The organism is Flavobacterium sp., from assembly GCF_044373165.1.
Taxonomy (GTDB): Bacteria; Bacteroidota; Bacteroidia; order Flavobacteriales; family Flavobacteriaceae; genus Flavobacterium.
The window spans coordinates 1-53859 of sequence record NZ_JBILQL010000007.1; the positions used below are offsets into that span (position 1 = coordinate 1).

Annotated in this window: 44 protein-coding genes and 1 tRNA gene; 20 read left to right on the forward strand and 25 right to left on the reverse strand. The window is 39.1% G+C overall.

Annotated features, from left to right (window positions below):
- A partial coding sequence (locus ACIQ32_RS02085; RefSeq protein ID WP_396194001.1) for an alpha-2-macroglobulin family protein occupies positions 1-3223 on the reverse strand: 3223 nt, incomplete at its 3' end.
- Between the two features lie 129 nt (positions 3224-3352).
- Positions 3353-3796, reverse strand: a complete 444-nt coding sequence (locus tag ACIQ32_RS02090) for a nucleoside deaminase (protein WP_396194002.1) — start codon at positions 3794-3796, stop codon at positions 3353-3355.
- A gap of 37 nt (positions 3797-3833) precedes the next feature.
- Between ACIQ32_RS02090 and ACIQ32_RS02095 the strand changes: the two genes are divergently transcribed.
- Positions 3834-5627, forward strand: a complete 1794-nt coding sequence (locus ACIQ32_RS02095; RefSeq protein WP_396194003.1) for a 1-deoxy-D-xylulose-5-phosphate synthase — start codon at positions 3834-3836, stop codon at positions 5625-5627.
- A 236-nt stretch (positions 5628-5863) separates the two neighbouring features.
- Here ACIQ32_RS02095 and ACIQ32_RS02100 read toward each other — a convergent pair whose 3' ends face one another.
- The 10 genes from ACIQ32_RS02100 to ACIQ32_RS02145 all read right to left on the reverse strand — a co-directional run bounded on the left by ACIQ32_RS02100 (position 5864) and on the right by ACIQ32_RS02145 (position 18426).
- A complete protein-coding gene (locus ACIQ32_RS02100) occupies positions 5864-7198 on the reverse strand; it encodes a deoxyguanosinetriphosphate triphosphohydrolase (protein ID WP_396194004.1) in 1335 nt (444 codons plus the stop codon).
- Between the two features lie 46 nt (positions 7199-7244).
- The gene (locus ACIQ32_RS02105; protein WP_396194005.1) at positions 7245-7697 is read right to left on the reverse strand and encodes a GNAT family N-acetyltransferase; all 453 of its coding nucleotides are present in this window, start codon (positions 7695-7697) and stop codon (positions 7245-7247) included.
- A complete protein-coding gene (locus ACIQ32_RS02110; protein ID WP_396194006.1) occupies positions 7697-8203 on the reverse strand; it encodes an RDD family protein in 507 nt (168 codons plus the stop codon). The genes ACIQ32_RS02105 and ACIQ32_RS02110 overlap by 1 nt, the downstream gene beginning before the upstream one ends.
- A 2-nt stretch (positions 8204-8205) precedes the next feature.
- Positions 8206-8430, reverse strand: coding sequence for a hypothetical protein (locus tag ACIQ32_RS02115; RefSeq protein ID WP_396194007.1), 225 nt, complete (start codon positions 8428-8430; stop codon positions 8206-8208).
- Between the two features lie 202 nt (positions 8431-8632).
- The gene (locus ACIQ32_RS02120; protein WP_396194009.1) at positions 8633-11065 is read right to left on the reverse strand and encodes a ribonucleoside-diphosphate reductase subunit alpha; all 2433 of its coding nucleotides are present in this window, start codon (positions 11063-11065) and stop codon (positions 8633-8635) included.
- Between the two features lie 204 nt (positions 11066-11269).
- Positions 11270-12247 (reverse strand): ribonucleotide-diphosphate reductase subunit beta, encoded by a 978-nt coding sequence (locus ACIQ32_RS02125; protein WP_396194010.1) that lies wholly within the window; start codon positions 12245-12247, stop codon positions 11270-11272.
- 347 nt (positions 12248-12594) lie between these two features.
- Positions 12595-13077, reverse strand: a complete 483-nt coding sequence (locus tag ACIQ32_RS02130) for a hypothetical protein (RefSeq protein WP_396194011.1) — start codon at positions 13075-13077, stop codon at positions 12595-12597.
- 59 nt (positions 13078-13136) lie between these two features.
- Positions 13137-16535 (reverse strand): hypothetical protein, encoded by a 3399-nt coding sequence (locus ACIQ32_RS02135; RefSeq protein WP_396194012.1) that lies wholly within the window; start codon positions 16533-16535, stop codon positions 13137-13139.
- A 79-nt stretch (positions 16536-16614) separates the two neighbouring features.
- Positions 16615-17868, reverse strand: coding sequence for an aspartate kinase (locus ACIQ32_RS02140; RefSeq protein WP_396194013.1), 1254 nt, complete (start codon positions 17866-17868; stop codon positions 16615-16617).
- A 69-nt stretch (positions 17869-17937) separates the two neighbouring features.
- Positions 17938-18426, reverse strand: coding sequence for a GNAT family N-acetyltransferase (locus ACIQ32_RS02145; RefSeq protein WP_396194014.1), 489 nt, complete (start codon positions 18424-18426; stop codon positions 17938-17940).
- A 107-nt stretch (positions 18427-18533) separates the two neighbouring features.
- On the opposite strand from ACIQ32_RS02145, the gene fbp reads away from it, so the two are divergent.
- Positions 18534-19541 (forward strand): class 1 fructose-bisphosphatase, encoded by a 1008-nt coding sequence (gene fbp, locus ACIQ32_RS02150; protein WP_396194015.1) that lies wholly within the window; start codon positions 18534-18536, stop codon positions 19539-19541.
- A gap of 107 nt (positions 19542-19648) precedes the next feature.
- On the opposite strand, the gene ACIQ32_RS02155 is transcribed toward fbp, so the two are convergent.
- A complete protein-coding gene (locus ACIQ32_RS02155) occupies positions 19649-20080 on the reverse strand; it encodes a TerB family tellurite resistance protein (RefSeq protein ID WP_396194016.1) in 432 nt (143 codons plus the stop codon).
- 149 nt (positions 20081-20229) lie between these two features.
- Here ACIQ32_RS02155 and ACIQ32_RS02160 point away from each other — a divergent pair, with 149 nt between their 5' ends.
- The 3 genes from ACIQ32_RS02160 (at position 20230) to ACIQ32_RS02170 (ending at position 23002) form a co-directional block, all read left to right on the forward strand.
- A complete protein-coding gene (locus ACIQ32_RS02160; RefSeq protein WP_396194017.1) occupies positions 20230-20823 on the forward strand; it encodes a HupE/UreJ family protein in 594 nt (197 codons plus the stop codon).
- A 138-nt stretch (positions 20824-20961) separates the two neighbouring features.
- Entirely contained in the window at positions 20962-21390 is a 429-nt protein-coding gene (locus ACIQ32_RS02165; RefSeq protein ID WP_396194018.1) for a deoxycytidylate deaminase, read from the forward strand.
- 43 nt (positions 21391-21433) lie between these two features.
- Entirely contained in the window at positions 21434-23002 is a 1569-nt protein-coding gene (locus ACIQ32_RS02170; protein WP_396194019.1) for a S41 family peptidase, read from the forward strand.
- Here ACIQ32_RS02170 and ACIQ32_RS02175 read toward each other — a convergent pair whose 3' ends face one another.
- From ACIQ32_RS02175 to ACIQ32_RS02185, 3 genes are all read right to left on the reverse strand, one after another.
- Positions 23003-23611, reverse strand: a complete 609-nt coding sequence (locus ACIQ32_RS02175) for an FAD-dependent oxidoreductase (protein WP_396194020.1) — start codon at positions 23609-23611, stop codon at positions 23003-23005.
- A gap of 144 nt (positions 23612-23755) precedes the next feature.
- On the reverse strand, positions 23756-23953 hold the full coding sequence (locus tag ACIQ32_RS02180; protein ID WP_396194021.1) for a hypothetical protein: 198 nt from the start codon (positions 23951-23953) through the stop codon (positions 23756-23758).
- 38 nt (positions 23954-23991) lie between these two features.
- Entirely contained in the window at positions 23992-24567 is a 576-nt protein-coding gene (locus tag ACIQ32_RS02185) for a MarC family protein (protein ID WP_396194022.1), read from the reverse strand.
- Positions 24568-24651: 84 nt separating this feature from the next.
- On the opposite strand from ACIQ32_RS02185, the gene ACIQ32_RS02190 reads away from it, so the two are divergent.
- Complete coding sequence (locus ACIQ32_RS02190; RefSeq protein ID WP_396194023.1) at positions 24652-25224, forward strand: DUF3109 family protein; 573 nt, start codon at positions 24652-24654, stop codon at positions 25222-25224.
- A gap of 102 nt (positions 25225-25326) precedes the next feature.
- Here the strand turns inward: ACIQ32_RS02190 and ACIQ32_RS02195 are convergent, their stop codons facing one another.
- Both ACIQ32_RS02195 and ACIQ32_RS02200 read right to left on the reverse strand, forming a co-directional pair.
- Positions 25327-29796 (reverse strand): LamG-like jellyroll fold domain-containing protein, encoded by a 4470-nt coding sequence (locus ACIQ32_RS02195; RefSeq protein ID WP_396194024.1) that lies wholly within the window; start codon positions 29794-29796, stop codon positions 25327-25329.
- 585 nt (positions 29797-30381) lie between these two features.
- Positions 30382-30455, reverse strand: a tRNA-Ala gene (locus ACIQ32_RS02200).
- A 101-nt stretch (positions 30456-30556) separates the two neighbouring features.
- On the opposite strand from ACIQ32_RS02200, the gene ACIQ32_RS02205 reads away from it, so the two are divergent.
- From ACIQ32_RS02205 to ACIQ32_RS02220, 4 genes are read left to right on the forward strand one after another with little or no spacing between them, the layout of a single operon-like run.
- A complete protein-coding gene (locus ACIQ32_RS02205; RefSeq protein WP_396194025.1) occupies positions 30557-31321 on the forward strand; it encodes an enoyl-CoA hydratase/isomerase family protein in 765 nt (254 codons plus the stop codon).
- A gap of 3 nt (positions 31322-31324) precedes the next feature.
- Complete coding sequence (locus tag ACIQ32_RS02210) at positions 31325-31498, forward strand: hypothetical protein (protein WP_396194026.1); 174 nt, start codon at positions 31325-31327, stop codon at positions 31496-31498.
- Between the two features lie 37 nt (positions 31499-31535).
- A complete protein-coding gene (locus ACIQ32_RS02215; RefSeq protein ID WP_396194027.1) occupies positions 31536-31988 on the forward strand; it encodes a 6-pyruvoyl trahydropterin synthase family protein in 453 nt (150 codons plus the stop codon).
- An 8-nt stretch (positions 31989-31996) separates the two neighbouring features.
- Positions 31997-32749 carry a UDP-2,3-diacylglucosamine diphosphatase gene (locus ACIQ32_RS02220; RefSeq protein WP_396194028.1) on the forward strand — a complete coding sequence of 251 codons (753 nt, stop codon included), beginning with the start codon at positions 31997-31999 and terminating at the stop codon, positions 32747-32749.
- Between the two features lies 1 nt (position 32750).
- On the opposite strand, the gene recJ is transcribed toward ACIQ32_RS02220, so the two are convergent.
- Positions 32751-34439 carry a single-stranded-DNA-specific exonuclease RecJ gene (recJ, locus tag ACIQ32_RS02225; RefSeq protein ID WP_396194029.1) on the reverse strand — a complete coding sequence of 563 codons (1689 nt, stop codon included), beginning with the start codon at positions 34437-34439 and terminating at the stop codon, positions 32751-32753.
- A gap of 126 nt (positions 34440-34565) precedes the next feature.
- Here recJ and ade point away from each other — a divergent pair, with 126 nt between their 5' ends.
- Entirely contained in the window at positions 34566-36188 is a 1623-nt protein-coding gene (ade, locus tag ACIQ32_RS02230; RefSeq protein WP_396194030.1) for an adenine deaminase, read from the forward strand.
- An 85-nt stretch (positions 36189-36273) separates the two neighbouring features.
- On the opposite strand, the gene rsmI is transcribed toward ade, so the two are convergent.
- Both rsmI and ACIQ32_RS02240 read right to left on the reverse strand, forming a co-directional pair.
- Positions 36274-36975, reverse strand: a complete 702-nt coding sequence (gene rsmI, locus ACIQ32_RS02235) for a 16S rRNA (cytidine(1402)-2'-O)-methyltransferase (RefSeq protein WP_396194031.1) — start codon at positions 36973-36975, stop codon at positions 36274-36276.
- A complete protein-coding gene (locus tag ACIQ32_RS02240; RefSeq protein ID WP_396194032.1) occupies positions 36976-37902 on the reverse strand; it encodes a hypothetical protein in 927 nt (308 codons plus the stop codon). It lies immediately after the preceding gene.
- A 198-nt stretch (positions 37903-38100) separates the two neighbouring features.
- On the opposite strand from ACIQ32_RS02240, the gene ACIQ32_RS02245 reads away from it, so the two are divergent.
- The 7 genes from ACIQ32_RS02245 to ACIQ32_RS02275 all read left to right on the forward strand — a co-directional run bounded on the left by ACIQ32_RS02245 (position 38101) and on the right by ACIQ32_RS02275 (position 46335).
- On the forward strand, positions 38101-38721 hold the full coding sequence (locus ACIQ32_RS02245; protein ID WP_396194033.1) for a thymidine kinase: 621 nt from the start codon (positions 38101-38103) through the stop codon (positions 38719-38721).
- A gap of 10 nt (positions 38722-38731) precedes the next feature.
- Positions 38732-41176: a bifunctional UDP-N-acetylmuramoyl-tripeptide:D-alanyl-D-alanine ligase/alanine racemase gene (locus ACIQ32_RS02250; RefSeq protein ID WP_396194034.1), complete on the forward strand. Its 2445-nt coding sequence runs from the start codon at positions 38732-38734 to the stop codon at positions 41174-41176.
- Positions 41177-41250: 74 nt separating this feature from the next.
- Positions 41251-41667 carry a large conductance mechanosensitive channel protein MscL gene (gene mscL / locus ACIQ32_RS02255; RefSeq protein ID WP_396194035.1) on the forward strand — a complete coding sequence of 139 codons (417 nt, stop codon included), beginning with the start codon at positions 41251-41253 and terminating at the stop codon, positions 41665-41667.
- Positions 41668-41834: 167 nt separating this feature from the next.
- On the forward strand, positions 41835-42824 hold the full coding sequence (locus ACIQ32_RS02260; protein ID WP_396194036.1) for an aspartate-semialdehyde dehydrogenase: 990 nt from the start codon (positions 41835-41837) through the stop codon (positions 42822-42824).
- A gap of 166 nt (positions 42825-42990) precedes the next feature.
- A complete protein-coding gene (locus ACIQ32_RS02265; RefSeq protein ID WP_396194037.1) occupies positions 42991-43338 on the forward strand; it encodes a hypothetical protein in 348 nt (115 codons plus the stop codon).
- A gap of 44 nt (positions 43339-43382) precedes the next feature.
- The gene (locus ACIQ32_RS02270; RefSeq protein ID WP_396194038.1) at positions 43383-45761 is read left to right on the forward strand and encodes a TonB-dependent receptor; all 2379 of its coding nucleotides are present in this window, start codon (positions 43383-43385) and stop codon (positions 45759-45761) included.
- A 13-nt stretch (positions 45762-45774) separates the two neighbouring features.
- Complete coding sequence (locus ACIQ32_RS02275; protein WP_396194039.1) at positions 45775-46335, forward strand: type 1 periplasmic binding fold superfamily protein; 561 nt, start codon at positions 45775-45777, stop codon at positions 46333-46335.
- Positions 46336-46385: 50 nt separating this feature from the next.
- Here the strand turns inward: ACIQ32_RS02275 and ACIQ32_RS02280 are convergent, their stop codons facing one another.
- Positions 46386-47186, reverse strand: a complete 801-nt coding sequence (locus ACIQ32_RS02280; RefSeq protein ID WP_396194040.1) for a TIGR00266 family protein — start codon at positions 47184-47186, stop codon at positions 46386-46388.
- Positions 47187-47364: 178 nt separating this feature from the next.
- Between ACIQ32_RS02280 and ACIQ32_RS02285 the strand changes: the two genes are divergently transcribed.
- Positions 47365-47739 (forward strand): DoxX protein, encoded by a 375-nt coding sequence (locus ACIQ32_RS02285; protein ID WP_396194041.1) that lies wholly within the window; start codon positions 47365-47367, stop codon positions 47737-47739.
- 48 nt (positions 47740-47787) lie between these two features.
- Here ACIQ32_RS02285 and mtgA read toward each other — a convergent pair whose 3' ends face one another.
- On the reverse strand, positions 47788-48468 hold the full coding sequence (gene mtgA, locus ACIQ32_RS02290) for a monofunctional biosynthetic peptidoglycan transglycosylase (RefSeq protein ID WP_396194042.1): 681 nt from the start codon (positions 48466-48468) through the stop codon (positions 47788-47790).
- A gap of 3 nt (positions 48469-48471) precedes the next feature.
- A complete protein-coding gene (locus ACIQ32_RS02295) occupies positions 48472-49587 on the reverse strand; it encodes an NAD(P)/FAD-dependent oxidoreductase (RefSeq protein WP_396194043.1) in 1116 nt (371 codons plus the stop codon).
- A 215-nt stretch (positions 49588-49802) separates the two neighbouring features.
- Between ACIQ32_RS02295 and ACIQ32_RS02300 the strand changes: the two genes are divergently transcribed.
- Complete coding sequence (locus ACIQ32_RS02300; RefSeq protein ID WP_396194044.1) at positions 49803-52985, forward strand: reprolysin-like metallopeptidase; 3183 nt, start codon at positions 49803-49805, stop codon at positions 52983-52985.
- Positions 52986-53710: 725 nt separating this feature from the next.
- Here the strand turns inward: ACIQ32_RS02300 and ACIQ32_RS02305 are convergent.
- Positions 53711-53859, reverse strand: a 149-nt coding sequence (locus tag ACIQ32_RS02305) for an OmpA family protein (protein ID WP_396194045.1), incomplete at its 5' end; no start/stop codon positions are given.

The following is a 53859-nucleotide window of genomic DNA, read 5'->3' on the forward strand; positions in this document are numbered from 1 at the left end:
TCGGCAACTCGACTGTGGTTTCGCCTTTTTTGGTTTTGGCCCAAATGGTTTTCAATACTTTGGTTCCGTTTTCAATGGAAATCATAGCCCTGCCGCCTTCGCTGGACGGGAAGAAAATTTTGGCTTTGTCTCCTACGGCATAATTGGTTTTATCAGTGGAAAAACGAAGCATCGTAGCCGATTCACCATCCGTATTTCTGGACTTGGCCGACCACCACGGCATATCGATATACACTTTTACACCTGTGGCATGACCGTCATTAGGATCGGTTACACGCACCAAATAATTGCCCCATTCGTCATCCGGCACTACAAAAGAAACTCTGCCTCTGCCGGACGCATCAGTATTGATAAAAAAGTTCTTGTAAGCGATAGTCGCATTGGAAGTATTGTAGCTCGATAAATCATCGTTGGAAGCATCCCACCACCAGCGCGATTCCATTTTGTAAACGCTCACCTGCAGATTTCTCACGGCACGCGGGCGACCGGTTTCGCTTAGCGTAACTATGTCAAATCGGTTCGCTCTTCCGGTTTCAATCATCCCGTATTTGTTGGGTTCAGGCGATTTGATACCTACATAAGTAGCGTAAGGCGAATAATTCGTGGAAGCCACATCGGTACTCACATCGCCGCCGTTTTCATATACTTTAGTGATGAAAGCCGCGCGCAACATTCCCGGCGCTTGGCCTTCGATATTCGGTTTAATCGGAATGGAAGCTCTACCATTGCCATCGACTTTGCCGGAGAAAATATTGATTTCTTCAGTGTAGAATCGACGGGTCGGATCGTCGAAAACATAATTAGCAAAGCCTTTGAAAGTGGTAACTTGTTGTGAAAACTTCGCTTGTACTTCGGTTTTTAAATCCTTAGCCACAGCGCCGTGCAACCACAAAACCTGCATGTTATTGATGTTCTCTTTATTGGCCGAAAGCACCGACTCGTTAAAACTGTTTTTAATTTTTAATCGATTCGGTTTGATGGTTTCGATTTTGATGCTTTTGTAAAATCGCGCGCCTCCAACACTTACCACGGCTTCCCAATTTCCGGTGATGTCGCTGGTTTCAGTTGGAATGACGAATTTGTAATGGTTTAAATCGTTCAGTTTTTGTACCGATTCGTAAACCGTCTTGCCTTTAGGGTCGTTCAGTTTTAATTTAATCGGATGCGAAGCCGGCAATTTGTTCGCGTTATCATTTAAGATAAAAGACAAATACACGGTATCGCCGGGACGCCAAACGCCTCTTTCTCCGTAGATGTAACCTTTGATGCCTTTTTGCAGGGTTTCGCCTGACACATCAAAATTACTCAACGACAAAGAAAACTCATCGTCTAACTTCACATAAGTGCTTTGGTCGCCTTTGCTTACAATAGCAAAGTAGGCGTATTTTTCCAATTGAAAAGAAGCCAAACCGTCGCCATCGGTTCTGGAGCTGGCAATCTTTTGTTGTTGGTAATTGTACAAATCCACCGTAGCTCCCGAAACACCTGCTGTGGTCACAATGTCACTTACAGCCACTACCACCGATTTGTCGGTGCCTCTTTTGGCAATCACACCCAAATCGGAGGCCAAAATATTCGTCCCGACTCTGGTGTTGTAGAAGTAATAGTTGGTACAAGGATCTTGTCGCTCGCGCCATTCGTAGTCTTGTTCGTAGTAGTAATCGTAACCGCTGTTGCTGTAATTGATGTCGTCTTCAGCCACCGGTTCTTCCTCTTCCTCGTTGTTGTAATCTTCGTCGTCCTCAGCGCTTACCGAAGTACATTTGTACATCGAGTACTCTTTTTTAAAGGAAAACTCAACGCGGTAAATGGCGCCCGGTTCGGGTTTGATAATCTTAGACAAATCCAAAGCGTAAGTATTCCACTTGGTGTAATCGATAAGGTTATTTTGCTTGAGTTCGATTTTAGTTTTGGCTACCGATTGCCCAACTCTACGCAAGTTTTCGGTGCCGTTGAGATTGTTGTCTTGCAAAAATTGTAAGATGTTATTTTTGTAAATTTTAAAGACTTTCACGTCAACAGCATTCAGATTCGCCGCTTCAAAATTGATTTTTAAATTGTTGGAACTCGGTAAAATAGTACCGCTTTTGAGCAATTTTACACCGGGTTTTACTTGTTCAAACAGCAACTTTTCGGAGTAGTTTTGCTTCATCTTGTAGCCATCGATGTTTTCAATGCCCTGAAACACTTCGACTAATTTGCTTCCGGAAAATCCGGTTTCGGCGGCAGCTACGGCTTCCACGATTTCGTCCACAGCAACAGCAGCAGTGTCTACAGCAGCCATTGCAGTATCGACGGTTGCAGTAGTAGTACCGCGGTCGACTTTAGAATCGGGTTCTTTGTTGTAAAACACTTTTAGAACATTCCCCATGGTGGCAAACTTGAGGTTGTTGGTGTTTTCAATAGCCACTAAGCCTTTGAAATCCTGGTCTTTTTTGAGCGGATCGGAAAAGTTGATTAAAACCGATTGGTTATTGGCATCACCTACTTCAATTTTTAAGACTTTAAACTGGTTTTTACCCGGAATCGGGAATTTGGCTACGCCTTTTTGGTCAATATCAACCGCATCACCATCCCAGTTGATAAAAATCTCACTGTCGTCATCAAAACGCTGAATACTATCGATCATAAACTTAAAATCGGTGCTCGTACTTAAAGCTTTGTCAAATTTAATTTTGAGCTTTTTATCGTTTTGAGTAGCCTCAATAATTTTTTGGGCTTCTTCTAACGTAAGGTTATCGGCGGTTTTTAAATTACCGTTCAAGTAGTACCAATCTTTGCTGTACGATTGCAAATCTTGGGTATTAACGATAAAATCTTGTTTGATGGTTTTGACGGAAAAGTTGAAATTCGCTAGTTCTTTAGGTACTTTATTGGTGATTTCCGAAAGCCGTAACGTAATTTGATAGAGCGTATTTTGCTCTAATTTTTCGTTGGGAATGAAAGCTATGGTGTTGGGCGACAAGGCTACCACTTTCCCACTCACACTTGGGGAAACGTCAAACAAATCGCTGTCTAATTCCTGATTGGGTTTCCAATCGCTTTTGTTGAATGCCAACTGTACCCTGAAGTCGGAGTTGACCGAGACAAAGCCCGATGAAAATCCTATAATGTAATCTTTGTAAAGAGAGGGATCTGAATCAAAATCGGAAGCCGATTTTTTAGAACAGGATTGCCACAGTAACATGGCAACAAGCAAACCTAGAATCTTGCTGGTTTTCATCGTTTTAAAAGGAATTATTTGTTAGAACTTTTGCCTTGGAATTTTGCTCCAATTAGCATCATAACGCTAAAATTATTAAAATATTATTTACGTTATGAATAATTTTTTAAGAATATTTTTCTGAATTTTTTACTGACGCTTGGACGCGAAAAATCTAACCATTAAATCAGCAGCTTGTTCAGCTAAAACACCTTTAACCACTTGGGTTTTAGGATGCAATTGGGTGCCTAATTTTTGGAAACCGCGTTGCTCATCGGAAGCGCCGAAAACCACTTTGGATATCTGACTCCAGTACAAAGCACCGGCACACATTTGGCAAGGTTCTAATGTAACGTACAAAGTGCAACCTTTGAGGTATTTGCCACCGATAAAATTGGCCGCCGAAGTAATCGCTTGCATTTCTGCATGAGCCGTCACATCGTGTAGCATTTCGGTGAGATTGTGACTACGGGCAATCACTTTGTTATCGATTACAATAACGGCACCCACAGGAATTTCACCTTTTTCAAAAGCCATTTCGGCTTCCTGCAAGGCTTTCTTCATAAAATACTCGTCGGTGAAAGGATTTTCCATAAAACAAAAATACAATTTCAATTCGTACATTTGTGGCATGTCAAAAAAATTGCTGCAACAAATCAATACGCCATCGGATTTAAGAAAACTCGACCCGTCTCAATTACTGGAGTTGGCCAGAGAGTTGCGTGAGTTTATCATTGATATCGTTGCCGTAAAAGAAGGTCATTTGGGCGCCAGTTTGGGTGTAGTTGAATTGACTATTGCTTTGCATTATGTGTTTAATACCCCAGAAGATTTACTGGTTTGGGATGTTGGGCATCAAGCCTACGGCCATAAAATTTTAACCGAAAGACGAACAAAATTTGACACCAACCGACAATTGGGCGGCCTTTCCGGATTTCCGAAACGCAGCGAAAGCGTTTATGATACTTTTGGGGTGGGCCATTCTTCTACTTCCATTTCTGCGGCTTTAGGTATGGCGATTGCGTCCCAGCTTAAAGGTGAAAACAAACACCATATCGCCGTGATTGGCGATGCCTCAATTGCCAGCGGAATGGCGTTTGAAGGTTTGAATCATGCCGGAGTAACCGATGCCGATTTGCTGGTGATTTTAAACGATAATGCCATCGGAATTGATCCGAGCGTTGGCGCTTTGAAAAACTATTTAACGGCGGTTAAAGAAGGGAAAAACCCGAAGCAGAATAACATGATTAAGTCGCTTAATTTTGATTATTCCGGACCCATTGACGGTCATGATTTGCCAACGTTAATCAAAGAGTTGGAACGACTCAAAAAAGTAAAAGGACCGAAGTTTTTACACATCATAACCACCAAAGGAAAAGGCTTACAACAAGCCGAAGAAGACCAAGTGAAATACCACGCACCAGGTAAATTTGATGCCACTACCGGAGAAATTATCAAAAAATCAGAGGAGCATTTACCGCCGAAATTCCAGGATGTTTTTGGATTGACTTTGGTTGAACTGGCTAAAAACAACCCTAAAATAATTGGGATTACTCCGGCTATGCCCAGCGGCAGTTCGATGAAATTTATGATGGAAGCATTCCCAAATCGCGCTTTTGACGTTGGGATTGCCGAGCAACACGCCGTAACCTTAGCAGCCGGAATGGCTACACAAGGCATGGTGGTTTTTTGCAATATTTATTCCACTTTTCTGCAACGTGCCTATGACCAAGTCATACATGACGTAGCTTTACAAAACCTACCCGTGATATTTTGTTTGGATCGCGCCGGTTTGGTGGGCGAAGATGGAGCGACGCATCACGGGGTTTTTGACATCGCCTATTTGCGTTGTATTCCGAACATGATGATTTATGCGCCTAAAGACGAAATCGATTTGCAAAACATGCTTTATACCGCATCATTAGGATTAAAACATCCGATTGCTATTCGTTATCCTCGTGGTCGCGGTAAAAATGCGGATTGGAAATTCCCCAGCGATTTTCAAAAAATAGAACTTCGGAAAGCGCAGAAATTGAAAAAAGGAAAAAAAGTAGCGATTCTTTCTACAGGAACCATTGCGGATAATGTTACTGCAGCTTTGGCTGAAATTGAAGACGACGGTCATTTTGCCCATTATCATTTTGGGTTTGTGAAACCTTTAGACGAAAAGAAACTGCACAAAATTTGCGATAAATTCTCCACGATTATTACGGTCGAAGATGGCGTAACCACCGGCGGATTTGGTAGTTCAATCTTAGAATATGCGGCCAAAAATGATTATGTCAACGAAATCTTCCTTTGTGGTGTGCCCGATTATTTTATTGAACACGGTACGGTGGATGAACTCCAACAGTTCTGCAATATTGATGTGGATGGTTTGAAATCGCTGTTTTCGACTTTGTTGGAAGAAGAGGAAGAAGATTAAACTATATTGATTTTGATTAGCTTCGCTCCGTTCGGATTTACCACGGGTCTTTGTGTAAAAAATTGAAGCACAAAAGTCGCAATCTCTTAGCGTTATACGGATAAACTTTTTTGGCCACAGATTATACTGATTAAACGGATTTTTATCTGTGTTCATCTGTAGTATCCGTTTCATCCGTGGTCCAATAAACAAACAGATAACCGGTTTAGTTTTTAACGCCAAAAGGCAAAAGATTATTAAGCCGTCACAATCTTGTTCAACTCCACCGCTTTTCCGTCGGTTAGCATCGAGATGTAATGGCAAATGTGGAGCAATCTATCGTAGAGACTTTCTTTTTCCAAATGGTGTTTCTCGGGTAGAATTTTCATTAATAACTTGTCGTAATTAGTGGCTTTACCATTATAAGTATTGTTATAAGCGGTTATGAATTTATCCAACAAATTATTGATGATTTGGTAACCCGATAATTCTTTTTCAATTACTTCCCTACTTTGGTAAATATTCTTTACACTTAGCTTGATGATGTCGTCCATTTGGGCTTTGTACTTACTTTTGTCGGTTAAAGCAAAATGGAATTTTCCTTGCAAAATGGCTTCTTCATTTTCGATAAACACGCGAACGGCATCGTTAATTAAGTTGCCAATGGCTAACGCACGCAAATAACTGATTCGGTCTTCTTTGGTGGTTAAGGTTTGGTATTTAGCCGCGTCAATAGTGTCTTTGACTAACTTGATTAAGTATTCCAACGCATAATCTTCGGAAACTAAGCCGAGATTAATTCCGTCTTCAAAATCGATAATCGTGTAGCAAATATCATCGGCGGCTTCGACTAAAAAGGCTAACGGATGTCTTTCGTAACCGATATCTTCGCCGGTTTTATTGGAAATCATGCCCAACTCTTCAGCCACTTCTTTGAAAAAAGCAACATCGGATTGGAAGAAACCGTATTTTTTATCGGCTATATTTTTGGTGGGTTTTTTAGGTAAACTTTCCTTCGGGTATTTGGTAAAAGCACCGAGCGTAGCATAAGACAAACGCAAACTGCCTTCGATACCCGGTCGCGAACTCGTTAAGACCGAAAACCCGTTAGCATTGCCTTCAAAATCGACTAAATCCTGCCATTGTTTGGACGTGAGTTGGTCTTTGTATTGTTGGCCTTTCCCGATAGCAAAATATTCGCCAATCGCTTTTTCGCCTGAATGACCAAATGGCGGATTACCAATATCATGTGCCAAGGCTGCGGCGGCCACAATCGCTCCGAAATCATTCATGTGATAGCCGTGAACTTCTTTGAGATGCGGATACTTTTCTATAATTTTTTTACCGACCAACCTTCCGATGGAACGACCAACCACGGAAACTTCCAAACTGTGTGTTAATCGCGTGTGAACGAAATCGGTTTTCGACAAAGGAATCACTTGGGTTTTATCTTGTAAACTTCTAAAGGCAGACGAAAAAATAATACGATCGTAATCAACCTCAAAGCCGAGACGCGTGTCGTCTTGTTCGATGCGCAATCTTTTGCCGGTGTCGCCTTGGCGTTTTAGAGATAAAAGTTGTTCCCAGGTCATGGTGTTGGTGGTTTGTAGTTTATAGTTTCAGAAGTTAAAGATAGTTTTATTTTATGATTTTCTTCATGCAGACGCTGTTTTCCACGCCTATGTATTGCCCAAAGTTTTCGGTGATTTCGTAGCCTAGTTTTTGGTATAAGCCAATGGCGTCTTTTTGCATGTATCCTGTTTCGAGTAGGGCAGTTTTATAGCCTTCTTCTTTGGCCCAAAGTTCCAGTTCGGTTAAAATGGCTTTGGCGATGCCTTTGCCGCGGTATTCGGGTAAAGTGTACATGCGTTTGATTTCGGCGGTTTCGGTATCGAATTCTTTGTAGGCACCGATGCCAACCGCTACCTCATTTTCATAACAAATCAAGGCGTTCTTGAGCAAATTGCTTTTGTTGAATTGGGCGTAAAATTCGTGGTCATCGCCGTCAAGAATTCGCAAATAAGCATCTAATTCGGCTACTAACTGTCCGAAATCGGGATGGTCTGAAGTGGTTCGAATGAGTTGTATCATCAGGCTTCGGGATTTTCGCCAATTTCTTCAAACGAATAAAACAACTCTTTGCTGATGCGCAAGTCTTCTTTGTTAACCACATAGGTTTTCGACAAACTGTCGTGCCAACCTACGCAAGGAGTTCCTAAAAAAGAGAAGAACTCAAACGGAATCAGTCGCGAGATACTGCGGATTAAAATGGCGTTGGTGGTTGGTTTTTCGCCATACTCATCAACGACAACCGTTTTGGTAATCAGCTTTCCGATAGTGGTGGCAAAAAATATTTCAAAAACGTTATAATAAAGCAACAATACTACTAAACCTATGGTCAATTCCTGTAAGCGGGTGATGTTTTCAAAAAAAGAAATGATTTCGTGGTGTCCGGTTAAAACCCCGAAAAAGGCTGCGATCAATCCTAAAATGAAAGTCAATCCTAATCGTGCCACATAATCGATGATCACGTTAGTAAGGCGTTTGCTGTTGGAAGCTATAATCTCTTCAGGTATGGTGTATTGCCTGTTGCTCATAGTTACTCCTTTTCGTTGGCCAAGAAAAAATTCCTGGATTTTTGGGGATATTGGTTATAACTTTTATCGCTGGGATTAGCGATAACCGATTTAATATTGATTTCGTCTCCGATTTTAAAATTCGCCACGGTGTATTGGTAATCCAATAAATACTCGCCGCAATAATAATTGCCGTTTTCGTCTTTTTCGATGATGCCGGTGTAGACTCCTTTTTTTTGTTTTGACATGGTTTACCTATATTAAATCCCTAACGGGATAGTCCCTAGCCCCGATTAGAGCGGCATCCTTTTTTGATTGCCGCGGGTTTTAACCCGTGGGAATTGAAAAAGATACAGCGGAAAGCGGGAAATAGCTCCTAAAATTAATAAAAAACAGCCATCTACTGACAGCTGTTTCTCTATTCTCTTTATTCTTTTTTCTTTTTTCTGATTACGAACCACACATTTCGCAATCGTCACCACCATTTCCGGCGGCGGCACGCGCACGTTCTACCATAGCGGCAAAATCTTCGGCGGTCATTTCTCCGTTTTCGGTTGGGGCTACTACTTCAACGCCTACCGCTTCCGGTTCGGCTAAGATAGGTTCCGCTTTTTTATCGTTGTTCAAAGTGAACTTGATAGCGTCCACTGCCGCTTTGGTTCTGAGGTAGTACATACCGGTTTTTAAGCCGCTTTTCCAAGCGTAAAAGTGCATCGAAGTCAGTTTCGCATAGTTGGCGTCTTGCATAAACAAGTTCAACGATTGCGATTGGTCGATAAAATATCCTCTGTGTCTTGACATGTCGATAATGTCTTTCATAGACATTTCCCAAACGGTTTTGTAGAGTTCTTTTAAGTCGGCCGGAATGCGCTCAATGTGTTGTACCGAACCGTTGTGGCGCATGATTTCTTGTTTCAAATCTTCGTTCCACAAACCGCGTTTTACCAAGTCTTCCAACAAGTGTTTGTTTACCACAATGAATTCTCCCGACAATACACGACGCGTGTAAATATTAGAAGTGTATGGTTCGAAGGCTTCATTGTTACCCAAGATTTGCGAAGTAGAAGCCGTTGGCATCGGCGCTACCAATAGAGAGTTTCTCACACCGTGTTTTACTACATCTTTGCGCAAGCCGGCCCAATCCCAACGTCCTGATAATTCTTCGTCTTTGATGTTCCAAAGATTGTGTTGGAACAACCCTTCAGCAATTGGCGAACCTTTAAAGCTTGAATATGGTCCTTCTTCTTTGGCCATTTCCATTGACGCGGTTACGGCAGCGAAGTAAAGGGTTTCGAATATTTCTTGGTTCAATTGTTTGGCTTCATCGCTGGTGAAAGGCATTCTCAACAAGATGAACGCATCGGCCAAACCTTGTACGCCCAAACCAACCGGACGGTGACGCATATTAGAATTTTCGGCTTCTTTAACCGGATAGTAATTGCGGTCGATTACCTTGTTTAAGTTGCGGGTTACGCGTTTGGTTACGTTGTATAGCAATTCGTGGTTAAACTGGCCGTTTTCCACAAACATCGGTAAGGAAATGGAAGCCAAGTTACATACCGCAATTTCATCTTCGGAAGTGTACTCCATGATTTCGGTACACAAGTTAGACGAGCGAATGGTGCCCAAATTCTTTTGGTTGGATTTTCGGTTCGCGGCATCTTTGTACAACATGTATGGCGTTCCGGTTTCGATTTGCGACTCGAGGATTTTCTCCCAAAGTTCGCGAGCTTTTACGGTTTTTCTTCCTTTGCCTTGGGCTTCGTAAGAAGTGTATAAAGCTTCAAACTCGTCCCCGTAAACGTCGTACAAGCCCGGACATTCATTTGGACACATTAAGGTCCAATGTGCATCTTCTTCTACGCGTTTCATGAACAAATCTGACGTCCACATCGCGAAGAACAAATCACGCGCACGCATTTCTTCTTTACCGGTGTTCTTTTTCAAGTCGAGGAAATCAAAGATATCCGCATGCCAAGTTTCCAGGTAAATAGCGAAACTTCCTTTTCTTTTGCCGCCGCCTTGGTCTACGTAACGCGCGGTGTCGTTAAATACGCGTAACATTGGTACAATTCCGTTTGAAGTTCCGTTGGTACCGCGAATGTACGAACCGGTGGCGCGCACATTGTGGATAGACAAACCGATTCCTCCGGCGGATTGCGAGATTTTTGCAGTGTTTTTCAAAGTGTCGTAAATTCCGTCGATGCTGTCGTCTTTCATAGATAACAAGAAGCACGACGACATTTGCGGTTTTGGCGTTCCGGCGTTGAATAACGTTGGCGTGGCATGGGTAAAAAACTTTTTCGACATTAAGTCGTAAGTTTCAATTACCGCATCCAAATCGTTTAAGTGAATCCCGACAGAAACACGCATCAACATGTGTTGCGGACGCTCAACGATTTTACCGTTGATTTTTAGCAAATATGAACGTTCTAAGGTTTTAAAACCGAAATAATCGTAGTTGAAATCGCGGTTGTATATGATGTGTGAGTTTAGGAACTCGGCATTTTCCTGGATAACCTTGTGCACTTCTTCTGAGAGTAACGGTGCTTGTTGGTTGGTTCTTGGGTTTACATAATGGAACATTTCGTTCATGGTTTCCGAGAACGATTTGTTGGTGTTTTTATGTAAGTTAGAAACGGCAATTCGGGCTGCTAGTTGGGCATAATCCGGGTGCGTTACAGTCATGGATGCTGCGGTTTCGGCGGCTAGGTTGTCTAATTCTGAAGTGGTTACTCCGTCGTATAAACCTTCGATAACTTTCATCGCTACTTTTACAGCGTCTACCAATTCATTCAAACCATAGCATAGTTTTTTAATTCTATCCGTGATTTTGTCAAACATTACCGGTTCTTTGTGACCGTCTCTTTTTACTACGTACATACTTGTTAGGTTTTGTGAAATAGGGAATCCCTTCGCTACTTCGAGTTAATTGTAATTGATTTGAAAATTCGGTAATTTGAAGATTTGAAAATTATTATTTCCATAAAATTCAAATCTATTTTTTTGAAAGTCGAAGCATTTATAACTATCCTATGCGCAAAGGGTTACTGCATTTTCAAATTATAAAATTTTCAAATTTTCAAATTAAAAATCAGCGTCGAAGCTGATTTTTTGATCTTCGGTGTCTTTTGACATTACGCCGGCTTTTTGGTATTCGGCCACGCGTTTTTCAAAGAAATTGGTTTTTCCTTGCAACGAAATCATGTCCATGAAATCGAAAGGATTGTTAGAATTGTACACTCTTTTACAGCCTAATTCTACTAATAGTCTGTCGGCCACAAATTCCAGGTATTGTGTCATTAAATTGGCATTCATTCCAATCAAACTTACCGGAAGTGATTCGGTGATGAATTCTCTTTCGATGGTTAGAGCGTCGGTGATGATTTCGGTAATTCTGGCTTTAGACACTTTGTTTACCAAATGGTGGTTGTGTAAGTGTACGGCAAAATCACAGTGAACGCCTTCGTCCCGAGAAATTAATTCGTTAGAGAAAGTCAAACCCGGCATTAATCCGCGTTTTTTTAACCAAAAAATAGAGCAAAATGCGCCTGAGAAGAAGATTCCTTCTACGGCTGCGAATGCAATTAATCTTTCGGCAAAGGAATCGGAACCAATCCATTTCAAAGCCCAATCCGCTTTTTTCTTAACCGCAGGAAACACTTCAATGGCGTTGAATAACTGATTTTTTTCGGCCTCGTCTTTTACATAAGTGTCAATCAACAACGAATAGGTTTCGCTGTGGATGTTTTCCATCATAATTTGGAAACCGTAAAAAAACTTGGCTTCAGGATATTGCACTTCATTCACAAAGTTTTCGGCTAAGTTTTCATTTACAATACCGTCAGAAGCGGCGAAAAAAGCCAATATATGTTTGATGAAATATTTTTCATCGGCATTCAACTTGTTGTTCCAATCGGATAAATCTTGGTGTAAATCGATTTCTTCTGCAGTCCAAAAACTGGCTTCCATTTTTTTATACCAATCCCAAATATCATGATGTTTGATCGGGAAAATCACGAAGCGGTTTTTGTTTTCTTGTAAAATTGGTTCGATAGCGGCCATTTTGAATTAATTTTTTGATTATTTGGGCGATTTTTTTTGAAATCTGTCTGTTACAAAGATTGTCAAACCAAACGTAAAATGAAAGTCAAACTTATTCACAATCCGCTCTAGTTTTTAACAAACTGCCGTTTTGTTTAATGTTTTTGACATATTTTTAACTTATTGATTTTCAAATGTTTAATCTTTTTAAAAAAAGCAAAAAGCCCTAAAATAAAGGGAATTAAGAAATTACTGATAGTGTTATTTTAACATTTTTAAGTCTTCTGCAATGACACTTTTGAGCATAAAAAAAAGTGGTTTTTCAAATTGAAAAACCACTTAATCGTTGGGCGAAGAGTATCGCTTAATTAGTCTTCGGAAATATAGGTTTTATTGCCGTTTTTGTTGATGTAATATTTACCGCCTCTTGGACCGGTATATACTTTTTTGCCTTTGTAAGATCCTGTCACCTTGTCTTTGATATTTTTAGGTGCTTTTTCGTTGGATTCTCTTTCTTTTACTTCTTTTTTGGCTTTGGCTTCTGCTTTGTTGGCTGCGGCTTTGGCTTTGCCTTCAGCTGATTTGGCTTCTCCTTTGGCTGTAGCGCTATTGTCTTTAGATTTGTATCGTTTATCCGGAGTTCCGTCTTTCTTCAATTTAACATCGTCTTTTTTGTAGCGCTTATCCGGTGTACCGTCTTTCTTTAAGGGCACTGCAGCTTCCGCTTCTTTTTTAGCTTTGGTTTTGGCCGCTTTTTCAGTCTTGGCTTTGGCTTTTTGAGCTTTGGTTTCTTGCGCGGTGGTGTTCACTATAAAAGCGAATAAGAAACACAATAGAAATACTTTTTTCATAATGCTTAATTAGTTATAGATTAAAATTAATAAAAATTTGAAAACAAAAATCATTCCAATTAAAAATAAGCCCTCAATTGTACATTTCCGGTGTGAATGGTCTGACTCGTTTCGGATTTTCGGCCTTGGTAATTGATATTGATATCCAAATATTGCGTTAAATTCTTCTGCAACAGCAAACGCCAGGTCAAGTTTCGCCCCGGACGCAATCCTTCTAACATTTGAAAGGCTACCGGCTGAGAAGCATCGCCTTCAAACGTATTTTGGTACAAAGAAAACTCGCCGTTAGCTGTAATCTTTTTTTCACCGGCATAAGTAAACGAAGTGCCAAAGCGTTGCTGTGATAAAGTTTCTGAACTTCCTTTTAAATTTTCTTTGTTTTGGTATTCGTAAAATACATCCCAACTGGCATTTTTATTAAACAAATAGGAAATTTTCGGGTTGAGTTGATAGCCTTCGACTTTAAAGTTTTTGCTTTCATAATTCTCAGAGGAAAGTCCGTTTTGGTTAATTTTTGTTCCGAAATTAAAAAGCCAAACATTCTTGAGCAAATGCGTATACTGAATCTGATGCGACTGGTTTTGGCTGGTTTGCGAACCCACAGTCAGCAATGCGCGAAGTTCGTTTTGTGTAAAATTATATGTCACAGAATGTTTCTGTTTCCCGCGATTGTAAAACAAACTGTTGCGAAAACTGGTATTCAAACCTAATTGATTGTCTCCATTATTGGGAAGCGGATTCAAATCGAAATTGCCGCCTTCTCTTCTGATTTTGCGCTCAATTAAATAGGATGTTTGGTTGTAAAAATGCGATAAAACCTTTTTAAATCCTTTAGCATTTTGCCATTGAGAAGGATACAGGGTGAGCGATTGAGAAAATTTATTCTGATGGGTTTTGATAAAAACTTGATTCGGCAAAAACACGCGAACATATTTAGCTTGGTCGGGAAAAGGTGCCACTTCAAACTCTTGCAACTCCTGAATTCCGTTGCCATTGTAATCGTTCCAAGTGAAAACCCCTTGGCCGGGTTCTACTTCCAAATAGGTAAATTCTTGTTGTGCAATTGTCCCGGAAGTGGTTTCGTATGCGGTACTGACTTGTACTTTTTGTTTAAAAAACTGATCGTTGTACAATAATCTGGAATTGAGTGACGGTTCGTTTTCACGACCGGCTTCTTCAAACTTTAGGTTGCGGTAATTGACAAACAAAGACAAATTGGTTTTGTCGTTTTGAATTAAGCGCGACTTTAAATAATAAGATTGGGAAGTGTTGACTCTTTTAACTATACCGTTTTGCAAACTGTCGTTTACCCTGTGCAAATATCCTAATTCTACAAAAACTTTAGTGCTGTCGCCTCGCCCGACAAAGCCACCATATTCGGTGAATTTCTGGCTTAAGATTGACAACTGATTGGTTGCCACCAACCGCTCTTGGTTGTCCTCCAAACGCAATGTTCCGCCTATCCAATTCTTTTTAAAGTGATAGCGCGCTTGCGATTGATTTCGAATAAATTTGGATTGCGCAAAATTCCCGTCGCTGTTCAAAACGCTGGTGTTTTGTTGCCAATTCCATTGGTTGAGTTTGAAAAATCCGTTAACCGTATGGCGACTCCCGCTAAAACTCTTTGAAAAATCCAACTTTTCAAATTGATAAGTGAATTTTCCTTTTTGAGGTAAAATAAAATCCAAACCATTGACCATTAAACTTTGATTTCCTGAAAAAGTGGTTAAATTCCAATCGCGATTGAATTCGATATTGAACAAACGCTCAATGGTTCTGAAATTTTCCTGTACCAATTGGTAATTTCCAAAAGCGTCAATTTGCCATTTTTTGGTGAGTAATCGCTGCTTGAAATTCAATTTCCCTGCTATTCCTTTGTTATTGTCATCGTCTAATGCAGAAAACAAGTTTTGGTCGTTATTGCTCACACCCAATTCAAAATCGACTACCGTTTTCTCATTCGGATTGTATTTTCCCAAAACGGTGGCAATTTGAATTTTCGTAGGTGCTATCAAACGCACTACCGGCTCATAATTCCCTTGCGGTATGCCGGCTATAGGTTCTACATATTGGTAAATCTTGCCGATGGCCGCGGTGTTAGTCAATATATAATTACCCAAATTATTGCCCACTAAAGTAAAGCGGACATTGTAAAGTTCGTCGTTCGGATTATTCGAATACTCAAAAACCTCAACACTGTTCACTATGGTTTTTCTATACAGAATTTTATTTTCAGAATAAGTGTCAACAAAAGCCGATGGTGCATTCATTTGGTTAACATCATCTCCGGCATTGTTGAGTATGTCGACTTGTTCGGGCGATAAACTTTGTTGTAAAGGTTGGTTTTTGACATCGTTTTCCGAATATAAATAGCCACCCAAACTCCATTTTTTGGCCGTATGATTCGCGCCGCCATAGGTTACGAAGCGTGTGTAATTTCTATCGGAATATTGGTATTCAATAACAATTCGCATTTCGGAATTGATGGGAAACAAAGAAGTGAAAGTAATTTCACCGGCGTTGTAATCGATGATGTAATCGTTGTTTTCCCCGCGTTTTTTGAGCATTCCGTTTACATAAACCCGTTCCGAACCCGAAATTACTAAAACATACAATTCACCATTGTTGCCGCGCAATTTGTATGGTCCTTGATTGCCTTCTTGTCCTGTAAAAGTACTTCTGGCGTATTGTCCGCGGACCAAAGCAGCCGAGGCGAAAACTTCGGTTTTTTGGTCTTCATTGCCTAGAGTGAAACGCGCGGCTAAACCTTGGACTTTTTTATTGAAATTGAGAAAGCGCGACTGTCGGTTCTCCAAAAATAAATCGCCCGCTCGGATGTTCCATTTATCTGTAAACAATTCGATGAAAATTTGGTCGAATTCGTCCAATCTTTGGGAATATCCGTTTTCCTGTAGCGGAATATTGGAATCCTGAATTGAAGCTCTAAGCGAGACTCTATCTGAAATTTTTCCGGTAATTTGCAGGTCTAAATTAGACGTTACCGAAGCGTTTTGGTTGTTCCCGATGGTGACACCACGAGTGATACTTCCGGAGGTATTCAAGCCTTCAAACGGCACAAATTTTTTCACAGTACGGTCGGTTTTAAACAAATAACCCGCTTCGTTGGGGACAACTTTATCTTGGTCGTAAATGCTGTAGGTTTTGGTTAAAAATTCCGGATATTTAAAGTAACGAATGGTAATACTATCGGTAGCGGTATAATTATTTTTGAAGTATAACTTTCCGGTTTTGAAATCGACTTTATAATACGAAGTGTCCACTTCTTTGCCCTCGCGATTGAGTAATTTGAAGAAACTCGGGCTAATACTCACTTTTTCAATGGCGATGGTATCTTTGGAAGGTACTATTTTTTTGGTTTGGTACAGCGATTTGATTTCCTGAGCCGAAAGACCGGAAAAACTGAATAGTACCAACAATAAAAGCCCTTTTTTCAGCATATCTTAATAACGTAAAAATAGGCTTTTTAATATAAAAAACCGCGAACACTTTTTATTTTGGTCTTCGCGGTTTTGATGGTTATTCTTTGGTTACTACTTGCAGCGTCTCTCTGGAAATTTGCTTGAGTAAAACGGTTTTGTCTTTTTCAACCATTTCAGCAGCTTCTTTGTTGAAATGGCGAATGGTGTACAATGACACCTTTTCGTTGTAAGCGACTTTGAATTTTTTAGCCAAGATATTTTTCATGTCGTTGAAATTGCCGAATTTATCTTCCACACAAACCGAAAAACTGATGGCGGAGTTCTGAATCAAACTCACTTTCATTTTGTATTGGTGGAACAAGGCGAAAATTTCGCTGATGTTTTCTTCCATGATAAAGGAAAAATCGATAGACGACAACGAAATCAGCAATTGGTCGCGTTTCACAATATAACAAGGTGTTTGCGGCTCTAAATCTTTCCCTTTAGAAACGCTGGTTCCGGGTAATAACGGATTGATAAAAGATTTTACATGTAATGGAATTTCCTTTCTTTGCAAAGGTTGCAAGGTTTTCGGGTGAATAACAGTAGCGCCGTAAAACGCCAACTCAATAGCTTCGCGATAGGAAATTTGATTCAACAAAATGGCATTTTCGAAGTATCTCGGATCGGCATTCATCACACCCGGAACGTCCTTCCAAATGGTCACACTTTCGGCATTCAAGCAATAAGCAAAAATAGCCGCAGTATAGTCGGAACCTTCGCGACCTAAAGTGGTGGTGAAATTATTCTCATCGGAACCTAAAAATCCTTGCGTAATATTGAGTGCTTTTTTCTTAACGCCTTTGGCAATAAGTTGTTGGGTTTTTTCCCAATCTACATTAGCATCGCGATAAGTATTGTCGGTTTTAATAAAGTTTCTAACGTCAATCCAGTTGTTTCTCAATCCGGCTTGCGCAAAATAATGGCTGACAATCGTAGTAGATAAAATCTCTCCGTAACTCACTACTTGGTCGTAGACAAAGTTATAGTTTGGCGATTTATTGCTTCGGATGAAATATTCTAAATCGGCAAAATGACTGTTCACCGCAAAATACACATCGTGTTCTTCATCTTCGAATAAATCCATCAAAATTTGGTAATGGTATTTCTTGACCTCTTGTAAAGAAGAATGCAACTCATTCGACTTTTCGAAATAGTTCTTAATCACAACTTCCAACGCATTGGTGGTTTTCCCCATCGCGGAAATCACCAATAGCGTGTCTTCATGACCTACTTTTTCCAATACACTGAATACGTTTTTAATGCCCTCGGCATCTTTAACCGATGCGCCACCAAACTTAAAAATTCTCATTCTTCAATTTTTAAAAATTCCAAAAAAATATAAATCCCAATTACCAAAATAATTGGAATTTGGTTTTTCTTATTTGTTATTTGATTTCAAATTTTTTAAAAAATTTGAAATCCCTTGTTCATCCATTTGTACTACATCCCAATCGGCTAGGATTTTCGCCCCTGTTTTTTTATAAAATTCTACTGCCGGTGTGTTCCAGTCTAATACATTCCACTCAATTCTGCGCACGTTGTCGGCTTTGCCTTGCTCGATAATTTTGGTATATAAAGCCAAGCCTAAACCGCTACCGCGCATTTTTTCCTTGACAATTAAATCTTCCAAATGAATGGTTCTGCCTTTCCAAGTGGAATAGCGGTAATAATACAACGCCATCCCGACAATCTCTCCGTCAACCTCGGCGACAAAAGTGTAAAACAGCGGATTATCCCCAAAACCATCGCGTTCTAAATCGGTTACCGTTACCACGACGGCATCAGGCTCTTTTTCAAAAACGGCCAATTCTCGAATTAATTCGAGTACCGCTTGCATATCCGCTTTCGTCCCTTTTCGGATGTTCATTGGATTTTGTTTTTTGGCAAAAATACAATTAATAATTTCTTTGCGAAATACATTTTTTCTTTGACAAATTTAGCGATATTTGCAGCCACAACTACAACGATTTCGTAATGGAAGAACGCAACAAAACCTTAGGTGAATTTATCATCGAAAAACAGGAAGAATTCAAGTATTCTTCAGGAGAATTATCCCGAATCATCAACTCCATTCGATTGGCTGCTAAAGTAGTCAACTACAAGGTAAACAAAGCCGGTTTGGTGGATATTGTTGGTGCCGCCGGTGATCAAAATATCCAAGGGGAAGACCAACAAAAATTAGATGTGTATGCCAATGAAGTCTTTATCCAAACCTTAATCAACCGCGAGATTGTTTGTGGTATTGCTTCAGAAGAAAACGATGACTTTATCACCGTAGCTGGTTCAGATAATACCCACAGCAATAAGTATGTGGTATTAATGGATCCATTGGATGGTTCCTCCAACATAGATGTTAATGTTTCTGTTGGTACTATTTTTTCGGTTTTCAGAAGGGTAACACCAATTGGAACTCCGGTAACCTCAGCCGATTTTTTGCAACCCGGAACCCAACAAGTAGCCGCAGGTTATGTAATTTACGGCACCTCAACCATGTTGGTTTACACTACTGGGCATGGCGTTAACGGTTTTACTTTGAATCCGGCCATTGGCACCTTTTATTTATCGCATCCGAATATGCAGTTTGCCAAAGATGGCAATATTTACTCCATCAACGAAGGCAATTATGTGCATTTCCCGCAAGGCGTGAAAGATTACATCAAATATTGCCAGCTCGAAGAAGGCGATCGTCCCTACACTTCCCGATACATAGGAAGTTTGGTTTCCGATATTCACCGCAATATGATTAAGGGCGGCATTTATATTTATCCAACCAGTTCCAAATCACCCAACGGAAAATTGCGTTTGTTGTACGAATGCAATCCTATGGCATTCATAGCCGAACAAGCCGGAGGAAAAGCTTCCAACGGTTTTGGGAGAATTATGGAAATCCAACCTACCGAACTACACCAACGTGTACCATTTTTCTGCGGCAGTTATAATATGGTGGAAAAGGCGGAAGAGTTTATGGCTAAATACGTTTAAGGCAATAGCCATAAGGCACGAGGCAATAGAAAAAGAAAAAGGCAGAAAAATAAATCATTTCTGCCTTTTTATATTAAAGTTGACTTTTGGCTATTGCCGCTTGCCTTTTACTTATTCATATGCGTCATCTCATAAACAAACGTATCCGAATCAACATTCATCACTAATAACGAAAACGCTTTATCAACAATATAAGATACGTTACCCGGAGTAAATCCTAAGGCCAAAGCAAACTTGGTTAAAATTTCTTTTTGTTTTGGACCAAGTACGTGATCTGCATAAACCATACGCGATAAATCATACAAACGTTCCAAACGTTGTGCATGTAAATACGGCGGATTGATTGGGTATTTTAAAGGATTTTCTAAAATCTCTTCGTATTCTGCTGCGGAGATTTCCAAACGAACAGCAAGTTTATCCAAGAACTCTTTCTCTTCTTTGCTCATATCGCCATCGGCGGTTGCCACGCGAACAATAGCTGAAAAATGTCCTTTATTTCTGCTTTTAAACTCGCTATCAAATAAATCTGAAATTGACATAATTTTATTGGTTTTAGTACCGCAAATATAATCCAATTTCCTGTTTCAGAAAACCAATTTGGCAAATGTTTTTTATCGATTTTAGGATTTATTTTAAACCGAAAATAAAAATTAATTGTAAGTTTACAACACAAACAACCTAAACCACCATGTCAGATTTCTGGATATACTTCAATATCGGATTAAAACATGTGCTCGATATCAATGCCTACGATCATGTTTTATTTCTTTTGGCGCTAACCGTTCCCTACGAATTCAAATCTTGGAAACGCATTTTAATTCTCATTTCGCTTTTCACCCTTGGTCACACAGTAGCCCTATTCCTTTCGGTTTTCAATATCTTAACCATCAAACCGGAAATTGTTGAATTCCTTATTCCAATTACCATTTTAGCTACCGCGCTTTATAACATCATAAACACCGGAAAATCCACCAAAAAAGACAATGTTTCCGTCACCGGTATCATAACGGTTTTCTTCGGACTCATCCACGGATTAGGGTTTTCCAACTACTTCAACAGTATCTTAGCCGGTAAGCCCACTGATAAACTATTGCCGCTTTTTGAGTTTGCCATAGGTATAGAAGTCGCTCAAATCATTGTGGTTATAGCCGCATTGCTATTGGCTTATGTGGTACAAACCTTGCTCAAATTTTCTAAACGCGACTGGATTTTAATGATTTCCGCTTTTATCATCGGCGTCGTTGTTCCTATGATTTTACAAAGTGAAATTTGGGTTAAATAGTTGTTTTAGAGCGAAAGGTTTGGGTATATTTGCTATCCGTTTTCCCGCTAGCTGTTACAATCTTTTCAAATGGTTCCCATTTAAAAAGGATTTTCACGTTTATCGGGGCTAAAAAGGGAAACCATTTGAACTTTTGCAATGAAAGAAAAGAAACAACAAAAATACGATATCGCTTACCTCAGAATTGCCGCAGAATGGAGTAAACTTTCCTACTGCAAACGCAAGCAAGTCGGCGCTATTATCGTTCGTGACCGCATGATCATCTCTGATGGCTATAACGGAACGCCTTCTGGCTTTGAAAATTGTTGCGAAGACGACGAAGGGTTAACTAAATGGTACGTGTTACACGCCGAAGCCAATGCGATTTCCAAAGTGGCTCGCTCTACCCAAACTTGTGAAAACGCTACCCTTTACATCACACTTTCGCCTTGTAAAGAGTGTAGCAAATTAATACACCAATCTGGTATAAAACGCGTAGTGTATCACAAGGGTTACCGTGACGAATCGGGTTTGGATTTTCTCAGAAAAGCCGGTATTGAAGTCACCAAAATAGACGAACTCGAATAACGGAATCAACCCTAATCTTCTTGTTTAATTTCTTTTCCCAATCATGAAATCAAAGGAAAAATACTTGCCACTCTTATTGTTCTCTTGCGTTGCCTTGGGCGTAGTGATTGGCGGTATGCTCAATTTTCCGGAAAGATCTTTATCCAAAGCGAACGCTAGAAAAGCTAAAATAGACAAACTCATCGATTTTATAGATGATGAATATGTAGACGATGTGAATTCGGATTCGATAGTCGACTTAACCGTCAACAGCATTTTGGCCAATCTCGATCCGCATTCGGTTTACATTCCGCCCAGTGAACAATCTACCGAAGCCGAACTCATGCGTGGCGATTTTGTAGGGATTGGTGTGAATTTTTACATGTACAAAGACACAGTTACCGTGGTCCGGCCGCTGGAAAACGGTCCGGCCGAAAAAGCAGGAATATTGGCCGGCGACCGCATTTTGTATGCCGATAAATCAAAACTATTTGGTAGAAAATTGCCTACCGACAGCTTGTTCAACAAACTCAAAGGCGAGGAAGGCTCAACCGTTTTACTCACAGTTTACAGAAAAAGCGCCCGAAAAAAACTCAAAATTCCAGTAGTGCGCGATGTGGTTCCGATTAAGAGTGTAGATACTTATTTAAAACTCAACTCGAGCACCGGTTACCTCAAAATTAATCGCTTTGCCGAGAACACTTACACCGAATTCCGAGAAGGTTTGGAACAACTTAAAAAGCAAGGTATCAATACTTTGGTCATCGATTTACGCGACAACGGCGGTGGATATTTGGAAAAAGCCGTTGAAATTGCAGATGAGTTGTTGAAAGACAAAGAATTAATTGTCTTCACTAAAAACAAAAAAGGCACCATCAAAAAAACTTTTGCCACCGAAGAAGGTATTTTTGAAACCGGGAGAGTATACGTTTTAATTGATGAAAACTCGGCTTCTGCCAGTGAAATTTTGGCCGGTGCCATTCAGGATAACGATCGAGGCACTGTGGTAGGCCGACGTTCTTTCGGGAAAGGTTTGGTACAACGCGAAATGGGCTTTGATGACGGCTCAGCAGTTCGGTTGACCACTTCCCGTTATTATACGCCTAGCGGTCGCTCTATCCAAAAACCTTATACCAAAGGTGACAGCGAAACCTATGTCCACGATTTTGAAAAACGATTTGAAAGTGGTGAATTGTATGCCAAAGACAAAATTAAAGTCGCAGATTCGTTAAAATTCAAAACTAAAAAAGGGCGCACTGTTTATGGCGGCGGCGGTATTGTTCCGGATATTTTTGTGCCATTAGAGGTGAAAAAAGGAGAAGAAAATTTGGCTTACATTCTCAACTCGGGCTTAGTAGGTCATTTTGTCTTTGAACAACTCGACCAAAACAGAAAAGCCTATAGAGGATTAGATTTTAAAATGTTTTTAAGCAAAATATACAATGACCAAACCTTAGTTACAAAATTCCAATCTTATTTAACCCGGTCAGGTATAGAAGTAAGCGTTTCTAATAATGATGCTTTGGTAAAAAAATACGTGTCTGCAGAATTCGCTCGTCAACTATTTGGTGAAAACCAGTATTACCAAATCCTGCTCAAAGACGATGCAATGTTACAAGCGATTTTAAAATAGTTATTTTCGAACACTGTCGTGCACTTGCACATGAATGCCGTTATTCCAAAGTGTCAAGATATCAGTAGCTACTGAAGCGCCACTTCCGGCGGCAATAGCCAATTGACTTCTCCATCCGGCTAAAGTTCCGGTAACGTAAATGCCTTCGGTTACTTTGTGGTCGGAATTTTTAAGTTGGATTCGGTTTTTTTCGGGAATCACTTTTTGGTGTGGCATCACATAATCCTCCAAACCCTCAATCGTAAACGGATTAGACGCTCCAATACCTATTACCACAATTTTTGCAGTATAGGAATTCTTATTGGTCATCAGTGTAAAATTTCCGGATTGTCCATCAATCTTCATTACTTTTTCGCCTGAAATCTGGTCGATGTGCGGATATAATTCTTGAAGCTGAGTTAAGCTTTCAGTTAACAATTCCGAACCTAATTTTCCTGCCGGAATACCATAAGCGTTGTTGAACAAAGCATCTTGTAACGAAGAAGCCTTTTGGTGTGCAATGATGCCTATTTTTTTATCTGCGGCAAAGGATTTGTGCTGAGCAGAACCTAAAAGTAAGGCGCAAGACATGCCGGAAACACCGCCGCCAATAATTAAAACATCATACATAGGAAGGGAAATAACAAATGTTAAAAATCTAATTACAAATAAGCTCCAAAAATTAAATCTCAATATTCAATCCTTTGAGGTTTGTCACTTCAGATTTGTATTTTATTTGAAATTTGGTGCTTTGAATTTGGAATTTAAAAAAAATTAGTTTTTTAGCTTCTCTTCAATTTTCTTCGACATTCTGAAAATCAAAAGAATCAGCATAGCACACAAAGCAGCCGCTATTCCGATTAAGGCAACCAAACTATCGCCTTCAAACAAATTACTGAAATCCAACATGGTCACATTGAAAGCAATCAGGGCAAAAGCAACAACAATTAATAGGGTAGTAAATATTTTCATGGATTGAATTTATAGTGCAAAAATACTAATTTTTAAAATCAGACAAACAGTCCTTTAACATTAGCGGCAAATAATTTAACAGCTATAGCTAGCAAAACTACCCCAAATACTTTTCGGATAATACTCAAACCGTTTTTGCTCAACATTTTTTCGATTTTTGAAGAAGATTTCAATACGATATAAACCAATACAATGTTCAACAAGATGGCAATGATGATATTAATCGATTGGAATTCGGCACGCAAAGAAAGTAAAGTCGTCATGGTTCCGGCACCGGCAATTAATGGGAAAGCAATGGGAACAATAGAGGCGGAATTCGCTTCTTCGTCGCGGTACAATCTTATGCCTAAAATCATTTCCAAAGCCAAAAAGAAAAGCACAAACGAACCGGCTACAGCAAACGAATTGACATCGATACCGATTAATTTCAAGATTTTTTCCCCAACAAAAAGAAAGGCAATCATAATTCCGGCAGAAACCAAAGATGCTTTCTCGGATTGAATATGACCAAATTTTGTTCTCAAATCAATTATCACAGGAATGCTTCCTACGATATCAATCACAGCAAAAAGCACCATAGTTGCTGTTGCTATTTCTCTAAAATCTAAATTCATAACACTTACTTTTTGCAAAATTAAGTTTTTAATAATTCACTTAAGCCAATTTCATTTGTACTTTTGCCTTCTTAAAATTAGTTTATGTTCCAATTAGGCAAAACCATAGTATCCGAAGATATACTCGAAAAAGATTTTGTATGCAACCTTTCGGCATGCCACGGTGCTTGTTGTGTTGATGGAGATGCCGGAGCACCACTGAGTAAAGAAGAGACCAAAATCTTAGAGGAGATTTATCCGAAAGTAAAACCGTTTCTAAGAAAGGAAGGTATTGAAGCTATTGAAAGATTAGGTACTTGGGTGGTCGGCACCGATCAGGATTTAGAAACGCCGTTAATTGACAACAAAGATTGCGCTTATGTTATTTTTGACGGAAAAACAGCGCTTTGCGGCATTGAACAAGCTTACAATCAAGGAATAATCGACTGGAAAAAACCGGTCTCTTGCCATTTGTATCCGATTCGTGTGAAAGATTTCAGTGAATTTGCCGCCGTCAATTACGACCGTTGGGACATTTGCAACGACGCTTGTACCCTTGGAAAAGAATTGCAAGTTCCAGTTTATAAGTTTGTCAAAGAAGCTTTGATCAGAAAATTTGGGGAAGATTGGTACGCCGAATTGGAAAAAGTAGCCGAAGACTTGAAGAACGAGAAATAAAAAAAGCCTGAATCAATGATTCAGGCTTTTTTGTGGAGAAGATGGGTGTGAAAAACCACAGATTTTTGATGTCTGTGGTTTTAATTACTTAACTAAATCTAACTATTTCTTCAACACTTTAAAGGTTTGTTTTCTATTGTCTGCCTCTACAATAACAAAGTAAGTTCCAGTGGGCAAATTATTCATATCAACTTGAACTTCGGTTGAATTGAAAGGTTGATTGGATACTAATTGTCCAATAACATTCGTAACGGTAACAAAATTTAAATTTACCGAAGATTTAATATTTAAAATATCGATAACTGGATTCGGACTATATACCAATAGAATATCATCAAATTCTGTATTCCCTAAAGTAACTTGAACAATTACAGGAAATCTATCTTGACTCTCACACCCGTTTATTGTTTGTGAAGCATAATAGGTTGTTCCATTTACAAGAGGAGTGTTTAATGGTAGTGGTGTCCCTCCAAAAGGTGTAGAATACCATTGTATATTTTGACCAGTAATAACTAAATTGGACAATGTTGAACCTTGTGTCATTGTCTGATTAAACGAGCCTGATGGTGGTGGTGTAACACTTACACTAATTGTGATAAACTTTCTACACGTCACTCCATTTGTGGTAACATCTACCCAATATTGAGTAGTTTGATTAGGTGATGGGTTAATTGTTTGTGAAGTTTCACCTGTAGACCAAAGATATGTTGTAATTCCGGGATATTCCATAATTACTGTTCCGTTAACAACATCTGTAATATCATTCCATACAGCTCCATTATTATTCCAATCCATAATATTGAAATTTTCACCGCTACCATTATTATTTGGTTCATTTTGGCCCCAATTTGTGTAAGTCAATTGTGACCCGTCCAACCATTTCCAACCTCCAGAGGGCTCAGAAAAATTTACATCAATAGTGTCTTGATATAGTCCTAATAAGAAATTTCCAAATGCTTGACTATTAGCTATTGGAATTGATACATTAATGTTTTCTAATTGAGAATTGACACAGTACATATATCCTCCATTTTGCTCACACAATAATTTTGCTTGTGGCCAAGTCATTGTAGATTGATATTTTAGATAGTAGTGTCCATTATATGTTACTAATAAATTCCATAATCCTGAATTAACAAGATTATTAACATTTGTTTGGATTTGAGAGGATGTTAAATTACTGTTTGCGGTTAATGTAACATTAGCCCCTCCACATACTGTAGTTGAAGAAGCACTAACAGTTGGATTGTTCAAATAAACGGTTACCGCTAATCTCGTAGTACTCTCACAACCATTAGTTGTCTGTGAAGCAAAATAAGTAGTTCCATTGACAAGTGCAGTTGTAGATGCTAGTACAGTTCCTCCAGTACTTGTAGCATACCATTTGATATTTGTTCCAGTTGCTGTTAGATTTGCAACTGTGGAACCTGAACATAAGGTTTGTGAAGCATTTCCTGTTGGGGCAGGTGTTGTTGAATTTACGGTTATTGTGATAAACTTTCTACACGTCACTCCATTTGTGGTAACATCTACCCAATATTGAGTAGTAGCTGTTGGATTAACATTTATAGATGCAGTTGTTGCTCCGGTTGACCATAGATAAGAGGAAAAGGGAGTTCCAGTAGCAAATTGTCTAACTAATCGTAAATTCCCTGCACCCTGATATCCTGCCCTATAATCAGAATATTGAGACCCATTTGAGAAATTTTGAACCCATGCACCACCATCTATTCCACAACTTCCATAAGATGCTGGTGATGATGTCCAATATTGTACATTCTGAAAATTTCCAAGATTATTTAATTTTAAGGTTGAATACATTAAGTTTAATTCATCTTTAGAAGGAATAAACCAATTAGTATTGCCATTTATATTAAAAGTGATGGCTGTATTAATAAAACCTCCATTACATCCTGCACCAACCCAATTTGTTGTATTTGTTCTTCCTGTTCCAATTGTGGTAGAAGTATTTGGGATTGATATACAATAACATCCTGTTCCACTGTCACTACCGTTATCTATAGGGCTTGCTTCTAAATACCTCCATCCATTTGTTACACTTCCTTTGTCATAAAATACATATCCCCCTGATGGACCTATCGAACCAACAGAAAAATTTGATGTCGTTGAAGTACCTGCAGATACAGTCAAAGTTGTTGGTTGACCACTACAAACAGTTGTAGATGTTGCACTAACTGTTGGATTATTTATAGTAACTGTTACCGCTAATCTTATTGTACTTTCACATCCACTAACAGTTTGAGATGCATAATAAGTTGTTCCACTTACAAGAGCCGTTGTTGATGCCAATGCTGTTCCTCCCGTGCTAATTGAATACCATTTGATATTTGTTCCAGTCGCAGTTAGATTTGCAACAGTTGAACCTGAACATAAGGTTTGTGAAGCATTTCCTGTTGGAGCAGGTGTTAGTGAATTTACTGTAATAATCATTGTGGTTGTAGCTGCGCATTGTCCAACCATAGGTATAAAAGTATAAGTTGTTGTAGTTGTATTATTCAATACTGGTGACCAGCTACCAGTAATACCATTTGTAGATGTTGTTGGAAGTGGCGATAATGGTGCTCCTGAACAAATTGCAGATACTTGGGTAAATGTTGGGACTATTGTATTTTGAACAACAACTGTCACAGCCAATCTTGTGGAACTTTCACAACCATTAACCGTTTGTGAAGCATAATACGTCGTTGTTCCAATTTCAAGAACACCTGATAAAGGAGTTCCTCCTGTACTAGTAGCATACCATTCAATATTAGTTCCGGTTAATATTAAATTGGCAAACATGGAACCTATACATAAAGTTTGTGTTGTATCACCTGTTGGAGCAGGTGTTGTTGAATTAACAGTAATAGTTATAAACTTTCTACACGTAACTCCATTTGTAGTTATATCAACCCAATATTGAGTTGTTGTTGATGGATTGACACTTATAGATGCAGTTGTTGCTCCAGTTGACCATAGGTAAGAGGAAAAGGGTGTTCCCGAAGCAAATTGTCTAACTGGGCGAACATATAGTTCATATACTTTTGAATATTGATAAAAATTACCGCCACACTCAAGACAACAATGACTTCCGCTTGCGGCAGTTAATTGTGAACTTGTCCAATATAAAGTTCCCATACTAGGAATAGGTCCGACATTAAAATTCCCCAAATTATTTACTATTAGGTTTTGATATATTTGGGCAAATTCATTTTGAGAAGGTAAATACCAGTCATCATAACCATTAACTGAATGGTCTAAACATCTTCTAGCTGCAATTGAAGGAGTTGTACAAGTAGTTACAATTGCATTGGTATTTGTCAATCCACTTCCAATAGCTAAACTTGTTGCTCCAGAAATGTTTACATCTCCACAGCCCCAACTACTATTTTGAATATTTGATGGAGCAGCTTCTAAATACCTCCATCCATTTGTTACACTTCCTTTGTCATAAAAGACATATCCTCCTGCTGGTCCTATTGAACCAACAGAAAAATTAGAGGTTGAAGACACTCCTGGTGTGGCAGTTAAAGTTGTGGGTTGACCACTACAAACAGTAGTAGCGGAAGCACTAACTGTTGGATTATTTAGAGTAACCGTTACAGCCAATCTCGTGGTACTCTCACAACCATTAACTGTTTGAGAAGCATAATAAGTTGTTCCGTTAACAAGTGCAGTTGTTGAAGCTAAAGCAGTTCCTCCAGTACTTGTAGCATACCATTTAATATTTGTTCCAGTTGCTGTTAGATTTGCAACTGTGGAACCTGAACATAAGGTTTGGGAAGCACTTCCTGTTGGAGCTGGGGTCAAACAAGCAGTATATAATTGTTGAACTTCACCTGATGTCAATGCACGGTTCCAAACACCTAAATCATCTAAAACCCCAGAAAAATTTGGGGAATACAAAGAAGTACCTAAAGAAATCAGAGAGGGTACCATTTTAAGATTCGAAGAACAATACATTGTTCGAGTTCTTACTAATGTGCCATTTACATACAAATAAGAATTAGAATTGTCATAAATAATAACTACATGAACAAAATTTGAGTACGTTGAGGAGTTACTTAATCTACTAACAAGGATATTATTGGCATGTTCAGCTACCATAATTCCGTTAGTACCAATAGAAAACCCCACACCTAAATTCGAACCAGAATTACCAGGTACAAATGCCCAATTTTGATTTGAATTTGCCATTGGCACACTCACTGAACCTGGGCATAAAGAACTTTCACCAATATAATTTGCTGCTCTATTGGCCTTTACCCACATTGATATACTAAATTGATTTTGTAAACCAGTACCTGTTATAGATTGTGTCTGAATTGTAATATTGCTTGCCGTATTTGGATTAAATAAATATGCAGCATTTGCAAGTCCATTTCTATCCGTCGTAAGTGATGCACCTGACACAGTTCCGTTTAGATTGTTTCCACTAACATCATTAGCATTACCACTGAAAGGCCAATAACCAACTAATCCATTAGAGGGAACATAAGAAGGAACTTGAGAAAAGATTGTCTGGGGGATTACCATAATCCCCAATAAAAAAAGAAGTAATTTGTTTTTCATTTAACAATTCATTTAGGCACTCTCGTCCCAAAGAGTTGTTATATAAAAAAACAGAAGGTGTGGGACAATTGCTTTACTCGTCATTGAGGTGGTCGAATACCCGAGAACAAAGCAAAGCAAAGCTCACGCCTGTTGCGTGAGCGTTTACCCCAACTTCCTGTTCTCATTTGAATTTTCGACCTTCCAATGACAGGATTTTTTTAGCAAACGCTAGTCTTTTCTACAATAAAAAAATCTCATTAAAGAGAATATTAATACAAACTTATGTAATTATTTGTAAAGCAGCAAATATTGAATTTCAAACAAGACAATCTTATCCTTTCCTAAATAATGTAAACATGGTCCATTACACCATCTGGTGTTGAAACCTTAAGTTTTCCCTTTAACCCGAAAGTATTGAATTCTTTATGAACAATTTTCAAGACCTCTTTTGAGAGTTTAAAAATTTTTAAGTTAAAAAAATATATTCAGGTTAAACACATTAAAACTTGAAGAAAAGGAAGAATCAGAAACGATTTGTTTTAACACTTGTTTTAACAAAAAAACCTCAACCCTTTTTTTATTGGGATTGAGGTTTAATTTTTGTGGAGAAGATGGGGCTCGAACCCACGACCTCTTGACTGCCAGTCAAGCACTCTAGCCAACTGAGCTACATCCCCGTTTTTGAGACGACAAATATATAATTTTATCCAAACAAAAAACAACTCAACACACATCTTTTTTTGAGATTTGTTGTAAATTTACCTTAAATATTCATTTTATGTCTGCCGAAAATACTTCCGGGTTTATCCAAACCCAAATTGAAAATAAAATTGCCTTCCTTACTTTCAGTCATCCGGCCAGTAACTCATTCCCGAGTGATTTATTGCAAAAGCTTACTCTTGAACTTAATGCCCTTAGTAATCATAACGATGTCCATGTAATTGTACTGCAAAGTGAAGGAAAAACCTTTTGTGCCGGCGCTTCATTCGAGGAATTGCTTTCAATAACTAATCTGGAAGAAGGCAAAAAATTCTTCTCCGGCTTTGCCAATGTAATCAATGCGATGCGCAACTGCTCTAAAATCATCATCGGAAAAATCCAGGGAAAAGCGGTTGGCGGTGGCGTTGGCTTAGCTTCCGCTTGTGACTTCACTTATGCTTACCAAGACGCTTCCATTAAATTATCAGAAATTGCTATAGGTATCGGCCCGTTTGTAATTGAACCGGCCGTTTCGCGGAAAATAGGTAAAACAGCCATGTCCTTTTTAACCTTACAACCCAATTCCTGGCAAAGTGCAGATTGGGCGGTTGAAAAAGGACTTTATGGAGACGTTTTCGACAGTTACAACGAGTTGACCGAAGCAACTGTTGCTATGGCAAAAAAACTGGCTTCCTATCATCCGGATGCGCTGGCAGAAATGAAAAAAGTATTTTGGGAAGGCACCGAAAACTGGGACAATCTTTTATACGAACGCGCCGCAATATCAGGAAAATTAGTGCTTTCTGATTTTACCAAAAATGCGCTCAACGAATTAAAAAAATAAGTCATGCTGCTAATTGCTCTTTTACAACAAGTTAATATCGATGAAAAAATCAAAAATGCCCCGGATAACGGCTATCTAGTCGGCGTTTGGATTGGCTATATTTTACCGTTTGCCGTTTTAGCCGGGCTGGCTTGGTTAATGTATCGCAAAGCCAAAAAAAGACAAGACGAGCTGTAGTTATATTTTACTAAATTTGCGGTATAAAACTTTTTTCATGAGTAACATCAGAATCACCAAACAATTTTCTTTCGAAACCGGTCATGCCCTTTATGGCTACGACGGGAAATGTAAAAACGTGCACGGTCATAGTTATAAATTATCAGTGACCGTTATCGGACAGCCGATTACCGATGCTTCAAATGTAAAGTTTGGCATGGTAATAGACTTTTCGGATTTGAAAAAAATTGTGAAAGAAGAAATTGTAGATGTATTTGACCATGCCACTGTTTTTAATAAAAACACACCCCATGTTGAATTGGCAGCCGAGTTAAAAAATCGCGGTCATCATGTAATTTTAGTGAATTACCAACCTACCAGTGAAAATATGGTAACCGATTTTGCCCAAAAAATAAAAAGCCGATTACCCAAAGAGATCGTCTTGCATTCTCTCAAACTCCAAGAAACAGAAACTTCTTTTGCCGAATGGTATGCGTCGGATAATTCATAAGTAAACCCATGCAAATTACATCCAACAAAAAAATCTATTTTGCTTCCGACCAACACTTTGGTGCTCCTACTGCGGAAGCCAGTTTTCCTCGTGAACAAAAATTTGTGACGTGGTTGGACGAAGTTAAGCAAGATGCTGAGGCCATTTTCTTGTTGGGCGATTTGTTTGATTTTTGGTTCGAATACAAAACGGTTGTGCCTAAAGGTTTTGTGCGTGTATTAGGCAAATTGGCCGAAATTCGCGACAGCGGCATTCCGATTTATTTTTTTGTAGGCAACCACGATTTGTGGATGCATGACTATTTTGAAAAAGAACTGAATATTCCGGTTTACCGCGATAATCAGGAATTTGAATTCAACGGCAAAACATTTTTAATTGGTCACGGCGACGGAAAAGGTCCCGGAGATAAAGGTTATAAACGGATGAAAAAAGTGTTTACCAATCCGTTTTCCAAATGGTTATTCCGTTGGTTGCATCCTGATCTTGGCGTAAAATTAGCCCAATATTTATCGGTGAAAAACAAGCTCATTTCAGGCGAAGCCGATGTAAAGTTTTTAGGTGAAGAAAACGAATGGTTAATCCAATACTGCAAAAGAAAACTGCTAACCAAACACTACAATTATATGGTTTTTGGACATCGTCATTTGCCTATGACTATAAAAGTGGGCGAAAATGCTGAGTACGTCAACTTAGGCGATTGGATTGGCTATTTTACTTATGGTGTTTTTGACGGAGAGACTTTTTCCTTGAAGAAATATTAAACTACCTCAAATCTTTCAACCTTAGCTGTACTGAAACCTTTCCGTTGAATTCGTTTTCGTCTATGCAATATACGGCGTCAAAGGGCTGCTGATTTTTGACCAAATCCAATTTTTTACCTAAACCAAAACCAATAGCGCCAAATCCGGGTGAATTGTTTTGCTTCACAAAGAGTTTCAAATGGTCTTCATCGGCACCGATTCCTTTGGCATAACCTGAATCTTTTAAATGCTTGCTCATAAAAACCGGAGTCATATTTTGCGGCCCGAAAGGTTCAAATTGGTTTAAAATTCGTATCAATTTTTCATCGATATCGGTCAAATTTATTTCGGCATCTACCGAAATTTCAGGGGTTAGCAAATCCGGATGAATCGTTTCTTCCACGGTTCTTTCAAAAGCTTCTTTGAACGCTAAATAATTTTCTTCTTTCAAGGTCATTCCCGCTGCATACATGTGTCCGCCAAACTGTTCCAAGTGTTCGGCGCAGGCTTCCAAAGCATTATAAATGTCAAAATCTTTGACCGAACGGGCTGATGCTGCCAATTTATCACCACTTTTAGTAAACACTATTGTCGGACGGTAATAAGTTTCCGTTAATCGCGAAGCTACAATCCCAATAACGCCTTTGTGCCAGTTTTCATGGTAAACGACTGTGGTAAATTTTTGGGTTTCGTTGTTTTCTGTGATTTGCGATAAGGCTTCAGCAGTAATTTGCTTGTCTAAATCTTTGCGGTCGCTGTTGTGTTGCTCAATTTCGGAGGCGAAAATTTCTGCTTGCTCTAAATCGTATTCTGTTAACAAAGCCACCGCTTCATTGCCGTGTTTGATTCTTCCGGCAGCATTGATACGCGGGGCAATGATAAAAACAACATCGGTAATTGTCAGCACTTTTTTCTTTACATTTTGAATCAAAGCTTTGATGCCGGGACGCGGTACCGAATTAATCACTTCCAACCCAAACTTAGCCAAAACCCTGTTTTCCCCGGTCATCGGAACAATATCAGCCGCAATTGCCGTAGCCACTAAATCCAAATAAAGCACTAAATCTTCAATGGTTTGGTTTCTGTTTTGTGCCAAGGCTTGAATTAGTTTAAACCCAACGCCGCAGCCACATAATTCGTCATACGGATACGCGCAATCGGCTCTTTTGGGATCGAGTACTGCAACTGCTTCCGGTAAAAACTCTCCCGGTCGATGATGATCACAAATGATAAAATCGATGTTTTTTTCTTTGGCATAAAGCACATGGTCAATCGATTTTATTCCACAATCCAGGGCAATAATCAATGAAAATTCATTGTCGTCGGCAAAATCAATCCCTTGATAAGAAACGCCGTAGCCTTCATTATATCGGTCCGGAATGTAAGTCGCTACATTAGGATAAAAACTTTTCAAATAACTCGACACCAAAGAAACCGCTGTCGTACCATCTACATCATAATCGCCAAAGACCAAAATGTTTTCTCCGTTAGTTATGGCCGATTCTATCCTAGTGACTGCCTTGTCCATATCCTTCATTAAATAAGGATCGTGCAAATCGGACAAACTCGGGCGGAAAAATTGGCGTGCCGCTTCATTGGTTTCAATTCCGCGCTGAACCAAAAGCACAGCAATCAACTCGTCTACTTTGAGTTCGGCCGCTAAAGCTTTGACTTTTTCCGGTGAAGGTTGTGTTTTGAGTGTCCAGCGCATGATAAATTAGAAATTACGAATTAGGAATTACGAAGCGTAAACCACAAAAATAGCAAAAGCATCGGCAGATTTAGTGTAGTTTTAGTGTATTTATTCGTTACTTTTGAAATTCAAATTAGAAAGAAAATGCAAATTCAAGGTCAAATAGTCGATATCGAAAACCGCCGTATTTACTCGGGTGAAGTTACTGTGGAAAACGGAAAAATTGTTTCCGTTATTGAAAAACAACACGACAACCAAAACTTTATCCTTCCGGGGTTTATCGATGCTCATATTCATATTGAAAGTTCGATGTTGGTCCCGTCTGAATTTGCTAAAATTGCGGTATTGCACGGTACAGTAGGTACTATCTCTGATCCGCATGAAATTGCCAATGTATTGGGAAAAGACGGCGTATATTATATGATTGAAAACGGCAAAAAAGTCCCGTTGAAGTTTCATTTTGGCGCACCATCTTGTGTTCCGGCTACTTTTTTTGAAACCGCCGGCGCGGTGATTGATTCGGAACAAATTAAAGAACTGATGGCGCATCCCGACATTTATTATTTGGCCGAAATGATGAACTATCCAGGAGTGTTGTTTGACGATGATGAAGTGTTGAAAAAGATAGCTTGGGCGAAACATTACAACAAACCGGTTGACGGTCATGCGCCCGGTTTGCGTGGTGAAGCCGTTCAAAAATACATTTCCGTCGGAATCACTACTGATCACGAGTGTTTTACTTATGACGAAGCCGCTGAAAAATTGTCCTTAGGCATGAAAGTGATTGTTCGAGAAGGCAGCGCCGCGAAAAACTTCGAAGCGTTAATCGATTTATTGCCTAACCATTACGAAAATATGATGTTTTGCTCCGATGACAAGCATCCGGATGACTTGATTTTAGGTCACATCAACCAATTGTGTGCTCGTGCGGTAGCCAAAGGTTTTGACGTTTTCAAAATCCTGCAAATGGCCTGTATAAATCCGGTGAAACATTACAAGATGGATGTGGGTTTATTACAACCCAACGATGCTGCCGATTTTATAATAGTAGAAGATTTGACGCATTTCAAAGTATTACAAACCTACATCAACGGAGAATTAGTGGCTGAAAACGGGCAATCTTTTGTGCAGCATGTAGATTTTGAAAAGCCTAATAATTTTAATACTTCGCCTAAAGTTTTAGCCGATTTTCAAGTGACAAGTTCAGCCAAAACCATACGCGTGATTGAAGCTTTGGAAGGACAATTGATTACCAATGAAATGCATTGTTCGCCTAAAATTGAGGATGGTAAGTTGGTTTCTGATACAGAGAATGATGTGTTGAAAATGGCCGTAGTCAATCGGTATGAAAATGCCCCGGTAGCGATGGCTTTTATTAAAAATTTCGGGCTGAAAAAGGGTGCGATTGCCAGTTCGGTCGCGCACGATTGTCACAACATCGTCGTAGTTGGTACTTCGGATGAAGACATTTTAAACGCCGTGAATTTACTCATTGCCAATACCGGTGGTATTTGTGCGGTGAATAGTGCCGAGCAAAAATCGTTGGCTTTACCCGTAGCCGGTATTATGAGTGATCAAAACGGTTGGGAAGCCGGACGTTTGTACCAAGAAATTGATGCCATGGCTAAAGAGTTAGGCAGTACTTTAAAAGCGCCTTTTATGACGCTTTCGTTTATGGCTTTACTAGTCATCCCCGATTTAAAATTATCGGACAAAGGATTGTTTAGCGGGAAACAATTTGCGTTTACGGATTTGGTGGTAGCGTAAGGAAATAGCGCGTTAGGGGTTGGAGCAAGCTACCGTGTAGCGCGGAAAACCCGGCCTCGTTATTTAACGAGGCAACGCCCAAAAATTACTCATGGTTTTTCTTATTTTCTTTAGTTTCTATTTTCCCGCCAACCACTGCCACAATTTCTCCTTTTGGTGGTTTATTTTCAAAGTGTTTGAGCACCTCAGCGGCAGTGCCACGGATGGTTTCTTCGTGAAGTTTAGACAATTCTCGGGATACGGAAACCGGGCGGTCGGCGCCGAAATACTGTACAAACTCGGCCAACGTTTTGACCAATTTGTGCGGCGACACGTAAAAAATCATGGTTCGGGTTTCTTCGGCCAACGTTAAAAAACGGGTTTGTCTTCCTTTTTTTTCGGGCAAAAAACCTTCGAATACAAAACGGTCGTTGGGCAAACCGCTGTTCACCAAAGCCGGTACAAAAGCCGTAGCACCGGGCAAGCATTCCACTTCAATATTGTTTTCTACACAAGCGCGAGTGAGTAAAAATCCGGGGTCGGAAATGGCAGGTGTTCCGGCATCGCTGATTAAAGCTATATTTTCTCCGGCTTGCAATCGTTTGATGATGTTTTCCACCGTTTTGTGCTCGTTGTGCATATGGTGGCTGTGCATGTGTGTCGAAATATCAAAATGCTTCAAGAGTTTGCTACTGGTGCGTGTGTCTTCGGCCAAGATCAAATCGACTTCCTTCAAAACGGCAATCGCTCTGAAAGTCATGTCTTCCAAATTACCTATGGGCGTAGGAACGATGAAAAGTTTGGCCATTTATTTGAATTTATTCTCCACCACTGTCATAAAACGCTCAATGTAGTCTTCTTTTCCAACCCAGTAATCATAATCCGGAATCACCATCTCGTTCAAGAAATTTTTGGCTTCTTCTAAAGTGTCGAACGTATTTAATTGCGAAATCACTCGGTTAAAATCTTCATTGCTTTCCCCAAAAAGATGGTTTACAAAAGCAATGCGGTCGTTCAACCCGATTTCGATGGTTTTGGCAAAGGCACTGTTTATGGTAGTGGCCGATTTTGGTTCTTCTGCCTCAACTTCGGCGGCTGTTTCCGCGGCTGTTTCCGACTGAAAAAGTGAAACTTCGTTGGGCTTAACAAAAACCGGATCTACGTAATTCTCTCCTAATAAATCTTCCAGAGCGATGTGCTTGGTTTCAGGTTTTAACTCTGAAGCAGTCTCGGCAAGTACTTCTTCCTCTTCGGTCAATTCAAAAATCGGAGTAAAAAGCGGTGCTTCGGTAGCGGTTGGTTCTTCTTCCGCTTCCGGAGAATTAGCTGCAACTTCTTCGGCTATTGCTTCTTCGGCTATTGCTTCGGCTAGAATTGTCTCGGCTTCGGTTTCGGCTTCAATTTCGGCTTCAGTTACCACCGGTTCTTCTTGGGCTTCTTCTTCCGCCAGAGTTTCCTCAGCCGTTGACGCTACTGTTTCAACTTCTGCTTTAACTTCCGAAATTATAGCCTTAGGAGTTTCGACTTCAAAAGCACTTTCTAATTTCTCTTCCAGTTCATTGGCATCGATATCGGATTGCAGCACTTCAAAATTGTCTTGGTAAAATTTTAAAACCGATAGTGTTTCGTATAATTTTTGGGTTTCTTTATACAATTGATCCACTTCCGATTTGTTTTTGAGTTTTAAAATTCGGTGTGCAATACTGATTAATTCGGCTTCTAATCTTTTTTTCATGATGGTTTGCAATTATATGGAATAAGCTGGTTTGTTTTTAATTCACTTCCGAAGCATTTATTTAACCTCGGGAAGAAGTAACCATAATTAAAATTTTTCTACATTTGAATCGACGTAAAAATAGCAATTATTCAGGTCGATTGGTTTTCGTTACAAAGTAATAAAAACTATTCATTTTTAGCGCAAGAAAAATACAAAATGTTTCTCGAAAATACAGTAAATCATAAAGAACAGTTTGGGTGGATTGAAGTCGTTTGCGGATCGATGTTTTCGGGTAAAACCGAAGAGTTGATTCGCCGATTGAAGCGCGCTCAGTTTGCCAAACAAAAGGTGGAAATTTTCAAACCTTCTATTGACACGCGCTACGATGAAGAAATGGTGGTTTCACACAATAAAAACGAAATTCGCTCAACTCCAGTACCGGCGGCAGCCAATATTCGTATTTTGGCCCAAGGTTGCGATGTGGTTGGTATTGACGAAGCTCAGTTTTTTGACGACGAAATCATTGCGGTTTGTAATGATTTGGCCAATTCAGGTATTCGAGTAATTGTGGCCGGATTAGACATGGATTTTAAAGGCAACCCATTCGGACCGATGCCTGCGTTAATGGCAACTGCCGAATACGTAACTAAAGTGCACGCTGTTTGCACCCGAACCGGAAATTTAGCCCATTACAGTTTCCGAAAAACCGACAGTGATAAGTTAGTCTTATTAGGCGAAACTGAAGAATACGAACCTTTGAGTCGCGCCGCCTATTTCAAAGCCATGCGCGAAAATATGGAAGTAAAAGACCCTGAACATTTATCTAAAGAAGAGTAAATCCAAACCTTTGACACTAACCCTACGAAATATCATTCCCATCATTAAAGCCAACTGGATTGGTCAAAATGATGTAGCTGTGATTGACTCCATTTCCATCGACAGTCGTTCTTTACAAAATGGCGAAAACACATTGTTTTTTGCGATTTGCGGACCTAATAATGATGGTCATGCTTTTATTGAAGAACTGATTGGAAAAGGGGTTAAACATTTTGTGGTAAACCATATCCCTGATACGCTTGCCGAAAAAGCCAATTTTTTGTTGGTTGAAAACACCCTTGAAGCTCTACAGAAATTTGCCGCTTACTACCGAAGCTTATTTGAATTTCCCATCATTGGTGTAACGGGAAGCAACGGTAAGACCATCATTAAAGAATGGCTCAATTTTTTATTGAGTCCGGATTATAATATTATCCGAAGTCCGAAAAGTTACAATTCGCAAGTCGGCGTTCCGCTATCCATTTTGGGGATTAACGAAAAACACAACCTCGGAATTTTTGAAGCCGGTATTTCAACCATGCACGAAATGGAGAAACTCCAAAAAATCATTCGCCCAACCATTGGGATACTCTCCAATATTGGCAGCGCGCATGATGAAGGTTTTCCTAGCGTAGCCGAAAAAATCAAAGAGAAATTAAAGCTTTTTACTTCTGTAAATGTTTTGATTTTAAACAAGAACAAAACGATTAATGCGTTTGTAAATCAGAAGATAAAGACTTTTAGTTGGTGTTCCGACGATAAAAGTGCGGATGTTTACATTACCAAAAAAAATATAGGAGACTTGACCGAATTGCAAGTCACTTACAAAGAAGACACTTTCCCGATTAACATTCCTTTTCAAGACCAAGCTTCGGTAGAAAATGCCATCCATTGTATGATGGTGATGCTTTACTTCGGATACAACCACAAAGTGATTCAAACCCGAATGGCACAATTGTATCCGGTAGAAATGCGTTTGAAAGTCAAAAACGGTATTTATAATTGCACGCTTATCGATGACAGTTACAGTTCCGATTTTCAGTCGCTGAAGATTGCTTTAGATTTTTTAGAACACCAAAAGCAACACAAAAAGAAAACCATTATACTGTCGGATATTTTCCAGAGCGGCTTGAACAACGAAGAGTTGTATTCCCAAGTTTCGCAATTGATTATTTCCAACAAAATTACCCGTGTGATTGGCATTGGCGAAACCATTTCGCAGTACAAAAGCAAGTTTATTAACGGCACTACTTTTAAAAATGTAGCCGAATTTGCCGATGCGTTTGACCGATTGAATTTTGAAAATGAAACCATTCTAATCAAGGGCGCGCGTGATTTTCACTTTGAAGAAATTGTCTCGATGCTCGAGGAGAAAACGCATGAAACGGTTTTAGAAATCAATCTCAATGCGGTAAGTCATAACCTGAACTTCTTCAAATCGAAATTGGCTCCGAAAACCAAAATGATGGTGATGGTCAAAGCGTTTGGCTATGGCAACGGTGGCTTTGAAATTGCCAAATTACTGGAACACCACAAAGTAGACTATTTGGGTGTGGCTTTTGCCGATGAAGGAATCGCGTTAAAGAGTGCCGGGATTACTGTGCCGATTATGGTGTTGAATCCTGAAACGACGAGTTTTTCGGCCATCATACAGCACCAATTGGAACCTGAAATCTATTCGATTAAAGGATTAAAAGCTTTTCTGAAAATTGCCGAACAAAAGAAATTAAAACACTTCCCGATTCATATAAAAATCGACACCGGAATGCACCGTTTGGGTTTTGAAGAAGAAAACTTAGCCGAATTAATTTCAATACTTAAAGGCAACGAAACGGTTCAAATTAAAAGCGTCTTATCACACATGGCTACAAGTGATGATTTGAAACACGATGCTTTTGCCCAATCGCAAATTGCTTTATTTGAAAAACTATCAGCCCTTTTGATTTCCGAATTAAAAATCAAACCGATTCGCCATATTTTAAATACTTCAGGAATCTCCAATTATCCCGATGCGCAATACGATATGGTTCGTTTAGGCATTGGTTTGTATGGTATTTCCAACGATGAAGAAGAGCAAAAGCAGTTGGAAAACGTAGGTACTTTAAAATCGATTATTTCCCAAATCAGAACGATTGACCAAGGCGAAAGCGTAGGTTACGGCAGAAGATTTGTGGCGGAAAAAACCACCAAAATTGCCACTATTCCCATAGGTTACGCCGACGGTATTCGCAGAAGTTGGGGCAATGGCCTTGGTTATGTTGTGATCAATGGCAAGGAAGCTAAAATTGTAGGAAGTGTTTGCATGGACATGCTGATGGTAGATGTTACCGGTATTGATTGTAAAGAAGGCCATTCGGTTATTATTTTTGGTGAAAATCCTTCGGTGAATTACATCGCTAAACAATTGAATACCATTTCATATGAAATATTGACCGGAATATCACAAAGAGTAAAACGGGTATTTTTCAGGGAATAGTTATAATTTTTTGTGAATCATATAAAAATTTAACTAATTTAGTATTACTATAACCATCTAAAAATAAATTAATTATGGGATTTTTTAGCGATTTCAAAGCGTCTTTGATGAAAGGCGATGTATTAAGTTTGGCCACTGCCGTTGTGATTGGTGGTGCTTTCGGAAAAATTGTTGGTTCAGCTGTTGATGATGTCATCATGCCGGTTGTTGGTTTATTAACCGGAGGAATTGATTTTACCACCAAATTCATTACGCTTGACGGGAATTCTTATGAGAGTTTGGCCAAAGCCAAAGAAGCCGGTGCGGCTGTGATTACCTATGGTAATTTGGTTCAGGCTATTATTAACTTTGTTATTATTTCGTTCTTTATTTTTGTAGTGTTACGCGCTGCAGAGAAAGCTAAAAAGAAAGAAGAAGCTGCTGCTCCAGCACCTGCCGGACCAACACAGGAAGAATTACTTACTCAAATCAGAGATTTGCTTAAAAAGTAGTACCGCTACCTATATATTCTAACTAAACCGCTTCTTAATTGAGGCGGTTTTTCTTTTTTGGTATGTATCCTTTTTGAATTCAATAATTTTTCAGCAAAAACAAAAACAGCTATTGTTTTCTCATTACTTTTGTACTTCAAATTTTATTAAATCTAAATGTATTTATTATGAAAGTTGCTGTAGTAGGCGCCACCGGTATGGTTGGTGAAGTGATGCTTCAAGTATTGGCGGAGAGAAATTTTCCCGTAACCGAGTTAATTCCCGTAGCTTCCGAAAAGTCGGTTGGTAAGGAAATCGAATTTAAGGGCAAGAAGTATAAAGTAGTAGGTTTACAAACAGCAGTAGACATGAAAGCCGATATCGCTTTGTTTTCGGCAGGTGGACAAACCTCATTAGATTGGGCACCCAAATTTGCCGAAGCCGGAACTACCGTAATTGACAACTCATCAGCATGGAGAATGGATCCGACTAAAAAATTAGTGGTTCCTGAAATCAATGCTTCAGAATTGACCAAAGAAGACAAAATCATCGCTAACCCCAACTGTTCAACCATTCAAATGGTAATGGTTTTAGCGCCTTTGCATAAAAAATACAACATCAAACGCGTGGTGGTTTCTACTTACCAATCCATCACCGGAACCGGAGTGAAAGCGGTGCAACAATTGGAAAATGAATACGAAGGTGTTCAAGGTGAAATGGCTTACAAGTATCAAATCCACCGTAATGCCATTCCGCAATGTGATGTTTTTGAAGAGAATGATTACACCAAAGAAGAGATGAAATTGGTGCGCGAGACCCAAAAAATCATAGGTGATAAAACTATCGCTGTAACGGCTACAGCCATCCGTATTCCGGTGGTTGGCGGACACAGTGAAGCGGTGAATGTAGAGTTCTCCAATGATTTTGAGATCAACGATATTAGAAACATATTGCACCATACAGACGGTGTGACAGTTCAGGACAATACCGACACTTATACTTATCCGATGCCATTGTTCGCACAAGGCAAAGATGATGTGTTTGTGGGCAGAATTCGTCGTGATGAGAGTCAGCCGAACTCATTGAACATGTGGATTGTAGCAGACAACTTAAGAAAAGGCGCTGCAACCAACACGATTCAGATTGCAGAATATTTAGTAGCGAATAAATTAGTTTAACCAAGCCGCGCTACTTACTTTATTGGCCACGGATTACACTAATTACCACGGATTATTAGTGTAATTAGTGGCTTTTTCAATGAAAAAAAACGCCCTGGTTTTTACAAATCCTAAAGTTTGTTAAAATCGGACTTGTTTTATTTTGTTTTACGCTATTTTTGTGAGCATGAAAGGAAAATTACGCATAGTAAATGCTGCCATGGGACTGATGATATTGCTGGCAATATTGTTTCAGTCGGCGCACTCCTTTAATCACTTAGCAAAACAATTTTCTAAAGATCACTGTCACCATATTTATCACGACCATCAAACGGAACTTCATCATGGTCATGATGGTTTGGAGAAATGTTTCACTTGTGAATTTGCTTTCAGCAGTTCTGTCAAAACAGAGCATTTTTCCATTTCGTTGGTTAACAAATCCATTTATACTAAATCACTTTTCGGTTATAGTTCTGAAAACATTTTAGTTTATCAAGGAAGTTCCTTTTTACTTCGCGGCCCACCGTTTGTTTAATTTATTGACCTAAACATAGTGTTAACGAATCAGCAGACAACAAAATGCAAAAAATCAGTGTGTTTTTTTGCTTGTTGTGTTTTGGTATCATATACAGTCAAAACACCATAAGTGGAAAAATAGTAGATGAAAACGATATGGCATTAGAGAAAAGCCATATTCATATTTCGTCTAAATCAACCAACAGCAAAAAAGACGGTTCCTTTATTATTCGGAATATCCCTAATGGCTCAGCTAAGGTTTTAATAACCCATGTTGGATACAAACCTATTGACACGATTATAACAATCAATGGAAATCTTGAGATGAATTTTAAGATGAAACAAAAGAATGAACAATTGGAAGAAATTGTGGTTAAACACAAAAACAATTATTTCAATCATTCCATTTCGGAACAAAAAATCAAAGAGAAAACTATTGAAAAATTTAGCAGTCAATCGTTAGGGAATTTATTAAAAGAAGTTTCCGGTATTTCGGTCTTAAAAAGTGGCAATACTGTAGTTAAACCTATAATTAACGGCTTACACAGCAGCCGCGTTGGGATTTACAACAACAATGTAAAACTTGAAGACCAACAATGGGGAATGGAACATGCGCCCAACTTTGATGTGAATGCCGCCGGAAAGATTACTGTTTTAAAAGGCGCTTCAGGTTTGCAATACGGCGGCGATGCCATTGGCGGTATTGTTATCATTGAACCCTTCAGTACCAAAAAAGATACTCTTTTCGGGAAAACCATCATGACCGCTGAATCCAACGGTCGAGGCGGAACAATATCTACCAGTTTACACAAAGGCAATTTTTGCGATTGGAGTTGGAATGTACAAGGCAGTTTTAAGTACTTCGGTGATAGAGAATCTCCTGATTATGTACTGTCAAACACCGGAAATCGAGAAGCTAACTTTTCGGGCGACTTGAAATATATTGGTAAAAAATTTGATTTTTCAGCTTATTACAGTTTGTACAATGCAAGCCTGGGTATTTTAAGTGCTTCACACATTGGAAATATGAATGACTTGTACAACTCGATTAACAATCTAACACCATCGGTGGTTGAAGATTTTACGTATTCGATTCAAAATCCGAGACAGAAAGTACAGCACCATTTGGCCAAGCTAAATTATAATTATCACCTCAAAGAAGGACAATCTTTGGCTTTGCAATATGCTTTTCAATTCAACAATCGTAAAGAATTTGATTTGCGCACCGGCGTTTCTGACACCAAACCGGCTTTAGATTTGAACTTGATGACACATACGGTTAATGCCGATTATAAATTAAGCATGAATGATTGGGATTTCAAATCGGGCGTAATAGGTTTGTATCAAAACAATGCGGCTAATCCTAATACCGGAGTTCGTCCGCTCATTCCGAGTTATAATAAGTTTGAAGGTGGGATTTATACCATAGCCGATCATCACATAACGGATGATTTTTCGGTAGAAGCAGGTATTCGATATGATTTTTCTACTATTGAAGCCTCTAAATACTATTTAAAATCGCGATGGGAAGAACGCGGCTATAGTCCGGAATTCGATACTTTTATCGCCGGTGATTTCGGCACACAATGGTTGACCAAGCCTACATTTACCTTTCACAATTTTTCGGCCAGTATCGGTACGCAATATTCTTTTGGGAAAGATTATGAATGGTATTTCAACCTTAGCCGTGCTGTTAGAAATCCAAATCCTTCCGAATTTTTCAGCGATGGATTACACCATTCAAGCGGTATGATTGAATTAGGTGATTTGCGATTACAACAAGAAAAGTCAAATAAAGTCAGTACCTCAATTCAGAAAAAATGGACTCATTTTAAAATCAATGTCAATCCGTTTTTGAATTATATTGAAGCGTATATGTTTTTAAGACCCGTTGGTTTTGAGACTACTATACGCGGTGCTTTCCCGGTTTGGGAATACCAACAGACCAATGCTTTATTGACGGGAATTGATCTCAATTCAGAATGGCAAATTAATGATCACTGGCAACATCGCATGTTGTTATCTTATGTAAACGGAAGAGACAATACCAATGACGATGCTATTATTGATATGCCTCCTTTGACTATCAACAATAGGATTCAATTCCATCAAAAAAAATGGAACAATTTAACTATGGAGTTACAAAGCGAAATGGTCTTAAGGCAAACACAATTTCCCGACAATAATTTTATTACCAATATTATTGTAAACGGAGATTTCGTTCCGGTTGAAGTAGACATCAGTACACCGCCACCGGCCTATCATCTTTTGCATTTTACCTCAGATTTTCAATTCAAAGTTGCCGATCATTCGATGGCTACACTAGGTTTTTCAGTATTCAATCTTTTGGATTCGAAATACAGAGATTATTTAAACAGACAACGTTTCTATGCCGATGAACTAGGCAGAAACTTTCAAATTCAATTAAAAATTAATTATTAAAAATTTTAAAATCATGAAATATTTAAACCCAGCAAAAACTTTTCTTTTATGTGCCACTGCTTTATTTGCGGCCTCTTGTAGTAATGACGATAATGGTCCGGTTAACGAAGAAGAAGTAATCACTACAATAACCACAACCTTAACCAGCGGCGGACAAGTCATTACCTTAACGTCAAGAGATTTAGATGGCGACGGACCAAATGCCCCTTTAGTTAATGTTTCAGGCAATTTAACAGCCAATACAACTTATGCCGGGGAAGTCTCCTTTTTAAATGAAACAACCTCTCCTGCTGAGGACATTACTACAGAGGTTGAAGCAGAAGGCGAAGAACACCAAATTTTTTACCAACTTCCGGCAAGTTTAGGAACCATAACCTACACCGATGTTGATGTTAATGGAAAACCAATAGGATTAAATTTCACCTTTACAACAGGAAATGCCGGTACCGGAAACCTAACCGTTACTTTGAAACATTTACCTAATAAATCGGCGGCCGGAGTTGCGTCGGGCGACATTACCAATGCCGGCGGAGCCACTGATGCTTTGGCGACTTATGCTGTGACGGTTAACTAAATCCGTTTTCTGTATAAAAAAAACGTCCCGAATTTTCGGGACGTTTTTATTTAAAATCGGTTATCGCCATCTAACATTCTTCCTATTCCGCCCAGCAAACTGCCTTCTTCTCTGCTGCTTCCGCCTGCTTTAGGAGCCGAAGCTATGATTCTGTCTGCTAAACGACTGAATGGCAGCGACTGAACATAAACTGTTCCCGGTCCGCGTAAAGTAGCATAAAACAATCCTTCGCCACCAAACAACGAATTTTTGATGCCGCCTATAAACTCAATATCATAATCCACATCTTTGGTAAAACCAACTATACAACCGGTATCTACTTTGAGGATTTCTCCTGAAGCCAATTCTTTCTTGGCTAAGGTTCCGCCGCTGTGGACAAAAGCCATACCGTCACCCTCAATTTTTTGCATGATAAAACCTTCGCCACCGAATAATCCGCGGCCTAATTTTCTGGAAAATTCGATTCCCACCGAAACCCCTTTGGCCGCACACAGAAAGGCATCTTTTTGGCAGATAAATTTACCGTTGAATTGCGTTAAATCGATAGGCACAATTTTGCCCGGATAAGGTGACGCAAAACAGGCTTTGCTTTTAGTGTTGTTTAAATTGATATAAGCCGTCATGAAAAGGCTTTCTCCGGTGAGCACTCTTTTTCCGGCTGATAATAATTTGTCAAACAAACCGGATTGTTGTTGGGAACCATCGCCAAAAATTGTTTCCATTTTGATCCCGTTGTCCATCATCATAAAACTACCTGCTTCGGCTACTACAATTTCCTGCGGATCCAATTCTATTTCTACGTATTGCATTTCTTCACCATAAATATGGTAATCGATTTCATGAGCTTGCATAAGATATTTTTTAGTTGTGTAATTAGTAAAATTATTTTTAATAATGTTACAATTACAAGTAAAATTCAAAGAATATGAACAAATACAAACAATATGTTAATAAATTGGTTTTTTTTATGCTATAACTCTAAATTTTTAATGTTATTTTTACCATATTACTAATTCAAAACTACCACCTATGAATTCCATGTTTACTACCATTATTAGAATTGCCTTAGGACTTGCCCTTTTAGTTTTTGGCGCCAATAAATTATTTGCCTTTATTCCTATGGAAGCGCCAACCGGTTCTGCCGGAGAATTTATGAGTTCGTTAAACGCTACAGGTTATATATTTCCTGTTTTAGGTGTTTTGGAGATGATAATCGGAATTATGTTGTTGTTAAAAAAATGGATAGCGTTTGCTTTGATTTTGTTAGCACCAATTTCAATTAACATATTGTTATTTCATTTATTTTTAGGAATATCCGGCTTGCCGATTGCGGTATTAATTTTGGCCTTTAACGTTATTCTAATCTACAAACGTTGGCCACAATATAAGCCTCTTTTTTATTAAAATGGGCATCTTAAAAAAAACCGTCTCACACAACTGAGACGGTTTTTTTTAATATTCTAACTTTCCTATGTGTCTCATATTACGCAAGATTTTATCTTTTCTTCTTTCAATATAGGAAGAGGAATTAGTTGCTTTGTATTTTAAAGGATTGGGTAAAATGGCAGCAATTCCGGCGGCTTCTCTTTTGGTAAGGTTGATGGCTGATTTTCGGTACCAATGTTGGGCAGCTTCCTCAGCACCATAAACGCCTTTTCCCATTTCTATACTGTTGAGATAGACTTCCATGATGCGTTCTTTACCCCAAATAAGTTCAATGAGCACTGTAAAATAAGCTTCTAATCCTTTTCTCAGATAGCTTCTTCCTTGCCACAGAAACACATTTTTGGCAGTTTGTTGCGAAATGGTACTTCCGCCTTTGATGCGTTTCCCTTTTTGATTGTTTTTGAACGCTTTTTGCATCGCTTGAAAGTCGAAACCGTAATGATTCAAAAAATTACCATCTTCACTGGCAATAACCGCTTTTTGAAGATTGGGTGAAATTTCTTCCAACGGAACCCAATCGTGGCTTAAGACAGCGTCTTTTCCTTCCCATTTATTTTCTACGGCACGAATGGCCATTAAAGGGGTAAACGGAATCGGCACCCATTTAAACACTATTACCAATAAAATGGAAATTGCAAAAAACCAAAGCATGGCTTTTTTGAGCCAACGTAAAATCTTTCTTATCATACTTTAATTCACTAAATCGGCTAATTCTTGACCTATTAAACTTCCAATCGCCACGCCCATTCCGCCCAATCTGACACCGCAAAACACATGGGTTGACAATTGCTCAACAATTGGACGCTTACTGGAACCCATACCCATTATTCCGCTCCAGCGATGGGCGACAGTAAACTCAGTTCGAGGTAAAATTACTTCTTTTAACAATGTCTCCAAACGATTCTGGATTAATTCAGTCTGTCCTAACACGGTGGTAGTTTCTCCTTTAAAATCGAGATTTCTTCCACCACCTAACAAAATACGATTGTCAATATTACGGAAATAATAATACCCTTGATCTAAGTGAAATGTGCCTTTGATGTCTAAATCAGGAATCGGATTAGTGATTAATACTTGTGCTCGCACCGGTTTCACTTGGTTATTTGTCAAATCAGCGGCAAAACCGTTGGTTGCGAAAAGTAGTTTTCCGGTGGTAAAGCTAAACTCATTTAATGCCACTTTTACGCCATCCGTTTTTTCTTGAAAAGCCATGACTTCAATTTGATTGAGAATCAAAATATTGTTGGCAGTTGCTTTCTTTAGTAATGCGTGCATCATTTTTCCGGTATCGATTTGCGCTTCATAAGGATTAAAAATAAGGTATTCATGAATTCCTTTAAAATCGAAGCGATCTACTTCTTTAGTAAACACTTCATTTCGGAAAACCGATTTCAAAATATCATTCACAAACGGCATTCGCTGTAAACACTCATTATAACTATTCTCATCAGATTGCAAAAACAATTCGTAGCCACCAAAAGGTTTAAAGTCGATTGCCTCATCTCCTAAATTCTTTCTTAGCAGTTGGAGTCCGTTCCAACGCTTTTGAATGAGTTGAATTACTTCCTCTTCACTGTGACTTTTTAAGTCGTCTAAAATCTCCGAAAGGCTGCCAAAACAGGCAAAACCCGCATTTTTAGTACTGGCTCCTTGAGGCAAAACCCCTTTTTCCAAAACTACTATTTTGCTTTCCGGAAATCGCTCACGTAAGGCCAAGGCACAATGCAACCCAACTATACCACTGCCTACAATGGTAAAATCGACATTTGTAAACCAATTTTTTAGTTCCCAATAACTAAAATTCATTTGTAATTTTTTTTAAAAATACTTTTTTTCAGACTTTCGATGTAACTAGTTGTTGATTTTTTTCGAATTATTTAGCATTTTAATCAAATACTTGCCTAATTCTAAAAAACAACGGTGTAGTTTGTTGATTTGTTAACATTTTTAGCGTTTTATTTCTTGAATTGTAAAAAATAATTATAATTTTGAAACTATAATTTAACCCAATTAATTGATTTATGAAGTACAAATTACTCACGGTTGCTTTACTGGCTTTCAGTAGCATAGCTTTTTCTCAAACCGGGAATTCGCTTTGGAACACCACCACAAAAAAGAGTGATATGATTCTGTTGGAAAGCAGTTTACTATTACCTGAAAAAAACCTATTCACCCTGAATTTAGAGCAGCTAAAAGCCGCTTTAATCAATACGTCTCAGCGTTTTGGCAATAACAGAAACTCAGGAGTTATACTATCCATTCCTAATGAGAATGGGGTTTTGGAAAGATTCAACATTTATGAAAACCCTGTTTTAGATCCGGCATTAGCTGCTCGTTATCCGGAAATTAAATCATATATCGGAATTGGTGTTGACAACCCAACTACTACATCTTATTTCAGTGTATCGCCTTTAGGTTTTAAAGCGATGACTCTAAGTGCTGACAAGGCAGCAGTTTTCATCGAGCCGATTTCACAAGATTTAACAACCTACACCGTTTACAGAAAATCCGACAAAGCCGCTTCTTTCAATGCTTTCGAATGTTCGGTGATTGATAAAGCAACACGACAATTGGATGCAAGTACTCTAAGACCGAATGCGGACGATTCTACTTTACGTACTTTTCGCTTAGCTGTATCCACTACCGGAGAATACACTGCTTATTTTGGAGGGACCGTAGCAGGAGCACTAGCCGGAATAAACGCCTCTATGACTCGTGTTAATGGTGTTTTTGAAAAAGATTTTGCCATAAGAATGGTGTTAATTGCCAACAATGATGCCGTAATTTATACGAATGCCTCTACCGATCCCTATACGACCAGTTACAATAGTCAACTACAAAGTACATTGACCTCTGTCATTGGAGAAGCAAATTATGATGTAGGCCATTTATTTGTAAGAGCTTCAAACAACGGAAATGCCGGCTGTATTGGTTGCGTTTGTGTCAACGGTTCAAAAGGAAGTGGCTTTACCTCAAGCACCATTCCAACAGGAGATACTTTTGACATTGATTATGTAGCTCATGAAATAGGACATCAATTTGGTGGAAACCATACTTTTTCTATGAGTAATGAAGGCACCGGTGTAAACATGGAACCGGGTTCCGGTTCTACCATTATGGGTTATGCGGGAATCACTTCGCAAGACGTTCAGCCCAATTCAGATGCCTATTTTCACGCGGTTAGTATTCAACAAATTACTAATAATGTAAAAGCTAAAACTTGTCAAACCAACACCGCTACAGGAAACACAGTACCAACAGCCAATGCCGGTTTAGATTATACTATCCCAAGAAGTACACCATTCATGTTAACCGGTTCCGGTACTGATGCCAATGGTGATGTATTGACATATAATTGGGAACAATTTGACAATGCGGCCAGCACTGCTACCGGAGCCAGTTCTGCAGCGAGTGCCACAAGAACCAGCGGACCAACTTTCCGTTCTTACAATTCCTCAACTTCACCGGTTCGTTATTTCCCTAGAATTCAATCGGTTTTAGCCGGTGCAACTACTACTGCCGGTACGGAAATTACTGTTGAGGCTTTGCCTTCAGTAGCCAGAACTATGAACTTCCGATTGACGGTTAGAGACAATAGAGCCGGTGGTTCTGCTAACAATAGCGATGATATGATAGTTACGGTTAACGGAACAGCCGGACCATTTACGGTAAGTGCTCCGAATACAGCCGTTACTTATGCCGGTAACAGTTCTCAAACAGTAACTTGGAACGTAGCAGGCACAACCGCTAACGGAGTAAACTGTGCCAATGTTGACATCCTATTGTCTACTGACGGCGGATTTACTTATCCCATAACATTGTTGGCTGCAACACCAAATGACGGTACTCAAACTGTAACTATTCCAAATTTAGCCGGAACAACCAATAGAATTATGGTAAAAGGTACCAATCACATCTTCTTTGATGTGTCTAATGCTAACTTTACTATCACCAATTCGGCACCAGACACAACAGCTCCTACTGCTGCTACTTTGAGCGCTTCAGGGACAACGGCAAACTCAACTAACTTATCATGGTCAGGTGCTACAGACAATATCGGAGTTACGGGTTATGATGTATACCAAGATGGTGTAATCAGAGCGACAACAACAGCAACTACTTTTGTAGCAAACGGATTAACAAGTGCTACTCCTTACAGCTTTTATGTAATTGCTAAAGATGCTGCCGGTAATATGTCTCCGGCGAGTAATACAGTAAATGTAACTACACTTACTTCGGATACAACGGCACCAACGGCTCCAACATTAACTGCCTCAGGAACAACATCCTCTTCTACCAACTTATCATGGACAGGCGCTACCGATAACGTAGCTGTAACTTCATACGATGTTTATCGCAACGGATCATTCTTGGCTTCCACTGCTGCCACTACTTATGCTGCCTCTGGCTTAACCGCTTCGACAGCTTATACTTTCTATGTGATTGCTAAAGATGCTGCCGGAAATGCTTCTGTAGCCAGTAACACTGTTAACGTTACTACATTAGCCAATTCGGTAACATATTGTACTTCTCGTGGTAACAATACGGCGGACGAATTCATTAACCGTGTACAACTGGGCAGTATAAACAACTTATCAGGTAATAACGGAGGTTACGGAAACTTTACGGCGCTTTCTACTAATTTAGTGCGCGGAACAAGTAATACCATTACGATTACACCAGCTTGGACCGGAACCATTTTCAGAGAAGCTTACAGAGTTTGGATTGATTATAACAGAGATGGTGACTTCCTGGATTCAGGAGAACAAGTGGTAAATGTAACCCGAACCACCGCAACACCTATCGCCAGAAGTTTTACGGTACCAACAACTGCACTACTCGGATCTACCAGAATGCGTGTTTCTATGAAATACAATGCATCGCCAACCTCTTGTGAAATTTTTGCAGATGGGGAAGTGGAAGATTATACAGTAAACATTACTGCAACGGCTAGACCTGAAGATAGTTCCGCAGCAGCCTTGTCATTTACTTTATACCCGAACCCGGTTAAAGGCGATTTGTTAAATATTGCTAATTTGGAAGAAGGTGCTACTTACAGAGTATTTAACCTAATGGGACAAGAATTAGCCAAAGGCAAAATTGAAAATAATGCCGTTTACGTTGGCTCCTTAAAAGCCGGTGCTTATTTAATTGAAATCTCCACTGGAACAGCTACCAACACTAAACGTTTCATTAAAGAATAACTATCAAAACCCAAAATTATTGAAAAAGACCACTCTCGAAAGGAGTGGTTTTTTTTAATTGTTTAGGAGCGAAAGGTCTGGGGTTTCTTGCTGTCCGTGTTCCTGCTTTCCACTGCAATACAAAAGGCTTCCCGAAAAGGAAGCCTTTTGTATTTTCGCTCCAATCAGGGCTAGTAAGGTTTTGTCTTTGACTAAATCAGTAGGATTGGAGAGCCATTATACTGAGTATTGGTTTTATACCATCCCTAATGGGATTTTGGGATTAGTTATATCCTCACACCAAGATAATACGCTAAAGGGATTAGGTTTCCGGCTCTATCTGCCTTAAAAATAACATAGAATGGTCGATAAACACTATGAATGCCATAAAGTAGATTCAAGTATAATTTACGCTAAACAAATATTCAACTGCTTACTTTAAATTAAATCTATTTACGATTAACCTTTAACTATGAATAAACTTTATTTCCGATAAAGAGTAAATTAATTGGTGACCGTTTGCCTGTTTTAAAAAATAAAAATTATAAAACACCCCATTTCATAACATTGAAATAAAAAACCTAAAACCAGAGAGCGAAAAAATAGTAATCTAAAGTTTGATATGCACTAAGGAAAGTAAACGAATATCCACTTCATTCAAATAACATCTCTCAAAAAGAACCGGTAAACTTAAATAAAAAAGCCCAAACAGTAATGCTTGGGCTTTTTTTATAAGTATTTCGGGATTACTTGACAATCAAGAATTCAGAGCGTCTGTTTTGAGCGTGTTGCTCTTCTGTACAGTCTTTGCCACAATCTACTTTTGGCTCTAACTCACCCATTCCTTTAGCTGAAATGCGACTGGCATCGATGCCTTTAGAGATAATGTATTGTG

Coding starts and splice junctions, on each gene's coding strand:
- ACIQ32_RS02090 (WP_396194002.1), bottom strand. CDS start 3,796: ATGGAAAATCCTTTCACCGACGAGTATTTTATGAAGAAAGCCTTGCAG.
- ACIQ32_RS02095 (WP_396194003.1), top strand. CDS start 3,834: ATGTCAAAAAAATTGCTGCAACAAATCAATACGCCATCGGATTTAAGA.
- ACIQ32_RS02100 (WP_396194004.1), bottom strand. CDS start 7,198: ATGACCTGGGAACAACTTTTATCTCTAAAACGCCAAGGCGACACCGGC.
- ACIQ32_RS02105 (WP_396194005.1), bottom strand. CDS start 7,697: ATGATACAACTCATTCGAACCACTTCAGACCATCCCGATTTCGGACAG.
- ACIQ32_RS02110 (WP_396194006.1), bottom strand. CDS start 8,203: ATGAGCAACAGGCAATACACCATACCTGAAGAGATTATAGCTTCCAAC.
- ACIQ32_RS02115 (WP_396194007.1), bottom strand. CDS start 8,430: ATGTCAAAACAAAAAAAAGGAGTCTACACCGGCATCATCGAAAAAGAC.
- ACIQ32_RS02120 (WP_396194009.1), bottom strand. CDS start 11,065: ATGTACGTAGTAAAAAGAGACGGTCACAAAGAACCGGTAATGTTTGAC.
- ACIQ32_RS02125 (WP_396194010.1), bottom strand. CDS start 12,247: ATGGCCGCTATCGAACCAATTTTACAAGAAAACAAAAACCGCTTCGTG.
- ACIQ32_RS02130 (WP_396194011.1), bottom strand. CDS start 13,077: ATGAAAAAAGTATTTCTATTGTGTTTCTTATTCGCTTTTATAGTGAAC.
- ACIQ32_RS02135 (WP_396194012.1), bottom strand. CDS start 16,535: ATGCTGAAAAAAGGGCTTTTATTGTTGGTACTATTCAGTTTTTCCGGT.
- ACIQ32_RS02140 (WP_396194013.1), bottom strand. CDS start 17,868: ATGAGAATTTTTAAGTTTGGTGGCGCATCGGTTAAAGATGCCGAGGGC.
- ACIQ32_RS02145 (WP_396194014.1), bottom strand. CDS start 18,426: ATGAACATCCGAAAAGGGACGAAAGCGGATATGCAAGCGGTACTCGAA.
- fbp (WP_396194015.1), top strand. CDS start 18,534: ATGGAAGAACGCAACAAAACCTTAGGTGAATTTATCATCGAAAAACAG.
- ACIQ32_RS02155 (WP_396194016.1), bottom strand. CDS start 20,080: ATGTCAATTTCAGATTTATTTGATAGCGAGTTTAAAAGCAGAAATAAA.
- ACIQ32_RS02160 (WP_396194017.1), top strand. CDS start 20,230: ATGTCAGATTTCTGGATATACTTCAATATCGGATTAAAACATGTGCTC.
- ACIQ32_RS02165 (WP_396194018.1), top strand. CDS start 20,962: ATGAAAGAAAAGAAACAACAAAAATACGATATCGCTTACCTCAGAATT.
- ACIQ32_RS02170 (WP_396194019.1), top strand. CDS start 21,434: ATGAAATCAAAGGAAAAATACTTGCCACTCTTATTGTTCTCTTGCGTT.
- ACIQ32_RS02175 (WP_396194020.1), bottom strand. CDS start 23,611: ATGTATGATGTTTTAATTATTGGCGGCGGTGTTTCCGGCATGTCTTGC.
- ACIQ32_RS02180 (WP_396194021.1), bottom strand. CDS start 23,953: ATGAAAATATTTACTACCCTATTAATTGTTGTTGCTTTTGCCCTGATT.
- ACIQ32_RS02185 (WP_396194022.1), bottom strand. CDS start 24,567: ATGAATTTAGATTTTAGAGAAATAGCAACAGCAACTATGGTGCTTTTT.
- ACIQ32_RS02190 (WP_396194023.1), top strand. CDS start 24,652: ATGTTCCAATTAGGCAAAACCATAGTATCCGAAGATATACTCGAAAAA.
- ACIQ32_RS02195 (WP_396194024.1), bottom strand. CDS start 29,796: ATGAAAAACAAATTACTTCTTTTTTTATTGGGGATTATGGTAATCCCC.
- ACIQ32_RS02205 (WP_396194025.1), top strand. CDS start 30,557: ATGTCTGCCGAAAATACTTCCGGGTTTATCCAAACCCAAATTGAAAAT.
- ACIQ32_RS02210 (WP_396194026.1), top strand. CDS start 31,325: ATGCTGCTAATTGCTCTTTTACAACAAGTTAATATCGATGAAAAAATC.
- ACIQ32_RS02215 (WP_396194027.1), top strand. CDS start 31,536: ATGAGTAACATCAGAATCACCAAACAATTTTCTTTCGAAACCGGTCAT.
- ACIQ32_RS02220 (WP_396194028.1), top strand. CDS start 31,997: ATGCAAATTACATCCAACAAAAAAATCTATTTTGCTTCCGACCAACAC.
- recJ (WP_396194029.1), bottom strand. CDS start 34,439: ATGCGCTGGACACTCAAAACACAACCTTCACCGGAAAAAGTCAAAGCT.
- ade (WP_396194030.1), top strand. CDS start 34,566: ATGCAAATTCAAGGTCAAATAGTCGATATCGAAAACCGCCGTATTTAC.
- rsmI (WP_396194031.1), bottom strand. CDS start 36,975: ATGGCCAAACTTTTCATCGTTCCTACGCCCATAGGTAATTTGGAAGAC.
- ACIQ32_RS02240 (WP_396194032.1), bottom strand. CDS start 37,902: ATGAAAAAAAGATTAGAAGCCGAATTAATCAGTATTGCACACCGAATT.
- ACIQ32_RS02245 (WP_396194033.1), top strand. CDS start 38,101: ATGTTTCTCGAAAATACAGTAAATCATAAAGAACAGTTTGGGTGGATT.
- mscL (WP_396194035.1), top strand. CDS start 41,251: ATGGGATTTTTTAGCGATTTCAAAGCGTCTTTGATGAAAGGCGATGTA.
- ACIQ32_RS02260 (WP_396194036.1), top strand. CDS start 41,835: ATGAAAGTTGCTGTAGTAGGCGCCACCGGTATGGTTGGTGAAGTGATG.
- ACIQ32_RS02265 (WP_396194037.1), top strand. CDS start 42,991: ATGAAAGGAAAATTACGCATAGTAAATGCTGCCATGGGACTGATGATA.
- ACIQ32_RS02270 (WP_396194038.1), top strand. CDS start 43,383: ATGCAAAAAATCAGTGTGTTTTTTTGCTTGTTGTGTTTTGGTATCATA.
- ACIQ32_RS02275 (WP_396194039.1), top strand. CDS start 45,775: ATGAAATATTTAAACCCAGCAAAAACTTTTCTTTTATGTGCCACTGCT.
- ACIQ32_RS02280 (WP_396194040.1), bottom strand. CDS start 47,186: ATGCAAGCTCATGAAATCGATTACCATATTTATGGTGAAGAAATGCAA.
- ACIQ32_RS02285 (WP_396194041.1), top strand. CDS start 47,365: ATGAATTCCATGTTTACTACCATTATTAGAATTGCCTTAGGACTTGCC.
- mtgA (WP_396194042.1), bottom strand. CDS start 48,468: ATGATAAGAAAGATTTTACGTTGGCTCAAAAAAGCCATGCTTTGGTTT.
- ACIQ32_RS02295 (WP_396194043.1), bottom strand. CDS start 49,587: ATGAATTTTAGTTATTGGGAACTAAAAAATTGGTTTACAAATGTCGAT.
- ACIQ32_RS02300 (WP_396194044.1), top strand. CDS start 49,803: ATGAAGTACAAATTACTCACGGTTGCTTTACTGGCTTTCAGTAGCATA.